Consider the following 42218-nt stretch of genomic DNA (forward strand, 5'->3'; position numbering starts at 1 on the left):
GGGACCGCTGCGGCCGCTGCGGCCGCTTCGGCCGCTGGCGCGTCGGCGGCCACGCCCGCCTCGGCGCCGCTCGCGGGGGCGCTGCGCTCCAACGGTCTCGTCGTGCAGGTCGCCTCTCACGCCGCGCGCGGCACGCGCATGCTCGGGCAACATCTGGGCCACACGTTCGCGACGCTGCTCGACCTGTGGGCCACGCGCAACTGGTGGCAGGACCATCTCAATACACCGCAGGGCCACGCCCTGCTGCTCGCCCTGCTGCGTGTGCTGGTGCTCACACTCGTGCCCGCGCTCGCACTCGCAACGGTGCTGCGCCGGGTCGTCGTCGCGCCGGAGCGCGCCATTGCCGCGCATCAAGCCGCAAAGCAGCGCGAGGACGGTGAGCCGCCGCAAGCCTCTGCGCCGCAACCGCAAACACCCGAAGCCACCGGCACGAGCGCCGCGCTCGCCGCGCAAGCGAAGTCTGCGCAAGCACAAGGCGATGCGGACAAAGGCGCGCTGCGCGAAGCGGCCGCCATGGAGACGACTGTCGGTAAAGCCGCGACGCACCGCGATCCGGACGCCGGACCGAACGTGAATGCGGACGTCAACGCCGCCGCGCGTGCAACGGTCGTCGCCGCGCAAGCTCAGGACGACGCAGAGGCCCCGTCCAAAAGCGCCGCCAAACGCGCGAAAGAAGCGTATCAGGCGCTGCGCGGCGCCCATCACTGGAGCCTGCTGCAACGGTTGCCGGGCGCCCTGCTCGTCATGCTGCTCGAAGCCGTTCCCGTGATCGGTTTCGGCCTGTGCGCGGCTTTCGTGCTCTCGCTCTTCGGCCCCGACGACGCGGCATCCGCCGAAGCGGTCGGCCATATCGTCGATACGTATGTGGTTTGCCGGGTCATCGTCATGTTCGGCAAGCTGCTGTTCGCGCCCGACGCCGCCGCGCTGCGCCTCGTGCCGCTCGCCGATAACTGGGCCGCCTACGCGCAACGCTGGCTCGTTCGCATCGTCGTGATCGGCGGTGTGGGCGGCGCGATTGGCGCCGCGCTGCCGCTCGGCATGACCGAAGACGCGAATCTCGCGCTCGTGAAGGTCGTCGCGCTGATCGGCCACCTCGCGCTCGTCGTGATGATCGTGCAACTGCGCCGCCCCGTCGCCGATGCCATGCGCAAGGCGGCCGCAAGGCATGGCGCTTACGCGTGGTTCGCGCAGTGGTTCGCCGATATCTGGGTCGGCGTGGCGCTCTTCGTCGTCATCGCGCTGTGGTTCGTCTGGGCGCTCGATGTGCGCGGCGGCTACGGCGAGCTGGTGCGCTCGGGCGGTCTCTCGCTGGTCGTGCTGCTTGCCGCGCGGGTCAGCGCCATTGTGCTGCTCGGGGCGCTGAGCCGCGTGTTCGGCCTGCGCAATGATCACGAGAACATGAGCTTCGGGCAGCGCCGCGCTTATCGCTACTATCCCGCGCTGCGGCGTATCGTGATCGCCGCGATCTGGATCGTGACGCTCGATGTGCTGCTGCACGTCTGGGGCCTGCGTCCCGCGCGCCTGCTCGCGCTCGCGCCCATCGGGCATCTGATCGGCTCGGCGCTGCTCACGATCGTCATCGCCATCGTCGCCGCCGTCGCGATCTGGGAGCTCGCGAACGGCGCCGCCGACCGGCGCCTGCAAGCCTGGACCGACGCCGGGGACTTCGTGCGCGCCGCGCGCCTGCGCACGCTCTTGCCGATGTTTCGCACCACGCTGCTCGTTGCGATCCTCGTCGTGGTCGGGCTCACCGCGCTTTCGCAGCTCGGCGTGAACACGGCGCCGCTCATCGCGGGCGCCAGCATCTTCGGCGTGGCGCTCGGCTTTGGCTCGCAAAAGCTCGTGCAGGACTTCATCACGGGCATTTTCCTGCTGACCGAAAACGCCATGCAGGTGGGCGACTGGGTGACGGTGGCGGGCGTGTCGGGCACCGTCGAGTTCCTCTCGATCCGCACCGTGCGGCTGCGCGGCGGCGACGGCTCGCTCTACACCGTGCCGTTCAGCTCGGTGACGACCGTGAACAACACGAACCGCGGCATCGGCAACGCGGCCGTCAAGGTGCAGATCGCGCACGGCGCGGATCTGCAGCGCGCCATCGACACGTTGAAGGACATCGGCGCCGAAATCCGCAAGGAAGACGCCTTCAAGGACGGCATTCTCAGCGACTTCGCCTACTGGGGCGTCGATCAGGTGGACGGCGCGAGCGTGACGCTCGTCGGCCAGATCCAGTGCAAGGACTCGGCGCGCTGGGGCGTGCAGCGCGAGTTCAACCGCCGCGTGCTGCTGCGCTTCGCGGAGCGCGGCATCGAGCTCGCGAATCCGCAGCGCAACTTCCTTGTGGACATGACGCGCGGCGACGACATAGAAGGCCGCACGTACGGCGACGATCGCGACGACGCTTCCGCAGGCAACGATCGCCCCCAACCGCGAGGCGCTTCGAAGGCGCCTTCGCAGGGCGGCAAGCCGCGCAGCGGCAAGAGCGGCGCATCGGGTGACGGCCAGGGTTCGTCGAGCGGCAAGCCCAACTGACACGGTGACGCCGCAGCCGGTGCGCAGCTCACGCGCACCGGCCTCACCTTCGCTTCTCGTTTTCGTGCTCCTGAAAAAGCTCACCTGAGCGCCGACAGCCGCACCGCGCCCCAACGCCGGCGCGGCAAAGTTCTCCGTCTAATCAATGGTCTGCGTACGGAGGCATGCTGCGCTGCACGCACGGGATCGCACGTCCCGAAGAAGCTCACCTTTGCGGCCGCCGCGCAACGTGTTGTGGGGAAAACGTCCAGCGCGGCGATGAAACGTGGGCCGACACAGGCGCCCGATATAATTGGCGAGCCATTCAACGAGGACATCTCATGAAATCACTGATTGCCCTGGTCGCCGCTGCCACACTCGCAACGAGCGCGTTTGCCGCCAACCCCATCGAGAAGTTGCCGTCGGGCGTCGTAGTCGAGCACCTCAAGCAAGGCACCGGCCCGCAACCCACCGCCACCGACGTCGTGCGCGTGAACTATCGCGGCACGCTCGCGAACGGCACGGAATTCGACAGCTCCGACAAGCATGGCGGCCCGGCAGTCTTTCCGCTCAATCGCGTGATTCCGTGCTGGACGCAAGGGGTGCAGAAGATGAAGGTCGGCGGCAAGGCGAAGCTCACCTGCCCGGCCGCGACGGCTTATGGCGATCGCGCCGTCGGCCCGATTCCGCCGAACAGCGACCTCACGTTCGAAGTCGAACTGATCGGCATCGGGCAGTAAGGGAAGCCTGCGGGCGCCTGGGCGAGGCCGGATGACAACGAGTCAGCGCCCAAACAAAAAGCCGGATGGTCATCCCATCCGGCTTTTTGCTCATCTGGGCCGAGCCTTACGCCTCGACGTCCTCGAAACTGAAAATCTCCGACTGGTCGTTGTACGAGAAGACCTCGCCATAACGCGCCCACTCGATCACGGTATCGAGCGTTTCTTCGGCGTCGACATCCGAAAGCACGTCCTCCAGTTCCTGCTCGAAGCGCACGCGCGGCGCGCGATGGCCCGGCCGCTCGTCGAGCACCTTCTTGATCCGCGCCGCGAGCGGCACGTTGCGCAGCAGGTGATCGGCGAACATCAGCTTGCGCGCCTGCGTGCCCATCTCGGCGAACACGCGCGCGGGCGGCGTGAGCAGCACGTCGCCTTCGCGCACGTCGGCAAAGCCGAGCTGCTGCAGCATTTCCACGATCGGGAACAGGTCGTCCACCTCCAGATGCAGCGACCGGGCGATCTCGGGCATGTCGGCACGGCCGTGATACGGCGCGGCCGCCAGCGTCTCGATCAGGCCGGCCATGATGTTGGTCGACACATCGGGCAAGCGGCTGCCCACTTCGAGGCGGCGGTGCGTGGCTTCGGCGGCTTCGCGCGCGGTCATCTTCGAGTAGATGTCGTCCACCAGCTTGCGGAACGCCGGGTCGAGACGGTTGCGCGGATGCTTGAACGGCACCTTGATCTCGGCCGACACCCGCCCCGGGTTGGACGACAAGACGAGAATGCGGTCGCACATGAACACCGCTTCCTCGATGTTGTGCGTGACGATCAGTACCGACTTGATCGGCAGACGGCCTTGCGTCCACAAATCCAGCAAATCGGTACGCAGCGTTTCGGCGGTCAGCACATCGAGCGCCGAGAACGGCTCGTCCATCAGTAGCAGCGTCGGATCGACCACGAGCGCGCGCGCAAAGCCCACGCGCTGGCGCATGCCGCCCGAAAGCTCGCGCGGGTAGGCGTTTTCGAAGCCGTCCAGACCGATCAGGTCGATGGCCGCCAGCGCGCGTTCGCGACGCTCGCGCGCGCCGACGCCCTGCGCTTCGAGGCCCGCTTCCACGTTCTGCAGCACCGTGAGCCACGGGAACAGCGCGAACGTCTGGAACACCATCGAAACGCCCTCGGCCGGCCCTTCGAGCGGCTTGCCCAGCCAGCTCACCTCGCCTTCGGTCGGCTCGATGAGGCCCGAGATGATACGCAGCAGCGTGGACTTGCCCGAGCCCGAGCGGCCCAGCAAGCCGACGATCTCGCCCTCGCGCAGCGAGAGGTTCACGTCGTCGAGCACGAGGCGCTCGTCCTCTTTCTTCGCGAAGCCGCGGGAAACATGCTTGACGGCGAGCACTTCGCCGCCGGGAGCGGGCCGAATCGGCAGCAGATCGGATGAGACGATTTTCGGATTCAACATGATGTCACTCCATCTCAATCGAGGCGCAGCCGGGATTCGGCGTAGGTGTACAGCGGACGCCAGAGCACGCGATTGAACAACGTAACGAACAGGGACATCATCGCGATGCCCAGAATGATTTTCGGGAAGTCGCCGGCAGCGGTCGTCTGCGCGATGTACGCGCCGAGGCCATGCGCGACGACCCTGGTGTCGCCCCACTGCACGAATTCGGAGACGATGCTCGCGTTCCACGCCCCGCCCGAGGCCGTAATGGCGCCCGTGATGTAGTACGGGAAAATGCCTGGCAGCATCGCCTTCTTCCACCATTGCCAGCCGCGAATGTGGAAGTTCTTCGCCGCTTCCTTGTAGTCGTTCGGGTACGCGGTCGCGCCGGCGATCACGTTGAAGAGGATGTACCACTGCGTGCCGAGCACGATCAGCGGCGAAAGCCAGATGTCCGGGTTCAGATGAAAGCGCACGATCACGATCACGAACACCGGGAACAGCAGGTTCGCCGGGAAGGCAGCGAGAAACTGTGCGAGCGGCTGGACCTTCTCCGCGAGCGCCGGACGCAGGCCGATCAGCACGCCGAGCGGCACCCAGATCACCGAGGCGATGGCGATCAGCAGCAGCACGCGCAAAAGCGTGATGAGGCCGAGCAGGAACACGTGCCAGACTTCGTCGAGCGTGACGCCGGTACGCACGTAGGCCACCACGTGCCATACGACGTACACGGTCAGCGCGATCACGAACACGGCCCACACGATGTCGCCCAGGCGCGAGCGCTTGCTGACCCGGGTGACGACGGGCAGCGCCTTGGGCAGTTGCACGCGCAACGGCACGCGCGCGAGCGTGGCGAGCAGGAAGCCCATCGGCACGAGCAGACGGTGAATGAGACGCGTGCGGCGAATGAGGTCGAGCAGCCACGACTCCGGGGCTTCGCCCGAGCTCGTGGTCTCCATGCGGAACTTGTCGGCCCACGCGACCAGCGGACGGAACAGCAACTGGTCGTACGCGAGAATCACGACGATCATCGCGAGAATCACCCCGCCCACCGCGTGCAGGTTCTTTTCGGCGATCGCCTGCGCCAGATATGCGCCGACACCGGGCAGCGTGATCGTGTTGTTGCCCACCGTGATCGCCTCGGAGGCCACCACGAAGAACCAGCCGCCCGACATCGACATCATCATGTTCCAGATGAGGCCCGGCATCGAGAACGGCACTTCGAGCTTCCAGAAACGCTGCCAGCCCGTGAGATGGAAGCCGCGCGAGACTTCATCGAGGTCGCGCGGCACCGTGCGCAGCGACTGGTAGAAGCTGAACGTCATGTTCCAGGCCTGGCTCGTGAAGATCGCGAAGATCGCGGCAAGCTCGGCGCCCAGCACGCGCGAGGGAAAGAGCGCGAGGAAGAACGTGACGGTGAACGAGATGTAGCCTAGCACCGGCACCGACTGCAGGATGTCCAGAATCGGCACGAGCACCTGGCCCGCGCGGCGGCTCTTCGCCGCGAGCGTGCCGTACCCGAGCGTGAAGATGAGCGAGGCCACCATCGCCGCCAGCATGCGCAGCGTGGTGCGCATGGCGTACTCGGGCAGATTGGCCGGGTCCAGCGAGATGACCTGGGTCTTGAGCGTCGAGATCGGCGCCATCGTCTCGTGAAAGCCCACGGCCGCCATCGCGATCAGGCAGATGATGAGCGGGAACGCCACGAAGTCCCAGCGGTTGGGCAGCACGCGCCACGCCGAGGCGTTGGCCGTGCGGTTCAGGTTGAAGCTGAACTCCATTAGCGGCCTCCGTTGGCGCAAACGGGTGCGAGCGCGAGCAGGCCGGCAAGGGCGCGCGCTGTGCGGCGGATCGTTCGCAATGTGTGGTTGAACTGATTCATGTCGAAGCACCGGCGATTGGTTTATTGCGCGAAGCCCTCGCGCGGCGCGTACGGCTGGCCGTACGCGCGGGGATCGTTACTTCAAGGCGGATGCGTCCCGAAACACCCGTGAGCGCAGATCTCGCCAGCGCGCGGCGAGTCGCGATTCCCCGCAAGGCGGCTGGGCGACCGTGCGCTCACGCGCGCCGAGCACATCGGGGTGAAGGGTTTGCTGCGATTGCGGCAGGTGCGGCAGGTGCGGCAAAAGAAGGCCGAAGTTCATACTGGTTCTCCTGGCGTCGAGAAGGACGCATTCGGGAGGAAAGCCAGCAGACCCGGTAGCGCGCATTCAGCGCCATGTCAGCGCTAGTTTGCTTACGCGAGACTCACGTCTGCCCGCTTTCCTCAGTGCAATGGGAAAGGAAGCGGCATAACGGATAACTGTCACTGTCAGACATCGGAACTCCTTATCGTCACGGCGGCTGGCCCCGGGAGCCTCGCCAGGCGTCCCAAAGGCAACACATGTGTCGATCCGCGCGTCGCGCCGGCGTGGCGAAACGAGCGAACCGTGCCGTGAGCGCGCATCGATCGGTTGCGGACGCACGGCGCGATGTCGGCCGACCGCGGCGCCTGAAATGCTCGAGGCGCGCTGCGGCGTCGGTCGACGCTATTCAAGAGTGCACGAAGATTTACTGCTGGACGCGCACCATCTGCCTGGCTGGCAAGACGGCGGCTGAAAGAAAGGGAGCGCGGACGTCCTGCCGGTCAGGCAGCGAAACTGTTCGAAGATCGACAACTGCTACTGTCCAAGGCGTCAGCCCCTTTTGTTAAGACGGGCGAATTTTAGTCACGCCACCTGTCTGAAGTCAACACGATTCGCACCCCGCGTCAAATCTCGTGCCAATGTCGCCACAGCGCCGGCTGGTGCCCGCCCAAGGGTCCAGCGGGGCCCAACCGGTGGCCTGACCGGCGGCGTCGCGAAAACCTTGCAACCGGCCATGCGTTTTTTGGGGTTACATCGTCGGCTGCGCTCCGTTCACCCGCGTCGCGATCCGCGCTCGTCTCTCCAAAGCGTTCACTGCACCGTACTGCCTGCTCCCCACTGCCCGTGCGCGACGCCGGCCGGGTGCCGGCAAACCGTGGGCGTGCAAACGGCGTACCCGCCGGGCCCGCCTCACGCGCTCTTGCGCAGCGCCCGCTGGCTCGTCTCACCGGCGCCCATGCGCTCGAGCCGCTCGCTCGCCTCCGTCAACGCCCACAGCGGCGCGCCTTGCAACTGGCGGTCGTACACAGTCACGAGCTGCGCGAGCGCCGCGAATCCGGCTTCGTCGAGTTGCCAGCCGCCGCCCGTATTGCCGCGCTCGAAGCAGGCGATCAGCGCGGCGTCGGCCTGGCGCACCTGCTCCGGGTCGAGCACGCCGTACCCGGCCTCCGCAATCGATTGCGCGAGCACGTGAGCATGAAGCATGGCGCGCGCGTCGTCGCAAGTGCCGCCGCGGCCGAGCGCGGCGAGCGCGAGATGCACCTGGAGCGCGAGCTCATTCGCGACCGCCCGCGGGATCGGCAGCAGCATCGACTTGCTGCGGCGGGCGCGACCGGCTTGCGGGCGAGGCGGAAAAGGAATGGTCCTGGCCATGGAAGGGCACGTAAGAGTCTGTTCCGTGCAATAACGGCACGCCGCGCCGAAGATTGAGAGGCGTCCCTCAATTCGGACGCAACTATCGGTGACGCAGATGCGGCATGCATCGCCCGTCCGCCTGGCGAACGGCCCTGCATGTGCGGCAGACGCCTCAGCGCGGGTCGCCCTCGCCGCGCCGCGCGGCCACGAACGCTTCGATGTGGCGGATGGCCTGCTCGCACTGATCGAGCGTCAGAAGGTGGATCGACGGATTCGGCAGGTCGAAGCCCAGCTCCCCCGCCAGCCAGCGTATCGCCTTGCCGCGCGCCTCGAATGCATTGACCTTGTCGCGCCGCATTTTCGCGGCGACGAGCGGTTCCAGCGCGTCGTGCAGGCGGCTCTTGGCGTCGCGCAGGGCGGCGTTGGCGAGGCGGCCGAGCGGCACGTTGCGCGTGCTGCGCGCGGGCACGCCGATCCACGCTTCGCAGGGCGTGCAGACCCAGAGCGGGCCATGATCGTCGCGATACGGATAGGCCTCGTCGGCGAAGCGCGCGAGCACCGCTTTCGCGCCGCAGTAATCGCACAAGGGCTGCGGCAGCGCCTTGACGGGGCGGCCTACGCGCATGCGGCGCTCCTTGCGGCGATAGTCGATTGATGCATTGATGGGTTCGGTGGATGAGAAAGACGGTGCCCGCCGCGAGCGGGCCCTGGAGCAAGGATAACGGCAAACCCCGGGCGCGGCATCGTCGGGACGGCGTGTCGCTGGGCGCGGCGCACCTTCCCGAGGATGATCGCGGTCAGGCGCCGTCTGGCCCTGCGGCTAGTTCGCGCTCTCGGCGGCGGGCGTCGCTTCGGGCGCCAGCGAGCGCGTGTCGCGCAACGCCGGAAAGAGCCGCATCCACAGCAGCGCGACACAGATCGTGGCCGCGCCGCCAACGAGCACGGCGCGCTGCGCGCCCCACCATCCGGCGGTCAAGCCTGACTCGAACTCGCCAAGCTGGTTAGACGTGCCGATGAAAAGCGAATTGACCGCGCTCACGCGGCCGAGCGTTTCCTCGGGTGTGCGCAACTGCACGAGCGAGGTCCGCACGACCACGCTCACCACATCCGAGGCACCGAGCACCGCGAGCGCGACGAGCGACACGACGATGTTGTGCGAAAGCCCGAACGCGATCGTCGCGCAGCCGAACACGATCACGCCGCCGAACATCGCGAGCCCCGGGCGGCGCCGCAGCGGAAAGTGCGCGAGCCAGATCGAGCCCGCGAGCGCGCCCGCGGCCGACGCGGAGCGCAACAGCCCAAGCGCGATCGGCCCCGCGTGCAGGATGTCGCGGGCGAACACGGGCAACAGCGCCGTTGCGCCGCCGAACAGCACGGCGAACAGGTCGAGCGAGAGCGCGCCGAGAATCACGGGCTGCGAGCGGATGAAGGCGATACCCGAGAACACCGATTCCAGCGTGACGGGCGTGCGCGCGGGTGGTTTCGTGCGCAGCGGGATCGTGCCGGAAAGCGCAGCCGCGGCAGCAAAAGCGAGCGTACAGGCCGCGTAGGCCGGCGCCGCGCCGATTCCGTAGAGCAGGCCGCCGAGCGCGGGGCCGACGATGTTCGCAGTCTGATTCGCCGAGGTCGACCACGCCGTGGCATTCGGCAAGTGCGAGCGCGGCACGACGCCCGGCAAAAGCGACGAGATGGCAGGCGACTCGAACGCGCGCGCGGCGCCGACACAGGCGGCGAGCGCGTAGATTAGCGGCGCGCCCAGCCAGCCGCCGAGCGTGCCGGCCGCGAACGTCAGTGCCGCGGCGCACTCGACGAGTTGACAGACCGAGGCGATGCGCCGGCGATCATAGCGATCCGCCACCTGGCCGACTACGAGCGTCAGGCAGAACATCGGCAGGAACTGCGCGAGGCCGACGAGACCGAGAGCAAAGGCGCTATGCGTGAGCGCATAGATGTGCCAGCCCATGGCGACGGCGAGCATCTGGAAGGCGAGCGAGGAGAGCACGCGCGCACCATAGAAGCGCTGGAAGCCGCGATTGCGCGAAAGGCCGGGCGGGTCTTCGAATGCCGCCTTGGGTGCCGGGGCAGGTAGGGTCATTGAACAGCCGGAAAGAACGCTTGGCGCGTGCCGATGGAAGGCAAAGCCGCGGCGCAAAAGCGCCAAGTTTAGTGCATGGGGGCGACGGCAGCGGATTGCCGCGAGGCCCGGAACTCGACTTCACGTCAGGTCTGCACGAGCGCGACGAGCGCCTGCCCATTCCCGCGCGAGTTCACGGGCCCGCAGCTTCTCCTCGCGCTGGCGCACTCGGTGGCGCCCCCCCGCAGCCCATCAGCCGTCCACGCCGACGATCACGCTCGATGCCTTGAAGAGCGCCGTGGCCTGCTTGCCTGCCGCGAGGCCGAGGCGATCGACGCTCTCATTCGTCACGATGGCCGCGATCTGCGCGCCGCCAGGCGAGGCGAGCACGACTTCCGCGTTCACCGCGCCCTTCGTGACCGACGACACCGTGCCCGCGATGACGTTGCGCGTGGACACCTTGCTCGCGTCGCCGTCGACCATGAGGATCACGGACGATGCCTTCACGAGCGCAAAGGCCGGCTTGCCGGCGGCGAGACCCAGCGACGCCGTGCTGCCGTGAGTGATGATCGCGACGATCTGGAGCCCGCCATCGGCGCGCAGGGTGACCTCGTCGTTGACGGCGCCGGGCTTCACCGCGCTGATCTCGCCGGAGAAATGATTGCGAGCGCTGGTGCGCATGAGGGTCTCCACAATCGAGATGAAATGGTTAGGGAAAGAACCATGAATGCAGCACTCCATCGTAATATATGGACCTTTATAACGATACGGGGCGTCGAACATGTCGATCCGCAAGCTGGTGGCCTCAGTCGTCGTGGTGAGCGGTGTCTTCGGTGCTGCGGGCGCGGCCCGCGCCGACGAATCCGACGTCAACGTGCTGTATGCAGGCTCGCTCGTGAATCTCATGGAAAAGAGCGTGGGCCCCGCGTTCGAAAAGGAAACCGGCCTGCATTTCCGGGGGTACGCCGCCGGCTCGAACAAGATCGCCAATGAAGTAAAGGGCAAGCTGCGTCGCGGCGACGTATTCATCAGCGCGAGCCCGAAGGTGAACGCTAGCCTCATGGGCGAGGCCAATGGCAATCACGTTAGGTGGTACGTCAATTTCGCCGAATCGCCGCTCCTGATCGGCTACAACCCGAAGAGCCGTTTCGCCAGCGATTTCAAGACGAAAAAGTGGGATCAGGTGCTGCAGGAGCCGGGCATCCGCCTTGGCCGCACCGACCCGAAGCTCGACCCGAAGGGCGCCTTCACCGTGGAACTGATGACGAAGGCTGCGCAGGCCTACAACCAGCCCGATCTCGTGGAAAGAATCCTCGGCACGCCGGAAAATCCGCAGCAGGTGCTGCCCGAGGAAACGCTCGCTGGCCGCCTGCAATCGGGCCAGCTCGACGCGGGCTTCTTCTACTCGACCGAAACCTCCGACCTGAAGATCCCGTCAGTCCATCCCGCACCGGAGCTGAAGATCAAGGCGAACTACACGCTCACGATCCTCAATGACGCCCCCAACAGCGCGGGCGCGGCGCGCTTCGTGAACTTTCTGCTCTCCGCCGAAGGGCGCAAGCTGCTCGCCGGGCATGGCGTGGACGTGACGAAGCCCGTTGTGAACGGTCAGCCCCAGGCGATCCCGCCGTCGGTCCAGGCCGTGGTCGACGCCGCACAGCAATGACGCAGTCCGCACAGCGTGCCATGAGGCCCTCGAAGCCGCTCTGGTGGTTGGGCGCGCTGCTCGCGGTCTATCTGTGCGCACCGTTCGTCGCGAGCATCCCGCAGATCGGCCAGGCGGATTGGGCCGGCGTCGACTGGCACGCCACCTGGTCGGCAGTCGGGGTTTCGGTGGCGAGCGCAAGCGTGGCCTCGCTCATCATCCTCGTGGGCGGCGTGCCGCTCGGCTACTGGCTCGCGCGTTCGCGCGCGCGCGGCATCGCCCTGCTCGGCTTTGTCGTGCAATTGCCGCTCGCGCTGCCGCCACTGACGAGCGGCGTGCTGCTGCTCTTTCTCATCGGCCCGTATAGCGCCCTCGGCCAGTTCTTCGGCGGCACGCTCACCGATTCCTTCACGGGCATCATCCTCGCCGAGACGTTCGTGGCCGCGCCCTTCCTGATCGTCGCGGCGCGCTCGGCGTTCGCCGCTGTCGACCCGGTCCACGACGACGTCGCCGCCACGCTCGGCCATCATGCCGCTAGCCGTTTCTTTCGCGTCACGCTGCCCGTTGCCTGGCCCGCCATCCGTGCGGGGCTCGCGCTCGCCTGGCTGCGCGCGTTCGGCGAGTTCGGCGCGACCGTGATGGTGGCCTATCACCCGTACTCGCTGCCGGTCTATACGTATGTCGTGTTCGGCGGCCAGGGCCTGCCCGCGATGATGCCGCTGCTCCTGCCCACGCTCGGCATCGCGATCATCTGCGCCGTGCTCTCCGTGTACAGCCGCGGGACACGCGCAGCGCCGGAGGTGAACCCCGAAAACGGCGATGAGCTCACCGCTTTCACGCCGGCCCCGTCCCCACCGGCCAGTGCGGACCTTCGGCTTGCCTTCGCGGCGCGGCGCCGTCTCGGCGCGTTCACACTCGATATCGCGTGGCAGCCGCAAACGCGCCGGCTCGCGATCATCGGTCCTTCGGGCTCGGGCAAGTCCCTCGCGCTGCGCATCATCGCCGGGCTCGAACATAACGATGCGGGCGCGATCATGCTCGGTGCGACCGATCTCGGCGCGCTGCCGCCCGAGCGCCGCCAGATCGGCTATATGCCGCAGGACTATGGGCTGTTTCCTCACATGACGGTGGCGCAGCAGCTGGCGTTTCCCGTCGATGCCGACGCAGCCAGCGCGCGTTACTGGCTCGCGCACCTAGGTCTCGATGCGCTCACGCAGCGTCTGCCGCGCCAGCTCTCGTTCGGCCAGCGCCAGCGCGTCGCGCTCGCGCGTGCGCTCTCGCGACACACGCAACTGCTCCTGTTCGACGAGCCGTTCGCCGCACTCGACACGCCGCGCCGGCGCCGCCTGCAGCAATCGCTGCGAGCGCTGCAACGCGAGGTCGGCGCGGTGACGGTCGTGGTGACGCACGATCCGGACGAGGCGGCCCTGCTCGCCGACGAACTGCTCGTGATCGAACAGGGTCGCGTGCTGCAGGCGGGCGGCATGGCCGATGTCTTCCAGCGGCCCGCCACACTGCGCGTGGCCGAGCTGCTCGGCCTGCACAACGTCGGCGAGGGTATCGTGCGGGCCGGCGGCGTGATCGAAACACCGGAGGGGCTATGCCTGCCCTGCGTCAATACGACGCTGGCAGTCGGCTCACGCGTGATGTGGCGCGTCTCGCCGCGCGCGCTCGCCGCAACGCCGGAGGGTGCGTGGCCGGGCCGCATCGCGGGCACGTCGCTGCGTCATGGCGACCGCTACGTCGCCGTCGAGATCGCTGGCGTCACCTTCGACATCGCCGCGGAGGACGCGCCGGCAACTCATGCAGGCGAACTGCGCTTCACGATCGACGCCAACGGCGTGCTGGCCTGGCCCGCACGCGACTCCTGAAAACGCTCACCTTTTGCGCCGGCATGCCAACAGCAACGCCGTGCCCAGAGACAAAAAAGCCCCTTGCAAAGGGGCTTTTTGCATAAACGGTTAGCGCCTGGACGCGCAATTTCGCACCGTTGGGCTCCGGTCCCGAAAACACTCACCTGTCGATCCGTCACGCACGATGTGCGCAACGATTCGGTTGCTAACGCCTGGGGCGTAGCAAGATTCCATTCGGAAACCTGGGACTACCAGGAAAATATTGTGCGCGGGAACTGGCTTCTGCTGCGGATCGGCATGACGAAATCTCGGGGATGACACGCTCAGACGGTGACTGTCGCACACGCTGCTAGCGAACCGTCACGTTGCACGCGCCAGCCTCCCGAACGTCCTCACCTTTGGCGGCGACGCCAGCCCACGCCGACACCACTCAGATCATGAAGCGGCTGTCTTCGACCAGTACGCGCGGCAACGGCTGAAGATCGGCGCGCGCGAAGCGCACCAGCGAGAACGCGCGCAGACCTTGCGGACTTGCCGGCAGGCGCGCAAGCGCGAAGGTGATCGATGCGCGGTTGCCCGAGCCGCCATCTGCGAGTACGACGTTCATCGGACTCAGACAGATCTCGCGCATTTCGACGTTCGTGTGTTGCGCGGGGTTCGAAAGCACGTTGCAGATCACCGCGAGGTTGTGCTCGAGCGCTTCGCTCTTGAGTCCGAGCGCAGCGATCTCGCGCTCGTTCCCGGCGATCAGCGCTTCGACTTTCGCCACTTCGGCGGCGTTTTGCACGGCGTGCTCGCCCAGCATGCGCTCCGTGCCCGCACCATGACGCGTGAGTAGTTGCAGGCGGGTTCTGAGGAGCGCGCGATCCTGCTCGAGCACGTCGCGGCGCGACTCGTCGGCGCCGATCTGCGCGAGGCCTGCCAGCGCGATCTGCTCGACCACGCGCTGCACGATCTGCTCACGCAGATCGCTTTCCGTTTCGCCGCACACGCGCACCTGATGATCGTCGAAGCTCAACGTCGTCTGCATGACGTCGGTGTGTACCTCGTCGCCATACTGCTCGACACCGAAGCCTCTGCGCTCGTTCATCGCCATGCCGAGCACGGCGTAGACCTCGCGCGCGAGCGGATGGCTTTCGAACCAGGCGTGCAGTTCGGGCGAGCGGCTCAGCACATGACCCACCTCGTCAGGCGCAGCAAAAAATGCGTGGATGTAGGGGTCGTTCAGCCACGTGGCCGCGCCCGCCTCGCGCGCGGCCGGCATGCGATCCACGGTGTCACGCACGAACGCCACCGACTGCGAGAGCGCGGGCACGAGCCGCTCACGCCATTCGGGCACGAGCTTCAGAGCAGGGTCGAGCACGAGCAGCCGCTCGATCAGCATGTGGATTTGCGGCGATTCCGGCGCCTGACTCGCGCGGGCGCGCGGCCAAAGCCTGTCGAGGATGCTCATGGAAAACTCCGTGGGAGACTGCCCCGGCGCAGCGGCCGGCACCGACGACGTGAAGGCGTGCCGACTGGCGCGGTGCCGCGCAGCGTGGGTAACAGTATGGCGAACAAGCCGCAGCCCGCGCGACGAAGCCACGTTTGGCAACTGACTATACCGCGAATCGCGGCGCGCTCGCGTGAACGCAGCCGCGCAGCGGCGGTCCGTCACGCGGCGTTCGCACTCCCGAAAACACTCACCCTTGCGCCGCGCGACGCGGCATACGCGCCTGAACCTTTGCAGTTGAAAAAATTCTACAGTAGGCTGCGACAACCCTTTCGCGCGGAAGAAATAACGCTATGGATAACTGAACGTCTTGCCGAACGATGCCCGGATCCGGCGATTCACATCGCGTCGAAGTCGTTCGATGAGCAAGCAGTTGGTCCGAAAAAGGCCGACTACGCGCCGCAAAACCTCGGGCGAAACAACAAAGGTGAGGCTTTTCGGGAGAAGCGCATGGGTGCTACCCCTGGAAGTCCTCACCTATGTGCATCGGTGAACTCACGACGCGGCGGATAGCTCACCGCGGCGCGTGTTCAACGATATTTCTGCAGATCGGGATCGGTGATCGGTTGGGCCGGCAGGTTCAGGATGCCCGGCAACTGGCTCAACTGCGGCAAACCGCTGACGTTGGCCCAGCGCCCGCCCGAACCCTGATAAACAAGCGTGGGCGTGCCATCGAAACCGAGGTCCTGGAACAGCTTGATGTTGTTGTCGAGCTTGTTCTGATCGGCGGCGGGAACGTGCGCGAGCGGTGCGATACCGCCCGATTCGTCTTTCACCGAGTAGTGCGTTTCGAGTTCCCTGAGCAGCGCAGCGCCGTCTTTCGCCTCCAGCAACGCTGCCGCCTTGCCCGCCGAATCGGCTTTCAGAAAACCCATAGGAATCCAATGCACCTGCAGCCCGACCGTTTCATACGGTTGCAGCGCTTTCCACACCAGGTGACAGTAAATACAGTTTGGATCCATGAAGACATAAAGTGTCGACTTCACATTCGACCCGCTCGCCCCTTCGACGATCGCACTCGCATTCTGGAACCGTGCCGCGGCCGTGGCAGGCAACCAGACGGGCTCCGGGGCATCGGCAGCGATGGCGCCAGCGCTCATGACCAGTGCGCCCGCGGCGATCAGCATGCGTGTGAACTTCCTCATTCTTTTCCTCTGGCTTGGGTTGCGCTCGGCTTCGCGCACTCGAACGCGAAGCCCCATATGTTATGGGCGCGCCGTGGCGTGTCACTGACACCAATATGACAAAGCGGACAGATTGAGGGCAAAGGTGAGGGTTTGCGGGAGGTCGTCGCGACTCAAAACCTGAACCGCAACTGAAACCCGATGGTGAACGGCAGATCATCGGACGGAATTGGCGGGATGACGATGAAGTTCACGCCCACGCGCTTGTACGCGACCATCACGATAGGCGCGACCACCGGCCCGATCGTATGGTCATGGCCGAGGCCCCAGTTGCCGTAGTTGTAGCCTGAAATGATGCCGCCCATCGCCGCGAGACGCACGAAGCCCCAATGCAGGAACTCGGGCGCCCACACCGCGCCGCCGTAGTAAGAGGGCCGGCGGAGCGAGTTGCGGAAGCCGCCCGCGGTGAGCGCCCACGTCTCGCCGGGCCAGCATTCGATGCCGAGTCCCGGGTTGAACTGCTCGAAGTCCTTGTCGGGATGGATGTGGTAGGAGCCCACCATGGCGTCCACCCAGAGGCCCGAGCCACACCAGTTCGCCGCGTGCGCCGGTCGGGCGGCGCTCGACAACACCAGCGGCAGGAGCAGCAACGCAGCCGCAGCGCCGCGTTTCGCCTTCTTTGGTTCTGCTCCCGATTCCGCCATCGTTGCCGCGCCACCTCGCTTCTGCCAAAACCGCATGGGCTCTCCGTCTCTTCTTGCGCCGATCCTCGATGGAGTCGTCTATTTTGTGGTCGCTGTTCGGTGAATGACGCACTGTACCGCAACCTCATATGTACGCAATGGAGTCCAGGCTCGAATCGGGCAACTCGCTCGCAGCAGTTAGCGTGCCGGCGACGTGAGTCGTCCCGATCAAGGCAGCGCGTCAGAGACCGAGGTCGGAGAGGCCCGGATGATCATCGGGGCGGCGCCCGAGCGGCCAGCGGTAGAGGCGGTCCGTTTCGCGAATCGGCAGATCGTTGATGCAGGCATGGCGACGCGCCATCAGGCCGTTCACATCGAATTCCCAGTTTTCGTTGCCGAACGATCGGAACCAGTTGCCCGAATCGTCGTGCCATTCATAGGCGAAACGCACGGCGATGCGATTGTCCGTGTATGCCCACAATTCCTTGATCAAGCGATAGTCGAGCTCGCGTGCCCACTTTCGTGCGAGGAACGCAACGATCGCCTCGCGGCCCGTCACGAACTCCGCGCGATTGCGCCAGACGCTCTGCGGCGTGTACGCGAGCGAAACACGTTGCGGGTCGCGCGTGTTCCAGCCGTCTTCGGCGGCGCGCACTTTCTGGATGGCGCTCTCGCGCGTGAACGGCGGCACCGGCGGGCGGACTTCGGTCGCTTCACTCATGGTCTTTCTCCTGGGGTTGGTTCGCGCGATGCAACGGTGCGCGGTCTGGACTCACTGCCAGACTTGCTTCGGGTATAAGCGGTGCTTCATGGCGCGAGCGCCGCGAGCAACGATCGGCCTGCCGAGCGTGCGTCGAGCGCGGCATCGGCGTCGCCGCTCACGAGCGCAACGCCGATCGCGCCATCGATCAGGATCAGCCATTGGCGCGCGAGCCGTGCAGCAACCCGGCGATCGGCGCCGACCGCCAGGGCCCACGCATCGCTTTGCTCTCGCACGAATGCGAGCAGGCGCTCCTTGTGCTGCCGCGCGACCACGCGCACAGGGTCGTCAGGCGATGCGATCTCGCCCGCAGCATTGAGGAACGCGCAGCCGTGAAAGCCGTCCGATGCGAACCATTCGCGCAGCACGTCGAACATGCCGATGAGGCGGGCCTGCGGCGTACGCCCGCGCGCGAGCGTGCCGGCGACGAACCAGCGCATCCAGCGCTCGTCGCGCCGCGACAGCGCGGCCGCGACGAGCGCGTCCTTCGAGTCGAAATACGTGTAGAAGCTCTTGCGCGCCGCACCCGCCGCACGAACGATCGCATCGACTCCCGTTGCGTGAATGCCGCCCGCATAGATCAACGCCTCGGCGGCGTCGAGCAGGCGCTCGCGTGCGTCTGCCTCACGGGCTTGCGGATTCTGGACAGCGGGTGTGTTCATGGCTTCGTGCCGTTAGCGGCATTGCGTGGATCATCGGGAGAATGATCGTTCTCCCGATGCGCAATGTAGAACGATCATTCTCCTGAGTCAAGGGGTGTTACGGCCGCGCGCGCCGCGGAGTCGGCGCCTCACGTGCACGCGGCGGCCCGACACCGCGAACACGGCGCCGACAACGAGCGCGAGCCCCACCGCGCGCGTGAATGTGAGCGGCTCGCCCAGCAGCAGCGTGGCGAGCGCGACGCTCGACACGGGCGCCACCGCCGTGAAGACGGCCGCCTCGCCGCCCGGTACACGCGCAGCGCCCGCGTACCAGAGCCAGAATCCACCCACGGTCGGCACGAGCGCGTAATACGCGACGCCGAGGAAAGCGTGCAACGGAATGGCATGCGGCGCGCCGAGCCAGCCGGGTAGCGCACACGCGCCGGAAACGACGAAGCCGAGTCCCGTCATCACGCCAGCCTGCGCAAGCGGCGGCCACGGCTGCGAAAGGCGCTTGTTTAGCAGGACGAACAAGCTTTCGCAGATGACCGCGCCGAGAATCATCGCATTGCCCATGCGCGAGCGGACGCCGTCGCGATGTTCGCCGGGTGCGAGCGTGACCATCGCCACGCCGAGGCTCGCGATCGTCACCGAGACGATCGTGCTCGCACGCAGCCGCTCGCCGAGCACCAGCGCCGCTGTCAACGCGCAGACGGCCGGCAGGGTTCCGAGGATGATGCCGGCGTCGCTCGCGGAGGTGCGCTGCGTGCCGGCAATCAGCAAGACCGTGTAGCCGACGCTGCCGATCGCGGCCTGGGTGAGCAGGAGGAGCGCATCACGCAGGCCCGGGCGCGGAAACGCGGTGCCGGTGAGCCGCATGAACAGCAGAAACACCGGCAACGCAATGGCGAAGCGCAGCGCGGTGGCCGGCAGCGGATCGAGCCCGGCGCCGATCGCCTTGCTGGCGATCACCGTGCTGCCGACGGTCAGCATGGCGCCAGTCAGTTGCAGATGGGCGATGGATCGGGGGGACAGTGCAGTGCGTCGTGCGTTGGCGCACGACGGCAATCGAATCGACATGGAGCGCTCCTCGTGGTGATACGCCTGTATAGGCCCACCACGGCGCGCCGTCTTGGATCGATGTGCGTCAGCGCGTGGGAAATTCGCCGCGCGCGAGGCGGTAGCGCCCCGGCGACACGCCGAACTGTCGTGCAAACGCGCGGTTAAGGTGGCTCTGGTCGCAGAATCCGGCGGCCAGCGCGGTTTGCGCCGGCGCGTGCCCCGCCTTGAGCAGGCGCCGCGCGAGCGCCACGCGGCGATGCAGGATGTAGCCATGGGGCGCGACGCCGAACGCACGCAGGAAGCCGCGATGGAGCTGGAAGCGGCTCAGACCCGCCGCATGGGCGAGCTCGGCGAGCGAGAACGCCTGGGCGGGATCGGTGTCGATCATTTCGCGAACGCGGGCAAGCGATGCCGGCGAGCATGGCGCGAGCGCGCGCCGGTGGCCGAGTGCTTCGACGAGGCGGGTCATGATTTCGAGCGCCGCGCCGTAGAAGGCCATCTGCGACAGGTCGCCGTTTTGAGCGCCCTGATTGTCCAGCTGGGTCACGTGGGCGAAGGCTGCATCGAACAGTGCGCGCAAAGGCGGTTCGGAGATCACCGGCGCATGCAGCGCGAACTCGGTGTCGTCGCCCTGCGTGATGTCGGTCTGCAGCGCGTCGATCCAGCGCGGCTCGAAATACAGCATGCGCCACGTGCGGCCCGCGGCGTCGAGCGGGCGGCCGTCGTGCACTTCGCCGGGATTGACGAGGATGAGATCGCCCGGCACGGCCTGGACCTGGCCCGCGTCGCTCAGCGAGACGTGCCCGCCGCGTTCGATCACGCCGATGCCGTACTGGTCGTGCGTGTGCCGGCCGAACGAGCGCGCCGTGGCAGCCGTCATCGCATCGACGTCGCGCACGAGCGTGGCGTGAAAACACACGGCGTGGTTCGTGACTGGCATGGCTCGGCGCTCCGCTCGTTCGCACTTCGATGGGCGTATGAAACCCGAGTTTCGCGCGGCATGCAATGTGCGGCTCATCTACGGCCGATGGCTCCCTTCGCTGCGATCCGGCCCCGACGCGTTATGCTTCTCGAGCCGCGTGGAAGAAACGCGGATCGCCAAACGTACTGGAAATATCGACGAGCCAATGGGAAGAAACATGAAAGAGCGGCCGTTTTCGTCTCGCATTCGCCAATCGCGCCGCGCCTTTTGCGCGGCGCTGTGCGCGGCCGGCATCGCGGCATGCACGCCGCTGCGCGTCGTCACGCACAGCGTGAGCCGCGCCGAGGCCGATGTGCCGCCGGGACGCTACACGATGGACGAGCATCACTGGAGCATCGTGTTCGACGTCGATCACTTCCATTACTCGCGCTTTGTCATGCGCTTCGACCGGGCACAGGCCACGCTCGACTGGCGCGCGGGCGGCCTCGAAACGGCCGCGGTCGACGCGACCATCGACGCCACGAGCCTCGACACCAATGTCAGTGCGCTCGACGCCATGGTGAAAGGCCCGCAGATGCTCGACGTGCAACGCTTTGGGCAGATCCGCTTCACGAGCACGCACTTCGAGCGCACGGGCGAAGGGCGCGGCAGGCTCACCGGGAATCTCACGATACGAGGCGTGACGCAGCCGGTCACGCTCGACGTCACCTTTAACGGCTCCGCGCCGAATCCGCTCACGAAGCAGCCCACGCTCGGCTTCGCGGCCACGGGCCAGTTCAGCCGTGCGGCGTTCGGGTTGACGACCTGGTATCCGGCCGTGGGCGACGAGATCGGCGTGCGCATTCAGGCCGAGTTCGCGCAGCCCGCGCCGGGTGCGCAGCCACCAGCCGCCGCGCCAGCGCAATGAGAGGCGGCGCGCTCAAGGCTCGGACCAGTCGAGAATCACCTTGCCGCTCTCGCCCGAGAGCATGGCTGCGAAACCTTTCTCGTAGTCGTCCACGTTGAAGCGGTGCGTGATGATGGGCGAGAGATCGAGCCCACTTTGCAGCATCGAGACCATCTTGTACCAGGTTTCGAACATCTCGCGGCCGTAAATGCCCTTGATTTCGAGGCCCTTGAAGATGACCTGATTCCAGTCGATGGCGGTTTGCGCGGGCGGAATGCCGAGCAGCGCGACCTTTCCGCCGTGATTCATCGACTCGAGCAGCGCCGTAAATGCGCTCGGCACGCCCGACATTTCGAGCCCCACGTCAAAGCCTTCGGTCATGTGCAGATCCGCCATCACGTCGCGCAGCGACTCGCGCGCGACGTTCACGGCACGCGTCGCACCCATCTTGCGCGCCAGTTCGAGGCGATAGTCGTTGACATCGGTGATGACGACGTTGCGCGCGCCTACGTGCTTCGCGATCGCCACGGCCATGATGCCGATCGGCCCCGCGCCCGTGATGAGCACGTCCTCGCCCACGAGGTTGAACGAGAGCGCCGTGTGCGTGGCGTTGCCGAACGGATCGAAGATCGCGGCGAGATCGTCGGAGATTTCCGGCGGGATCTTGAACGCGTTGAAGGCCGGAATCACGAGATATTCGGCGAACGCGCCTTCGCGGTTCACGCCTACGCCCGTCGTGTTGCGGCACAGGTGCCGCCGCCCCGCGCGGCAATTGCGGCAAAAGCCGCACGTGATATGCCCTTCGCCCGAGACGCGGTCGCCTGGTTCGAAGCCGCGCACTTCCTGTCCCATCTCGACGATCTCGCCCACGTATTCGTGGCCCACGTGCATCGGCACCGGAATGGTCTTCTGCGCCCAGTCGTCCCATTTCCAGATGTGGATGTCCGTGCCGCAGATCGCGGTCTTGCGGATCTTGATCATCACATCGTTGTGGCCGACTTCGGGTTTCTTCACGCGCGTGAGCGTGAGTCCCGGCGCGCGTTCGAGTTTGGCGAGAGCTTTCATTTGGTTCGCAATCCTTGTTAAATCACGCCGAGCTGCTTGCCCACCCGCGCAAAAGCGTCGACGGCGCGCCCGATCTGTTCGGGCGTGTGCGCGGCGCTCATCTGCGTGCGGATGCGCGCGCGGCCCTTCGGCACGACGGGATACGAGAAACCGATCACGTAGACGCCTTCTTGCAGGAGCGCGTCGGCCATCTTCGCGGCGACCTGCGCGTCGCCGAGCATCACGGGAATGATCGGGTGTTCGCCGGGCACGAGCGTGAAGCCCAGTGCGCTCATTTCGCGGCGAAACTGCGCGCCGTTCTCGCGCACGCGCCGACGCAGTCGCGCGCCTTCGTCGCTCGCAATCAGTTCCAGCACCGTGAGCGACGCGGCGGCAATGCTGGGCGTGAGCGTATTCGAGAAAAGATACGGGCGCGAGCGCTGACGCAGCAGGTCGACCACTTCCTGCTTCGCCGCGATGTAGCCGCCCGACGCGCCGCCAAGCGCCTTGCCGAGCGTGCCGGTGATGATGTCCACCCGTCCCGCCACCCCGCAATGCTCGGGCGTGCCGCGCCCATGCTCGCCGATGAAGCCCACCGCGTGCGAGTCGTCTACCATCACGAGCGCGTCATAGCGGTCGGCGAGGTCACAGATGCCCTTGAGGTCGGCGATGATGCCGTCCATCGAGAACACGCCGTCGGTGGCGATGAGCTTGTAACGCGCGCCGGCTTCGTCGGCTTCTCTCAGCTTTGCTTCGAGGTCCGAAAGATCGTTGTTCCTGTAGCGGTAGCGGCGCGCCTTCGAGAGGCGCACACCGTCGATGATGCTCGCGTGATTGAGTTCGTCGCTGATGATGGCGTCGTCTTCGCCGAGCAGTGTTTCGAAGAGGCCGCCGTTCGCGTCGAAACAGCTCGAGTAGAGAATGCAGTCTTCGGTTTGCAAAAAAGCGGCGAGCGCACTTTCGAGCTGCTTGTGCACGGTTTGCGTGCCGCAGATGAAACGCACCGACGCCATGCCGAAACCGTCGCGCTCGAGCCCGTCTTTCGCGGCGGCGATGAGGCGCGCGTCGTTGGCGAGCCCGAGGTAGTTGTTCGCGCAGAAGTTAAGCACCTCGCTGCCATCGGCAAGGCGGATATCGGCGGACTGTGGCGTGGCGATCACGCGCTCGTTCTTGTAGAAGCCGTCTGCGCGAATCTGGTCTAGCGTTGCGCGCAAGTGATCGATATACGGGGTACGCATGAATCGTGCTCCTGTCATAAGCCGCGGGCCGCCGCGGTTGCCGCGGTTTGATATAGTCGCCATCAGCCGCTGGCGAATATTTCCTTTATTTCGAACCTGCGTTCGATATGTCGAACGCACTCTAAACGATGAGGCCGTGAATGGCAAGCACCCGCAAAACACGCGCCGCCGCGGCGGCTCCTGAAACGCTCCCGTCGGCTGTATCGAGCGCTCTGCCGGCATCCGCCGTACCCGCCGCGATCGCGCCGCCGCGCGTGGGCGAGCAGATCCAGCGGCTGCGCACCGAGCGCAAGATGACGCTCGATGATCTCTCGCGCGCGGCGGGCGTCTCGAAATCCATGCTATCGGAAATCGAGCGCGACAAGGCGAATCCGACGATCGCCGTGGCCTGGCGGCTCACCAACGCGCTGGGCGTCAAGCTCGATTCGCTGTTCGCCGCTCCCAAGGCGCCCGAGGCCATCGCCGTTGCCGGGCCGCACGATATCCCGACGCTGCTCGGCCACGAGGCCGGTTATCAGTTGCGCGTGTGGGGGCCTATCGAGCTCGCCGGCCATTTCGAGTGGTATGAACTGACGCTCAAGCCCGGTGGTGCGCTGGTTTCCGGCGCGCATGAGCCGGGCACGCGCGAGCACCTCACGGTGCTGCAAGGCAGCATCGAGGTGGAGGCGGCGGGCACGGCGCAGCGTCTGAAGGCGGCGGACACGGCGCGCTACATCGCCGATCAACCGCACGCCATCCGCAACGCAGGCAAGGGCGAAGCGCGCGCGCTGCTCGTGGTGATCCACGGCTGAGAGCGCGCGTCACCGCCTGGGCTCCTGCCGATCGGATGAGGCTGCACGATCGGAGCGACTACTGTATATTCATACAGTGAAAGTCCGACTGGAGCCGCCGATGTCCCTCCCAACCGAACTGCCGCGCGAGCACGATCTCGCCGCCTTGCGCTTTCAGGCCGCCGCCCGCGACCTCGAACACATTGTCCGCAATATTGCGCACCGCTATATCGCTCAGCAGGTGCCGCTCACGTGGCGCCTGCTGCATGCCATCGAAGCGGAGGCGCTCGCCGACCTCGGCTTCGCCAGCCGTCACGACGCCCTCATGCTCGGCCTCTTTCAGCGGCCGGGCGGCCTCGCGTGGCCAGAGACGGACGACGCCGTCGACTTCGGCCGGTCCAACGCGCTGCCCGCCGTATTCGCGTTTGCGGTCTCGGCCTACGAACGCGCTGCGCAATGCGCAGAGGAAGCACGCCGGCAGGCGCGTCGCAGCGGCCCCACGCGACGCGCACGCGCCTGGGGCGGTTGAACGTGTATCGTGGACGTCGGGTCGCACCGATGACGAACCGCTATAATGTTCCAGCTACGCAACTAACGGAATGATAGAGATGGCGTCCTCCACTTCCTCACGCGACCTCTTCGACCAACAGCGCCAGGATTGGCAGCGCGACCCCGTCGCCGCGTTCGATGCGTGGCTCGTCTCCCAGGACTTGCGCCGTTCTTCAGCGGATGTCTATCGCGTGCAGTGGGGCCGTTTTCTCGAATGGCTCGCGCTCAAGCGCAAAACCATCATGACGGTGGACACCGGCACGATCGCCGAATTCGTCGCGAGTCTCGAGGTAAAAAAGCCGCAGCGGCTTCGCTATCTGCGGCTCATCGAGCGCGTGCTCGATCATGTTCGCGAGATCGAACTCGCCTCCACGAATCCCGCGCGCTTCATCGCGCAGGACGGTGAAGCCGCATGGCGCAACGCGCGCGAGAACGAGCCGACCGGATTTCTCACGCCCGCCGAGCGCGCCGCGATCATCGGTCAGCTGTTCTCGCCGCTCGTCGAGCCATCGGCTGCGAAGCGATGGCGGGAACGCCGCGACCGGGCGCTCGTCGCGATCTTTCTTGGCGGTGGGTTGAAAACGGGCGACGCCATCGCGCTGACGCTCGACTGCGTGGCGATCGGCTCCGAAGCGGTCACGATCGAAGCCGCCAACCCGGTATTCACGCGCGTGGCGCGGCTCGCGCCGTTTGCGGTCGATGTGCTGGGCGCATGGCTCGAAGCGCGCCGGCTCGCGGGATTACCAGGCCAACTGGTGTTTCCTGGATCGCCTTCTGGACGCGCGATGCACAAGGCCACCGTACTGCGCGCAATCGACGCGCTGATGGAAGCCGCCGGCGTGGCGCAAACGCGCGCCGAGCGCGCAAGCCCGCAGACCTTGCGCAACACGTACGCGGCGGATCTCTTCGAGCGCGGATTCGATATCGATCAGGTCGGGCAGTGGCTCGGTTTCCTGCAGCCGATTTCCGCCGGGCGGCTTCATCGCGCATGGAAGACATGGGCGGAACGCGAGGCCTTGAATCCGAATTCCGCCGAGAGCGACAAGGCGTGAAAGGCAGCACGGGCCGGCGGTTTCGCATGGAACATGCGACACGACCCTCTCCCGTAAAAGCTCACTGGCCGGGCCCGCGGGGATGCTCCATCCACGCCGGGCTGCCGGCTTCCCGGCTCCCGTAAACGCTCACCTCAAGCGCGTTCGCGCGCAGCGTTGGCCGCCATGAAGCGCGCGTACGCCCCCAGCTTCGACACCGCCGTTCCCGATGTGTAGTCACACTCGGGGCACGTGAACTCGAAACCATCGTCCATTTCAGACAACTCTGGTTCCCCTTCGTGGCAGTTAGGACACCGCGCCGGTAAGGCGACGTGTCCATCCGCCACCGTACCGAGGCTCGCGAGTTCCGCTTCCGAGAGCCGCCCGGCTTCGGCCAGCGAACACAACACCGCCGCGACAGAAGCATCGAGTCCCTGCTGACCGCGCAAGGCGGCGACCTCCCGGGTCAAAACTTCGACTTCGTCGGAACGCTCACGCAGCACCGCATCGAGCCGGTCCGCGCGAGCCTTCGCCGTCGCCAGCTGCTGGATGAAATCGAACTCCTTCTTGCTGGCGTCGCGCTGGGTCGCCTGCCAGGTCGCCGACATCGTGCGCAGGGAATCGAGTTCGACGAGCATCGGTTTCACGCGCCGCTCGGCCTCGGCAAGCGCGTCCTTGATTTGCTGCGCATAGTGCTCAGTGCTCTTGCGCATCTCTTCGTGCAGGCCGTCGATGCGATCACGCAATCCCGCATTGGTGGTCTGTTCCGACTCGATCCGCTTGCGCAGCGACTCGTTTTCGGCCTCGAGGCGCTGGATTTGCACCGCGAGGTTGCCGTGTGCCAGCACGTCTTGCGCGGATGCAGTAGCGAGCTGACTTTCCAGTTCGCGCACACGGACAAAAGCCGCTTCGATACGGGCTTCACTACGCTGCAGCATTTCATCTGCCGCCGCACGGCGGGCTTCGGCATCCCGGACGGCCTGCTCGGCATCGAGGCGCCCGGCTTCGAACTCGGCACGTTCTGCCTTCAGCGCATCGGCCGCAAGCGTCAGCGCTTCTTCGAAAAGCGCGCCAAGCAATTCACCCGCGCGTTCCTCCAGTGCGGGCGGGATGGACCCCACGCCCGCACGCACTTTCGACGTCGCGCGGATGCGTTGCCAGAAAAGCTCGATGTCCTTGGGAATGTCGCTCGCGCTGCCTGTCTGTGTCAGCTCACGGACAGCGGCCATCGACGGTTTGATCTCGAAGTCGAAAAACAGCCGTTTGCAGGCATGCAGAGATAGGTCTTGCCGGCGTGCGCCGTTTTTGCGCAATTGATCGAGCTCTTCGCGGATTGCCTGGCGGTCTTGGTCTCTCACGTTCGTCTTCTCGGCAGGGGAGTGGACGAATCATAACAAATTACGTTCTATTTGCTACGCTTTTCGAATTGAAGGCTGCGCAAGCCGGCGCAGCAGTCCTCAAGCGCGGTTTTACAACGCCAGTGACAGGCTTCCACGGAGCAATTGCGTGAAACAAATTGAACTTCGCAACGTAAACCGTTGTAAATATGCTGTTTTTCGGATGAATTTTACTGCGATGCGTTGTTTCACGCGAGCAGAACAGAGGCGTCGCGGCAGCGAGGTGGGGAATAGTGAATTTTTAAGCCGCTCACAGGGAGTCATCGTGCTTGAGAGTCATAAAAGTAAACACCCTTGATACCAGTTAAAAACGTTAACGCCATGGCAAACCCTTACCTGGCGGGCGTTTTCGACCGGTCAGGTGAAGCTTTACGGGAGCCTGGGTGAGCGGGTGCGGGAAAGTCCGGTGAAGGGCTTCGGGACGATGGGTGAGCCGGTGCAGGAAAGAACGTGAGCGGGTTCGGGATCGAGGCGATTCTTGACTGCTGCGCAAGGGTGAGAGGATGCGGGAGGCCGCCCCCGGACCGGTCACGGTTGGCAGTCCTCGCCGCGATAGTTACGTGAAACGCAACGGTGAGCGGATTCGGGGCCGCGGATTGGCGCCACTTTTGTGCGAGATCAGGGTGCTGCGAGGCATGCGGTGAGAAGAATCGGGAAAAAATACGGATCGAAGGTGAAGCTTTTCGGGAGCGGAAGGCCGAAACCTGATGAAATGGGCGCTTTCGCGCGCCATCGGTGAGCTTTTTCGGGAGGGTCATTGCAGGCCGGGCGGGCGGCTGTCCGGCCCGGATGCGTTTTCACAGGTTTTTTCGCCGCTAGAGGTGAGACTTTTCGGGAGTAGCCGCGGTGTCGCGTAGCCGGGTGGTTGCGCGGTCAAACGTACGCAAAGGTGAGCGTTTTCGGGAGCTGCATTTAGACCCGTTGATGCCCTGGATGAGCAATTACGGGAGAAAGTTGGCGTTCACTACGCTGCAATGGCCGAGATTGCGCGGGTTCAGGCGGGGCGTTGTCGGCTCGGGATGTTGCACCGGTGAGGAAATTCGGGAGCATTTTCCCGCTGCTAGTTCGCTTCCCATTTGGGCCGTTGCTGCTTGAGGTGAGGTGATACGGGAGCAGCGCGATGGGTTTGCCGGCCTTCGATGCATGTGGATAAGTTACGGAATCTATTGAGCTTTTCTCTATGCCCGTTCAAATGGTGAGCGTTTCCGGGGGCGTTCGCCTCAGGGCTGCTGGACCGTCCTGTCGCACCGAAGGTGAGCGTTTTCAGGAGTATTCGCCATCAGGCAGACGCGGCGACGGCGCTTTGAGGCCGACCGACACGGCGACCCTTTTTGGCTAATGGTGAGAATTTACGGGGGGCGATACGGGTTTTCGGACCTTCGGGAGGCCCATCTTTCGTCCGTTTTACCGAGAAAGAGGGTTTTGAGTCTAAACAGGAGGCACATTCAGCCTTTGCGGCGGCTTTGTGTCGTCAAGGCGAATATTTTTCGCTCAAAGGGAGGGCCGCCGGGATTCCGCCACCAGCAAAAGGGATTTTTCACTAGCCGGGAGAAATTTTTAAGGTGAGGGAATACGGGAGTCGTCATCGCCCGTTGACTCGAGCGGAAAAACACGGATCGTGCCGGATCGCGCGACACGCAAAGCACCCCGCCAGACGGGCGTCGGGCTAACGGTGAGCCGATACGGGGAGTCGTCGCGGTGAGCGGCGCACGCGATGCCTCCATCACCGGCAATGGTGAGGGACGCCCTATAGACGCCTATCACCACAGGCGGTATCCTTTCGCGAAATTCTCTCCTCGATCCGACGCATGGCCACGAAGCGCGTGAAAAAGACCGATGTGGTAAGCCCCAGCTCGGCGGAATTGCGCAAGGCCGTCGAGGCGATCGCGATCCAGCCGAAAAGCGGCAAGATCACCCTGCTGACCCGCAAGCTGTTCAACGTTCTCCTGGCCGTTGCCCAGCAGGCCGACGAGTCTGGCGATACCTATCGCGCGCTGCTTTCGGACATCGTCGCCAACTCGGCGTTCGATTCGAACGATACGGCGCTCGTAAAGGAGCATCTGCGCCGCATGGTGTCGGTGCAAGTCGAATGGAGCCAGGGCACATCGAGCCAGAAGCCCGGCCGCAAGTGGGGCATCTCCACGCTGATCGCGGACGCGGAAATTCTCGAAGATCCGCAAACGCGTCGCGTCTGGGTGGAATTCTCGTTTGCGCCGAAGATCAAGAAGAAGCTGCTGGACCCGGTCCAGTACGCGCGCCTGAGCCTGCAGTTCCAGAGCCAGTTGCGCAGCAGCGCAGGGCTGGCGCTATACGAGATCTGCGTGCGCTATCTCACGAATCCCAGCCATCTGACGATGCGCGAGACCTGGGAGTGGTGGCGCCCGATCCTCTCGGGCACGCCGGATACCGAAGCGGGCGACGAGGCCAAACGCGAATACAAGTATTTCAAGCGCGATTATCTACGGCCCGCGATCGCCGAAGTCAACGCGGTGACGAACATCTTCGTCGAGCTGATCGAACATCGCGAAGGGCGTCGTGTCGCCGAAATCCAGTTTCGCGTGACCGAGCGCAAGCAACCGATGCTCGCGCTCGACGAGCACCCCAATGTGTTCGACAGTACGCTCGTCGACCGGATGGTCAAGATCGGCATTCCGCTCAAGGAAGCGCAATCGCTTTATGCCGACAGCGAGGAAAACCGCATCCGCGCCGCGCTGCAGTTGACCGAACAGCGTATGCGCAGCACGAGCTTGCCGCCGGTGCGCAGCGCCGCGGCGTTGTTCAAGGACGCGCTGAAGAAGGGCTATGCGCCGCCGGTCGAAACCGCGACGGGCGCCACGCCGGCGGTTGGCCGGTCAGCGGCCGCGTCCGTGACGGCGGACGATCCGAAGGCGCGTCTGCTCGACGAGTACGCGGCTTATCGGCGCAAGGAGGCACGCTCGCTCTACGAGGAACAGGGCGACACAGAGCGCGAACTGGCGCGTCAGTCATTCGAGGCAGATGAACTGCCGGTACTGGGCGCACACTTGCGCGATGACTGGCGCCGCCGTGGGCTTGAATCGAAACTGGCAGACACGGCGTTTTTCGACTGGCTCGCACGCAAGACCTGGGGCGAACCGACCGACGGTGACCTTCTGGCGTTTACGCTCAGCCAGTCGCGCGCGGCCTGAGCTGTCGCTGGGTAACAGCCTGACCTGACCATGAGCCGTGGGCCGCCCCATCCGATGCGGGGCGGTAAGGCGATCGCCGGCGGTCTGCCACAATGACCGCCAAGCGGTTTTCCAGCATTATTTATTTTTCAGGATCTGCTCGATCTGCTGAAGAATCGAGTCACGTCGATCTTTGGTCAGGCCTTTCAGCCGCAGTTCCAGCCGGTCGTCGCCGTATGACTTCAGGTCGCCGACGGCCACACCATCCAGCTTGATCTCCAGCCGTTGTGCATAGCGCTGACGACCCGCGGGCTTCGGGCTTTCCTGCGCATTCGCCCGGCCTTTCACGATATCGGCCACCTGGCGCGTGCTCAGATCGTCGGCGACGATCCGGTTGATGAGACGCAGCGTGGCATCCGTTCCGCGCGCGCCGTGATAGCGCCCAACCTGGTAGGCCATGTTCGAGCCGAAGCGGTCCGGGCGCGCGACCATCTCCTGCATGACCGATTCCGGCAACTTGCCGATCGACAGCGCAACGGCAACGGTCGATTCGTCGAGTCCGAGATGATCGGCAAGTTCGCGCTGGCTCTGGAAATGTTTCTCGTCGATGAATCGCTTCCAAACGACCGCATTGTCGAAGACGGTTTGTGAGTCGCGCTGAACGTTCAGGTCGTAACCGAGCTTGTAGCTCTGAATGCCGATCGGCAGATCGACAACGATGGCTTTGACGACCTCCTTGTTTGCTTCTTTCAGTGCGCGCACCCGGCGCCCGCCATCGCTCACGTAGTAGCTTCCGGGCGCCGAATAGTCTGGTATCACGTGAATCGCCTGTTGCTGGCCTTGCTTTGCGAGGTTGACGGCAAGTTCAGCGATCGAAGCTTTCAGATAAAAATGACGAGGGTTGAAGGGGCTCGGCTTGATGTCCTTGAGAGGCAATTCGATGATTTGCCCCGGGCGGTAGCCGCGCGCCATGCGCCAGGCGCGGTATTCGGCCGACTCATTTTCGAGGCCCGGCGTGTCTTCGAGCGCCGGTGCGGCGGCAGGCTCGAAACCCGGCACAAGCGCAGGCTGGCTCGCATGTCCCGCGACCTCTCGCGTTTTTTGCGGGTCCTGGACGAGTCCATCGATGGCGTTCAGGCGATCGAGTGCGGTGCGCTTTTCGCTGCTTGTCGTATCAGGGCGTGCCTGAAAGCCTTTGGCGAACTGGGAGGGTTTCATTCAGGGTCCTTTATGCGCATAAAGTCAGGGAAGCATGGCCGCGATCTCGTCGGCGCATGCGCGCACTTCGACTGCGGCGAGGCGCGCGCCGCGGTCGTTCATTTGCAAAACTGTCTGGCCTAGCGCCATTGCCTGCTTGTACGCCTCGCGGGTTGGAATCTGCGTTCTTAGCAGTGGGAAGCCTAGTTCTTCGAGGGCGCGTTTCAGTTCGCGTGTAAGCATGCGCTTCTCTTCGGTCTTGTTCAGCAGGAATACGGCGCGCAGGTCTTCATTCATGACCTGGGCCTGCTGGATCAACTTGACGAGACCGACGCTCGACCAGTAATCGGCTGGGGACGATGAGGTGGGAATCACGGCGACAGTGGCGGCCAGCAGCACGACGCCGGAAACCTTCTCCGTGATCGACGGCGGGCAATCCACGACGATCACGTCGTAGTCGTTGATGAACTTCTTGATCTCCCGATGAATCTGGCCGCCGGCTTCTGAGAGATTGACCACCGGAAACGGGATGCCGGTTTCGCCATCGGCTGACGCACTGGCCCAGTGTACCAATGTGTTTTGACCGTCGGCATCCACGACGAGAACTCGCTTCCCCTTCTCGTGAAATGCCGCGCCGAGATGCATCGCGATCGTGCTCTTGCCGACCCCGCCCTTTTGTTGCGTGACTGCGATTATCTCTGCTGCCAATTGGTATTCTCCGCTTTTGCTAATAGCTTGGGATTCTACCTGGATTGTTTTTCGATTCAACGATTTTGATGCAATTCGTCGCTGAATTAGCCACACGGACAAGGTTTATGCGCATAAAGCCCCGCGACGGGCTAGGCAAATCACATCGTGGTTACATTCGGCATGCGCCATCGGCGCTGGTATTCACCTCGCCGGTGTTACTGATGCCGTCGTGCACCCGAGCGTCTTTATGCGCATAAAGTCCGCAGACGCTCTCGGCCTAGGGTCTGTCCTCTACGGGTGACGTTGCCCGAATCGCACAAGAGGCCCGTTCCAGCGATTCGCCGTTAGCGACCGGATCGCGCCTACGCACACATCGTAAGTGGCCGGCACGCCAGCTAAAATCACAATTCTCGTCGGCTGTTCCCAATAGTCGCCCATCCCCCCTTCTCGCACGCCTGAAGTCATGATCACGATCTACCACAACCCCCGCTGCTCCAAATCCCGAGCCGCCTGCGAACTGGTCACCAACGCCAGCGCGAGCGAGCCTGTCCAGGTAATCGAATACCTGAAGCACCCCCTCACCGTCGAGCAACTCAAGGCGCTGCATTCGATGCTAGGCGGCGAGCTGCTGGAAATGGTTCGCACGGGCGAAACCGAATACAAGGCGCTCGGTCTCGATGCTGACGGCGTCACAGAAGATCAGCTGTACGAAGCAATTTCGCGGCACCCGATCCTGCTTCAGCGACCCATCGTCGTGCGCGACGGCCGCGCCGTGATCGGCCGTCCGACTGAAAACGTCGCGGCGTTGCTCGACTGAAGGCGGTCGCACCTGCCATCGCCGCCGTTGCGTTGGCGCGCCGGCGGGAACCTCGCCGATGTGCGCCCGCGTGCATGACTGCGGCGCAATGGCCGTTATGCCCGCGCGCAAAGTGCATCTTTGCGAACCTGTAGACGAATCCGACGCGAGGTCCGTATATATCGGCCCTCCGCCTAAGTTGTCCACAACTTTATGCCCAAAAATTGTGGATAAATGTGCGCAAGCGAGAATTATCCACAGAGGCTATCGTGCGGGTTGCGCGCGTCTGCATCGCCGGATTTCGCGTGCGCCTATGATGTTGCTTCCATCCACTGCGCTTCGTGCGCGCTCTCGAGGACACTGAAATGACCTACAAAATTGCGGTCGTGATCGGTAGTTTGCGGAAGGACTCGTTCAATCGGCAACTTGCGCATGCGGTGACGTCTCTCGCCCCCGCCGATTTCACTTTCGACTATGTCGACATCGGCGTGCTGCCGCTCTACAGCCAGGATTACGACGCGGACTATCCGGAAGTGGCGCGCCGGTTCAAGCAACAAATCGAAAGCGCCGACGGTTTCCTCTTCGTCACACCGGAATACAACCGGTCGATGCCAGGTGTGCTGAAGAATGCGCTCGACTGGGGTTCGCGGCCATGGGGCACGAATTCGTGGCGCGGCAAGCCCGGTGCGGTTCTCGGCACCTCGGTTGGGGCGACCGGCACGGCGCTCGCGCAGCAGCATCTGCGCAATGTGCTCGCGTATCTCGACGTCGCGCTGCTCGGGCAGCCCGAGATCTTCATCAAGCATGACGCCACCCGCATCAACGAGAAAGGCGAGATCGTCGCTGAGGACACGCGCAAATTCCTGCAAGGGTTCATGGATACCTACGTGGCCTGGATCAAGCGCCAGCTCGGCCGCTGACGCCCGATCTCGCGCATGCGCGCAAATTCAGTGCAGCGAGCGCGGCGGCATGTCCCTATGATGCTCAGGCGTGTCCTCCTCATACTCGAGGAATTCGTCGGGAATCTGCGGCGCGGCGCCAGCGGCGGGTCGCGTCGCCTCGGGCGCGGCAGGAATGTCCACATGATGCACGCCCATCACCGCGCCGGAGCCGGGCGCGCTCGCCGACGTGAGCACGGTTGCTTCCGCTTCGCTCGTCGGGCGCATGGATTCATCCGCTGGTGCGACGGTGGGGTCCGGGAACGTGGGTTCTCGCGGGGCCTCGCCCGCTGACCCGGTCTGAGCGGCGCGGCGCCGCATGGCCTCGGCGAATTCCGAGAGACCCAGTTCATCGAGCGCCGAATGCTCGCGCGCAAGCGGACGGTCCGCCGCAGGCCAGCCCCACGACGTGCCGCGAAGCGCAACGTCCATCGCGTGTTCCTCGCGCAGCGTTTCGTAAGCGAGGTTGGCGTGCACCTCGTCGCTCACGTGCACGCCAATCCGCACCGATTCGCCCGACGGCGGCGGCATGCCGGTCTGGGCCTCCGTTGTTCGCCGCACGTCGCCCGTCGCCGAAAAGAAACCTCCGACAAGACGCTCGATGCCGGCCAGCACGCCCTCCGTGCGCGCCGGCAAGTCGATATCGCTCGCCGCGAAGCCGCGCTGCAACAGCGCGGCCTGCGCATGGCGCGCTCCCTCGTAGGTCTGGAAAACGCCCGTCACGATCTGTTTCATGGCAGCCTCCTTCGCCAGATTGCGACACCGTTCCCATCATGCGCCGAATGGCTCAGGCTGTGCACGGCGTCTCGCCACGTGTTTGGCGGGTCGCGCTGCCCGCAGCAAGCGCCGTGCCTCGCTCAGTGCGTGTCGCGGTCCGTCTCGAGCGTCGCATCGCGCTCGTCGCTTGCGCGGCCGTGCCGGTCCTTGCGGATCCCGTCGAGCATTTTCTCGAGCAGCGCGATGTCGAAGGGCTTCGAGAGCACGCGCACATCCACGTTGCGCGCGCGGTCGAGCTCTTCTGCGTAGCCTGTGACGAGGATCACGGGCAACCCCGGCTTGAGCCCTTGCAGGGTCTCGGCGAGATCGATGCCGTTCATCGTCCCCGGCATGTGGATGTCGGACAGGACGAGATCGAAGCGCGGCGTATCCTCGCCGTCGAAGTGTGGCGCCTCGATCCGCTCGAGGGCGCTTGCCGCGTCGCTTGCGCAGGTCACGCGGTGGCCCATCATTTGCAGCAGCGCCTCGGTCCCGGCGGCGACTTCGTCGTTGTCCTCGACGAGCAGCACGTTCAGCCCTTGCTGCACCTCGGGGGTTTCCTCGCGCGCCTCGCCCGGACGCTGCGCGGGAGGCTCGGCGAGCGAGCGCGGCAGATACAGATGCACCGTCGTGCCGGCGCCGATCGCACTGTCGATCGCGGCGAGTCCGCCGGAGCGCTCGCAGAACGCGAATACCTGCGGCAAGCCGAGGCCCGTGCCCGTGCCTTTCGATTTGGTCGTATAGAGCGGCTCGAACGCGCGCGCGAGCACGCCCGGCGGCATGCCGGCGCCGGTGTCTTCGAGCGTGACGTGGACGAACTCGCCGTCGAGCGGGAAGCCTTCGCCGGGCCGGAAGGTGATGTTGCGCGCCCGCACGGTGAAGCGGCCGCCGTTGGGCATCGCGTCGCGCGCGTTGACGGCCAGGTTGATGAGCGCGAGTTCGAACTCGGCCACGTCGACGAGCACGGGCCACACGCCGTCGTCGACTTCGACGACGAGCGACGCCTTCGCGCCCAGCGACGCGCGCAGCAACTCGCGGGCCGCGGGCAGCCAGCGCCCGACGTCGATGGTCTCGTTGCGCAGCGGCTGCTTGCGCGCGACGCCGAGCAACTGGCGCGTGAGCGACTGGCCGCTCTTGAGCGCGCGCTCGACCGCGGAAATTTCGCGCTCGAGGCCCGCCGCGCCGCGCCGCCGCACGATCTGCACGTTGGCCGAGATGATCATCAGCAGATTGTTGAAGTCGTGCGCGACGCTGCCGACGAGATTGCCGAGCGCTTCCATCTTGCGCGCCTGCCGGTAGGCGGACTCGATCGAACGTCGCATCGAGGCCTCGGCTTGCCAGCGCTCCCATGCCTCCTCTTCGGCGGCGAGGCGCCGCAGCGAAAGCCAGATCACGCACCACAGCGCGATCGACGGCGCAAACATCGAGATGATGAGCACGCTCAGGTGCCGGTACCAGGCCGCCCAGATTGCCGGCGTGCGATACGCGCAGGTTACATAGACGGGGTAGCCGCCCACGCGCCGGTACGCGACGATCACGTTGCTGTCGAGCACCGCGGAATGCATGCGCACGACGCCGGACTCGCTGCCGCGCGCGAGCGCATCGTCGAGCGGCGAGCGCGGCGTGATTGCGGAGGCAGACGCGCGCGGCGGCGGACCGAACGCGAGGATCGCGCCGTCGCTGCGCACGAGCCCGAGCGCCATCGGCGACGCGGGGCCGAGCAGATCGCGATAGAACGAGCTGAAATAAGCCGTGCGCAGCGCGACGGAGACGAGACCCGCGAAGGCATCGGCGTCGTTGCTGCGCGATACACCCATGTTGAACACGGTTTCGCCGTTCACCTGGCCTGGCATCACGCGCGAGACGTGCTCGAGCACGCTGCCATCGCGTGTGCCGGTGAAGTCGTCGCGCGTGGCGATCGAGAGGGGCGGCGGCGGAGAGTAGCGGCTGCTCGCGAGCAGGTCGCCGTCGCGCCCGAAAATCGACACGGCGGCCACCTGCGGAAAACCACCGCCGATGTCGTCGAGCTTCTGGTGGATCTGCACCTCGTTCGCGCGGATGCCGTCGTCGTCGAGGCCGCGCACGAGGTCGCTCACGCGCGCATCGAGCGCCTCGTTCATGTCGAACACCTTGAGCGCGTGCTCTTCGGCCACGCGCAAGGTGCGTAGCGTGATATCCGTGGCGTCGGCTTCGCGCATGCGCAAATCGTTGTACGCCATGGCGATCACGTAGACGCAGGGCAGCACGATCGCCGCGACGAGCAGCGCGAGCAGCGTGCGCCGGCGCACCTTGAAGTCGTGGCCTGGCGCGGCCGGAAACGGGGCCTCGTTGGCGGGGCGTGGCAGGGATTCGTGTTGGTCTGGCCGCTCGGGCCGGTCAGCAATCATCGTACGGAAAAACAGGGAAAAGGCCGCGGAGCATGCGACATGATAAACGACCGCGATGACACGCCGATTCACGGCCAACTACAAGGTCAGGGCCGCCGCGCCGCGCGAATGTTCCCGCGTGCCTTGCGTTCAGCGGTTTTCGCTCGCTTCGCGCCGAATTCGCGAAAATCGGCGAAGCGCAAACGTACCACACAGGGATAATCGACGCCCTTTAATTAGGGGAATGATCATTTATTTCGAAATATTCGCGACTCTGAGTTAATTTTGTTCGTTCATCGATTAACGACGAGTTGCATTTGATTCAATTTGATTCGAAAATCGCGGAGACGATAAATAACGCGTTCGCATGAAATCCGCGCGCCCGACCACCGGAGCGCGGGCATGCTACGGGGTGGCGGCACACATGTAGACCAAGTCTTTCGCGACCGGGGGCGTGTTACCGGTATCCGTTGCGCGATGCCGCAGCCGCGATTTTGCATAGATGCAAGGTCGCTCCAGCCAGCCCAACCAATACGCATAACGAGGCTTGCTCGCAATTTTCTTTGCCGTTTCCCTAAAGTCATTGCGCGTGCTGCCGTTAATCCGTCGAAACGCACTCCGTCCAACGCACACCCATTCAGCATATCCATGTCCTTGCCCATCGTGATCGCCGATGATTCGCTGTTAGCCCGCAAGGTGCTCACGAAGGCGTTGCCCGAGGATTGGGACGTCACGATCTCGTACGCGTCGAACGGACTCGAAGCGCTCGAGCATTATCGTGCCGGTCGCGCGGCCGTCATGTTCCTCGACCTCACGATGCCCGACATGACGGGTTTCCAGGTGCTGGAAGCGTTGCAGCACGAGGATCTGAACACGTTCGTGATTGTCGTTTCAGCGGATGTCCAGCCTCTTGCCCGCGAGCGCGTGCAGGCGCTCGGCGCGGCGGCGTTCGTCGCAAAACCGGTAACCCAGGAGGCGCTGCTGCCCATCCTGAAGGAGTACGGGTTGTATGCCTGATCGAGTGTTCACGGAACTCCAGCGCGACGCGCTGCAGGAGATCGCCAATCTCGGCATGGGGCAGGCGGCCACGCGGCTATCGGGGCTGCTCAACGCCTTCATCGAGCTTTCGGTGCCGCGCGTGCGCGTGGTCGCCGTGTCGGAAGCCGCGGCGGCGCTGCGCGAGATGACCGGCATCGACGGCCCCGTCGCGGCCGTGCGTCAGGGCTTCCGCTCGGAGATCAAGGGCGAGGCCCTGGTGATCTGCCGCAGCGGCGAAATCGCCGAGCTGGGCAGTCTGGTCGGCGGTCGCGCCGACGATCACGATGACGAAGCGCATCACGGCACGCCCGGTGTCGACGACGCGCTCACCGAAGAAGAACTGATGTTCGACGTCGCCAACGCGCTCACGGGCGCGTGCGTCTCGTCGATGCTCGATCAGCTCGGGCGCATGCCCATCTTTTCGCAGCCGGGGCTGCTCGGCGAGGCGATCATGCTCGACCAGGTGTTCCAGCCGGGGCTGCTCGCCTGGGACGTCGCGCTGCTCGTCGAAGTCAATTTTGCGCTGGAAGACCAGCGCTTTCGCGCTCACCTCGTCATGCTGATGGCCGAGGAATCGATTCACGTCGTGAGCCGGGCCATCGACGCACTGTTGCACAGCCTATGAACGCGCCAGCCGGGTTGCCATCGCTTTCGGACCTCGTCGTCGAACGGGTGGGGTTCGGCATTTTCGTGGTCGATCGCGACATGAACGTGCTGATGTGGAACCGCTTCATGCAGGACCACAGCGGCGTGCCGGCCGACGAGGTAATCGGCCGCCCGATATTCGAGCGCTTTCCGGACTTGCCGCGCGCGTGGCTCACGCGCAAGGTGGAGAGCGTGTTCCAGCTGGGCAGCTTCGCATTCAGCTCGTGGGAGCAGCGTCCCTATTTGTTCCAGTTCGACCATGACCGGCCCATCACGGGCGGTGTGGATTACATGCAGCAGGACTGCACCTTCATGCCGCTCATGCGCGGGCGCGACGTGATCGCCGTGTGTGTGACGATCTCGGACGTTACGCACGTGAGCGTCATGCAGCGCGAGCGCGAGGAAGCGGTGGCCCAGCTGCGCGAGTATGCCGATCGCGACGGCCTGACGGGCATCGCGAACCGGCGCTATTTCGAGGCGCGGCTCGCCGACGAGTTCCAGCGCTGGCAGCGCTATGGCGGCGAGCTGTCGATGCTGTTGTTCGACCTCGACCACTTCAAGCGCATCAACGACGAGTTCGGCCACATGGCCGGCGACACGGTGCTTCGTTCGATGGCGCAGCGCGTGTCCGGCGTCGTGCGCAAGCAGGACGTATTCGGCCGCTTCGGCGGCGAGGAGTTCGCGCTGCTCCTGCCGTGCACGCCCCTCGACGACGCCCTCTACGTGGCCGAGAAAATTCGCTGCACGATTGCCGACGAGCCAGTCGAAGTCCAGGGCGTGATCGTGCCGGTGACCGCGAGCGTGGGTGCCGCCACCGCACGTACCGGCGCGCCCGATTACGAAGGCATGATCAACGAGGCGGACGCCGCCCTCTACACCGCAAAGCGCCAGGGGCGCAACTGCTCGGTGGCGCTCGCCTGAGTCACCAGGGGCCAAGCGCGCCATCCACGCGCCGCCTTCGGCCGCGCACTCCCTTGCCCGACTGGGGCTCGTCAGCGGGCCGCCCTACGCGGGCCGCCCTACGCGGGCCGCCCCAAAGGTTGCTATACTTTTGGCCGTTTCCGGCCTTGCGCGCCTCCTGGCAGCCGATTCCAGGGCCGGTGCCTCGCGCGTGTCCGCGCGCGCGGGCGACCCGCGGCAATGCGGGCCCGAATAGAGTCAAAAGCCCGTTGAGGGCTCCCCCAGCGGAGATCGTCTTGGCCGTTTCCAACCTCGTCGTGGACGATACACAACAAACCGACGCAGCTGCCGCTTCGTCGGGCAGCTCGTTTTATCTGGCGATGCGGATCCTGCCGCCTGCGCAGCGCGACGCCATGTATCAGGTCTACGCTTTTTGCCGCGCTGTCGACGACATCGCGGACAGCGACCTGCCGCGCGCCGAGCGCGCGGCAGGGCTCGATCAATGGCGCGCCGACATCGATGCGTGCTATGCCGGCACGCCGCGCGCCTCGCTCGCGGCGCTCACGCGCCACATCCATACGTTCGGGCTCAAGCGCGAGGACTTTCACGCGATGATCGACGGCATGGCCATGGACGCCGCCGAGGACATCTGCGCCCCCGACGAGGCCACGCTCGACCTGTACTGCGACCGCGTCGCGAGTGCGGCCGGCCGGCTGTCGGTGAGGATATTCGGGATGCAGGACGAGCCGGGCCACGCGCTCTCGCACCATCTGGGGCGCGCGCTGCAACTGACCAACATCCTGCGCGACATCGACGAAGACGCGGACATCAACCGCTGCTATCTGCCGCGCGAATTGCTCGCGCGCGAGGGGATCGCGCCGGGCAATCCGCACACGATCGCCGCCGACGCCGCGCTGCCGCGCGTCTGCGAGACGCTCGTTGCGCGCGCGCGCGCTCACTTCGCGCAGGCCGACGCGATCATGGACGCCGCGCCCCGCGTGCAGGTGAAGGCGCCGCGCATCATGTCGGGCGTCTACCGGGTGCTGCTCGAGCGCACCGTGGATCGCGGCTTCGATCTGCCGCGCACGAAAGTCAGCAAGCCCCGCGCGCGGCTGATGTGGATCGTCGCGCGTTACGCGCTGTTCTGATGCCTCGGCTAGTCCACGTCATCGGCGCTGGGCTTGCGGGCCTCGCGACGGCCGTGCGGCTTCAGCGGCGCGGCGTGCAGGTGGCGCTCTACGAGGCCGCCGGCCAGGCAGGTGGACGCTGCCGCTCGTACTACGACCCCACGCTCGGGGCCACGCTCGATACGGGCAACCATCTGGTGCTGGCCGGGCATGCGCGCACGCTGGAATACGTGCGTACGATCGGTGCCGGTGACGCGCTATCAGGCGCCAACGAGCCCGGTTTCGCGTTCATGGACGTCGCGGCGCGCTCGCGCTGGACGGTGCGCTTTTCACGCTCGCGCATGCCGTTCTGGATCGGCGACTCGCGCTCGCGCGTGCCGGGGACGCGGGCCGCGGACTATCTGTCGGTGCTGCCGCTGCTGTTCGCGAAGCCGGGCCGCACGATGGCGCAAACCATGCGCTGCGAGGGCGTGCTCTGGGAGCGGCTGCTCCATCCGTTCTTTCTCACGGCGCTCAACATCGAGCCGCGAGTGGGCAGCGCGCAGCTGGCGGGGGCGATGTTGCGCGAGTCACTCGCGGCGGGCGGCGAGGCGTTCCGGCCACTGTCGGCGCGTGGCGGCCTTTCCAGCGCATTCGTCGATCCGGCGTTGCGCATGCTCCAGCATGGCGGCGCCGCGATCCGCCTCGACTCGCCGCTGCGGGAGATCGCGTACGACGACGCGGCGCGCCGCGTCGTCGCCCTCGATTTCCCGGACGGACGTATCACGCTCGCTCACGACGAAGCGGTGGTGCTCGCCGTGCCCGGCACGGTGGCCGCGACGCTGGTGCCGGCGCTGCAGGCGCCGCAGCGCCACACCTCGATCGTCACGGTGCACTACTCGGTGCCGGCGCCGGCGGGCCTCGTCACGCCGATGGCGCTCGTCAACGGCACGGCCCACTGGCTGTGCGCGCCTGAAGGGCGTCTGTCCGCGACGATCCACGACGCACATCGCATGCTCGACGTCGACCCCGACGAGATCGCATTACGGGTCTGGGCCGATGTGGCCGCGGCAGCCTCGCTGCCGCTCGAGCCGCTGCCGGCGTGGCGGGTCTGCGCCGAAGTGCACGCGACCTTCGCCGCGGTGCCCGACGAGGAGTGGCGGCGCCCCGCGACGCGCACCCGCTGGAGCAATCTGATGCTCGCGGGCGACTGGACGGCTACCGGTCTGCCCGCGACGATCGAAGGAGCGATCCGTTCAGGCCGCAAGGCTGCGGAGCTGCTCCTGACCGAAAATTTGGAACGTAGATGGTAACTGTTC

At 65.4% G+C, this 42218-nt stretch carries 37 protein-coding genes; 16 read left to right on the plus strand and 21 right to left on the minus strand.

Features of this window, described 5'->3' with window-relative positions:
• Nucleotides 1–2529: mechanosensitive ion channel family protein (locus BMI01S_RS28700; protein ID WP_052408448.1), on the plus strand; the 2529-nt coding region annotated here is incomplete at its 5' end.
• Nucleotides 2530–2849: 320 nt separating this feature from the next.
• Nucleotides 2850–3248 (plus strand): FKBP-type peptidyl-prolyl cis-trans isomerase, encoded by a 399-nt coding sequence (locus BMI01S_RS28705; RefSeq protein ID WP_028209871.1) that lies wholly within the window; start codon nt 2850–2852, stop codon nt 3246–3248.
• 106 nt (nt 3249–3354) lie between these two features.
• Here the strand turns inward: BMI01S_RS28705 and BMI01S_RS28710 are convergent, their stop codons facing one another.
• From BMI01S_RS28710 to BMI01S_RS28745, 7 genes are all read right to left on the minus strand, one after another.
• Nucleotides 3355–4689, minus strand: coding sequence for an ABC transporter ATP-binding protein (locus tag BMI01S_RS28710; RefSeq protein ID WP_028209870.1), 1335 nt, complete (start codon nt 4687–4689; stop codon nt 3355–3357).
• 14 nt (nt 4690–4703) lie between these two features.
• Nucleotides 4704–6452: an ABC transporter permease gene (locus BMI01S_RS28715; protein WP_028229734.1), complete on the minus strand. Its 1749-nt coding sequence runs from the start codon at nt 6450–6452 to the stop codon at nt 4704–4706.
• A 177-nt stretch (nt 6453–6629) separates the two neighbouring features.
• Entirely contained in the window at nt 6630–6815 is a 186-nt protein-coding gene (locus BMI01S_RS28720) for a hypothetical protein (protein ID WP_028229733.1), read from the minus strand.
• Between the two features lie 891 nt (nt 6816–7706).
• Nucleotides 7707–8105, minus strand: coding sequence for a hypothetical protein (locus BMI01S_RS28730; protein ID WP_238327603.1), 399 nt, complete (start codon nt 8103–8105; stop codon nt 7707–7709).
• 217 nt (nt 8106–8322) lie between these two features.
• Nucleotides 8323–8775 (minus strand): zinc-finger-containing protein, encoded by a 453-nt coding sequence (locus BMI01S_RS28735; protein WP_028209866.1) that lies wholly within the window; start codon nt 8773–8775, stop codon nt 8323–8325.
• 195 nt (nt 8776–8970) lie between these two features.
• Nucleotides 8971–10245: an MFS transporter gene (locus BMI01S_RS28740; protein ID WP_042291365.1), complete on the minus strand. Its 1275-nt coding sequence runs from the start codon at nt 10243–10245 to the stop codon at nt 8971–8973.
• A 231-nt stretch (nt 10246–10476) separates the two neighbouring features.
• Entirely contained in the window at nt 10477–10905 is a 429-nt protein-coding gene (locus BMI01S_RS28745; protein ID WP_028229732.1) for a TOBE domain-containing protein, read from the minus strand.
• A gap of 100 nt (nt 10906–11005) precedes the next feature.
• On the opposite strand from BMI01S_RS28745, the gene BMI01S_RS28750 reads away from it, so the two are divergent.
• Both BMI01S_RS28750 and BMI01S_RS28755 read left to right on the plus strand, forming a co-directional pair.
• Nucleotides 11006–11890: an extracellular solute-binding protein gene (locus BMI01S_RS28750; protein ID WP_154671109.1), complete on the plus strand. Its 885-nt coding sequence runs from the start codon at nt 11006–11008 to the stop codon at nt 11888–11890.
• 20 nt (nt 11891–11910) lie between these two features.
• Complete coding sequence (locus BMI01S_RS28755) at nt 11911–13740, plus strand: ABC transporter ATP-binding protein/permease (protein WP_036044100.1); 1830 nt, start codon at nt 11911–11913, stop codon at nt 13738–13740.
• A gap of 412 nt (nt 13741–14152) precedes the next feature.
• On the opposite strand, the gene BMI01S_RS28760 is transcribed toward BMI01S_RS28755, so the two are convergent.
• From BMI01S_RS28760 to BMI01S_RS28790, 7 genes are all read right to left on the minus strand, one after another.
• A complete protein-coding gene (locus tag BMI01S_RS28760; RefSeq protein WP_028229730.1) occupies nt 14153–15175 on the minus strand; it encodes a hypothetical protein in 1023 nt (340 codons plus the stop codon).
• Between the two features lie 569 nt (nt 15176–15744).
• The gene (locus tag BMI01S_RS28765; protein WP_052408450.1) at nt 15745–16359 is read right to left on the minus strand and encodes a thioredoxin fold domain-containing protein; all 615 of its coding nucleotides are present in this window, start codon (nt 16357–16359) and stop codon (nt 15745–15747) included.
• A gap of 152 nt (nt 16360–16511) precedes the next feature.
• Nucleotides 16512–17078, minus strand: a complete 567-nt coding sequence (locus BMI01S_RS28770; RefSeq protein ID WP_407668894.1) for a hypothetical protein — start codon at nt 17076–17078, stop codon at nt 16512–16514.
• 184 nt (nt 17079–17262) lie between these two features.
• Complete coding sequence (locus BMI01S_RS28775; RefSeq protein WP_028209861.1) at nt 17263–17742, minus strand: nuclear transport factor 2 family protein; 480 nt, start codon at nt 17740–17742, stop codon at nt 17263–17265.
• 86 nt (nt 17743–17828) lie between these two features.
• Nucleotides 17829–18443, minus strand: a complete 615-nt coding sequence (locus tag BMI01S_RS28780; RefSeq protein ID WP_028209860.1) for a TetR/AcrR family transcriptional regulator — start codon at nt 18441–18443, stop codon at nt 17829–17831.
• Between the two features lie 87 nt (nt 18444–18530).
• Nucleotides 18531–19502 carry a DMT family transporter gene (locus BMI01S_RS28785; protein WP_081723276.1) on the minus strand — a complete coding sequence of 324 codons (972 nt, stop codon included), beginning with the start codon at nt 19500–19502 and terminating at the stop codon, nt 18531–18533.
• A 67-nt stretch (nt 19503–19569) separates the two neighbouring features.
• On the minus strand, nt 19570–20424 hold the full coding sequence (locus BMI01S_RS28790) for an AraC family transcriptional regulator (protein WP_042291369.1): 855 nt from the start codon (nt 20422–20424) through the stop codon (nt 19570–19572).
• A gap of 199 nt (nt 20425–20623) precedes the next feature.
• Between BMI01S_RS28790 and BMI01S_RS28795 the strand changes: the two genes are divergently transcribed.
• Nucleotides 20624–21313, plus strand: a complete 690-nt coding sequence (locus BMI01S_RS28795; RefSeq protein WP_036017798.1) for a YceI family protein — start codon at nt 20624–20626, stop codon at nt 21311–21313.
• A gap of 12 nt (nt 21314–21325) precedes the next feature.
• Here BMI01S_RS28795 and tdh read toward each other — a convergent pair whose 3' ends face one another.
• Both tdh and BMI01S_RS28805 read right to left on the minus strand, forming a co-directional pair.
• Nucleotides 21326–22357 (minus strand): L-threonine 3-dehydrogenase, encoded by a 1032-nt coding sequence (gene tdh / locus BMI01S_RS28800; protein ID WP_028209858.1) that lies wholly within the window; start codon nt 22355–22357, stop codon nt 21326–21328.
• Nucleotides 22358–22374: 17 nt separating this feature from the next.
• Nucleotides 22375–23574 (minus strand): glycine C-acetyltransferase, encoded by a 1200-nt coding sequence (locus BMI01S_RS28805; protein WP_028229728.1) that lies wholly within the window; start codon nt 23572–23574, stop codon nt 22375–22377.
• A 140-nt stretch (nt 23575–23714) separates the two neighbouring features.
• Between BMI01S_RS28805 and BMI01S_RS28810 the strand changes: the two genes are divergently transcribed.
• The 3 genes from BMI01S_RS28810 to BMI01S_RS28820 all read left to right on the plus strand — a co-directional run bounded on the left by BMI01S_RS28810 (nt 23715) and on the right by BMI01S_RS28820 (nt 25945).
• Complete coding sequence (locus tag BMI01S_RS28810; RefSeq protein WP_028229727.1) at nt 23715–24365, plus strand: helix-turn-helix domain-containing protein; 651 nt, start codon at nt 23715–23717, stop codon at nt 24363–24365.
• Between the two features lie 100 nt (nt 24366–24465).
• Nucleotides 24466–24873, plus strand: a complete 408-nt coding sequence (locus BMI01S_RS28815; protein WP_028229726.1) for a DUF2471 family protein — start codon at nt 24466–24468, stop codon at nt 24871–24873.
• Between the two features lie 79 nt (nt 24874–24952).
• The gene (locus BMI01S_RS28820; protein WP_051381246.1) at nt 24953–25945 is read left to right on the plus strand and encodes a tyrosine-type recombinase/integrase; all 993 of its coding nucleotides are present in this window, start codon (nt 24953–24955) and stop codon (nt 25943–25945) included.
• A gap of 134 nt (nt 25946–26079) precedes the next feature.
• On the opposite strand, the gene BMI01S_RS28825 is transcribed toward BMI01S_RS28820, so the two are convergent.
• Nucleotides 26080–27282 (minus strand): DNA-binding protein, encoded by a 1203-nt coding sequence (locus BMI01S_RS28825; RefSeq protein WP_028209854.1) that lies wholly within the window; start codon nt 27280–27282, stop codon nt 26080–26082.
• A gap of 1847 nt (nt 27283–29129) precedes the next feature.
• Here BMI01S_RS28825 and BMI01S_RS28830 point away from each other — a divergent pair.
• Entirely contained in the window at nt 29130–30488 is a 1359-nt protein-coding gene (locus BMI01S_RS28830; RefSeq protein WP_028209853.1) for a replication initiation protein, read from the plus strand.
• A gap of 117 nt (nt 30489–30605) precedes the next feature.
• On the opposite strand, the gene BMI01S_RS28835 is transcribed toward BMI01S_RS28830, so the two are convergent.
• Nucleotides 30606–31685, minus strand: coding sequence for a ParB/RepB/Spo0J family partition protein (locus tag BMI01S_RS28835; protein WP_028209852.1), 1080 nt, complete (start codon nt 31683–31685; stop codon nt 30606–30608).
• Nucleotides 31686–31709: 24 nt separating this feature from the next.
• On the minus strand, nt 31710–32372 hold the full coding sequence (parA, locus tag BMI01S_RS28840; protein ID WP_028209851.1) for a ParA family partition ATPase: 663 nt from the start codon (nt 32370–32372) through the stop codon (nt 31710–31712).
• Between the two features lie 445 nt (nt 32373–32817).
• Between parA and arsC the strand changes: the two genes are divergently transcribed.
• Both arsC and BMI01S_RS28850 read left to right on the plus strand, forming a co-directional pair.
• Entirely contained in the window at nt 32818–33171 is a 354-nt protein-coding gene (arsC, locus tag BMI01S_RS28845; protein ID WP_028209850.1) for an arsenate reductase (glutaredoxin), read from the plus strand.
• Nucleotides 33172–33515: 344 nt separating this feature from the next.
• A complete protein-coding gene (locus BMI01S_RS28850; protein WP_028209849.1) occupies nt 33516–34070 on the plus strand; it encodes an NADPH-dependent FMN reductase in 555 nt (184 codons plus the stop codon).
• Between the two features lie 27 nt (nt 34071–34097).
• On the opposite strand, the gene BMI01S_RS28855 is transcribed toward BMI01S_RS28850, so the two are convergent.
• Together BMI01S_RS28855 and BMI01S_RS28860 are read right to left on the minus strand one after the other, a co-directional pair.
• Nucleotides 34098–34823, minus strand: a complete 726-nt coding sequence (locus BMI01S_RS28855; RefSeq protein WP_028209848.1) for a hypothetical protein — start codon at nt 34821–34823, stop codon at nt 34098–34100.
• 122 nt (nt 34824–34945) lie between these two features.
• Nucleotides 34946–37231: a hybrid sensor histidine kinase/response regulator gene (locus tag BMI01S_RS28860; RefSeq protein WP_042291390.1), complete on the minus strand. Its 2286-nt coding sequence runs from the start codon at nt 37229–37231 to the stop codon at nt 34946–34948.
• Between the two features lie 627 nt (nt 37232–37858).
• Between BMI01S_RS28860 and BMI01S_RS28865 the strand changes: the two genes are divergently transcribed.
• The 5 genes from BMI01S_RS28865 to hpnE all read left to right on the plus strand — a co-directional run bounded on the left by BMI01S_RS28865 (nt 37859) and on the right by hpnE (nt 42212).
• Entirely contained in the window at nt 37859–38227 is a 369-nt protein-coding gene (locus BMI01S_RS28865) for a response regulator (RefSeq protein WP_028209847.1), read from the plus strand.
• Nucleotides 38220–38873: a chemotaxis protein CheC gene (locus BMI01S_RS28870; RefSeq protein ID WP_028209846.1), complete on the plus strand. Its 654-nt coding sequence runs from the start codon at nt 38220–38222 to the stop codon at nt 38871–38873. The genes BMI01S_RS28865 and BMI01S_RS28870 overlap by 8 nt, the downstream gene beginning before the upstream one ends.
• A complete protein-coding gene (locus BMI01S_RS28875) occupies nt 38870–39814 on the plus strand; it encodes a sensor domain-containing diguanylate cyclase (protein ID WP_028209845.1) in 945 nt (314 codons plus the stop codon). Before BMI01S_RS28870 ends, BMI01S_RS28875 begins: the two co-directional genes overlap by 4 nt.
• 275 nt (nt 39815–40089) lie before the next feature.
• Nucleotides 40090–40941: a presqualene diphosphate synthase HpnD gene (gene hpnD / locus BMI01S_RS28880; protein ID WP_028209844.1), complete on the plus strand. Its 852-nt coding sequence runs from the start codon at nt 40090–40092 to the stop codon at nt 40939–40941.
• A complete protein-coding gene (gene hpnE, locus BMI01S_RS28885; protein WP_028229725.1) occupies nt 40941–42212 on the plus strand; it encodes a hydroxysqualene dehydroxylase HpnE in 1272 nt (423 codons plus the stop codon). Before hpnD ends, hpnE begins: the two co-directional genes overlap by 1 nt.
• Nucleotides 42213–42218 lie beyond the last annotated feature (6 nt).

It is taken from the genome of Paraburkholderia mimosarum LMG 23256 = NBRC 106338 (assembly GCF_000739815.1).
Lineage (GTDB): Bacteria > Pseudomonadota > Gammaproteobacteria > Burkholderiales > Burkholderiaceae > Paraburkholderia > Paraburkholderia mimosarum.

Excerpts from the sequence above, each read along its gene's own strand:
- BMI01S_RS28860 (WP_042291390.1), bottom strand. The coding sequence starts at position 37,231 with ATGATTGCTGACCGGCCCGAGCGGCCAGACCAACACGAATCCCTGCCA.
- BMI01S_RS28730 (WP_238327603.1), bottom strand. The coding sequence starts at position 8,105 with ATGCTGCTGCCGATCCCGCGGGCGGTCGCGAATGAGCTCGCGCTCCAG.
- BMI01S_RS28810 (WP_028229727.1), top strand. The coding sequence starts at position 23,715 with ATGGCAAGCACCCGCAAAACACGCGCCGCCGCGGCGGCTCCTGAAACG.
- BMI01S_RS28850 (WP_028209849.1), top strand. The coding sequence starts at position 33,516 with ATGACCTACAAAATTGCGGTCGTGATCGGTAGTTTGCGGAAGGACTCG.
- arsC (WP_028209850.1), top strand. The coding sequence starts at position 32,818 with ATGATCACGATCTACCACAACCCCCGCTGCTCCAAATCCCGAGCCGCC.
- BMI01S_RS28745 (WP_028229732.1), bottom strand. The coding sequence starts at position 10,905 with ATGCGCACCAGCGCTCGCAATCATTTCTCCGGCGAGATCAGCGCGGTG.
- BMI01S_RS28760 (WP_028229730.1), bottom strand. The coding sequence starts at position 15,175 with ATGAGCATCCTCGACAGGCTTTGGCCGCGCGCCCGCGCGAGTCAGGCG.
- BMI01S_RS28815 (WP_028229726.1), top strand. The coding sequence starts at position 24,466 with ATGTCCCTCCCAACCGAACTGCCGCGCGAGCACGATCTCGCCGCCTTG.
- BMI01S_RS28705 (WP_028209871.1), top strand. The coding sequence starts at position 2,850 with ATGAAATCACTGATTGCCCTGGTCGCCGCTGCCACACTCGCAACGAGC.
- BMI01S_RS28865 (WP_028209847.1), top strand. The coding sequence starts at position 37,859 with ATGTCCTTGCCCATCGTGATCGCCGATGATTCGCTGTTAGCCCGCAAG.
- BMI01S_RS28765 (WP_052408450.1), bottom strand. The coding sequence starts at position 16,359 with ATGAGGAAGTTCACACGCATGCTGATCGCCGCGGGCGCACTGGTCATG.
- BMI01S_RS28750 (WP_154671109.1), top strand. The coding sequence starts at position 11,006 with ATGTCGATCCGCAAGCTGGTGGCCTCAGTCGTCGTGGTGAGCGGTGTC.
- BMI01S_RS28715 (WP_028229734.1), bottom strand. The coding sequence starts at position 6,452 with ATGGAGTTCAGCTTCAACCTGAACCGCACGGCCAACGCCTCGGCGTGG.
- BMI01S_RS28710 (WP_028209870.1), bottom strand. The coding sequence starts at position 4,689 with ATGTTGAATCCGAAAATCGTCTCATCCGATCTGCTGCCGATTCGGCCC.
- BMI01S_RS28790 (WP_042291369.1), bottom strand. The coding sequence starts at position 20,424 with ATGCCAGTCACGAACCACGCCGTGTGTTTTCACGCCACGCTCGTGCGC.
- BMI01S_RS28870 (WP_028209846.1), top strand. The coding sequence starts at position 38,220 with ATGCCTGATCGAGTGTTCACGGAACTCCAGCGCGACGCGCTGCAGGAG.
- BMI01S_RS28740 (WP_042291365.1), bottom strand. The coding sequence starts at position 10,245 with ATGACCCTACCTGCCCCGGCACCCAAGGCGGCATTCGAAGACCCGCCC.
- BMI01S_RS28855 (WP_028209848.1), bottom strand. The coding sequence starts at position 34,823 with ATGAAACAGATCGTGACGGGCGTTTTCCAGACCTACGAGGGAGCGCGC.
- BMI01S_RS28720 (WP_028229733.1), bottom strand. The coding sequence starts at position 6,815 with ATGAACTTCGGCCTTCTTTTGCCGCACCTGCCGCACCTGCCGCAATCG.
- hpnE (WP_028229725.1), top strand. The coding sequence starts at position 40,941 with ATGCCTCGGCTAGTCCACGTCATCGGCGCTGGGCTTGCGGGCCTCGCG.
- BMI01S_RS28785 (WP_081723276.1), bottom strand. The coding sequence starts at position 19,502 with ATGTCGATTCGATTGCCGTCGTGCGCCAACGCACGACGCACTGCACTG.
- BMI01S_RS28795 (WP_036017798.1), top strand. The coding sequence starts at position 20,624 with ATGAAAGAGCGGCCGTTTTCGTCTCGCATTCGCCAATCGCGCCGCGCC.
- tdh (WP_028209858.1), bottom strand. The coding sequence starts at position 22,357 with ATGAAAGCTCTCGCCAAACTCGAACGCGCGCCGGGACTCACGCTCACG.
- BMI01S_RS28770 (WP_407668894.1), bottom strand. The coding sequence starts at position 17,078 with ATGCGGTTTTGGCAGAAGCGAGGTGGCGCGGCAACGATGGCGGAATCG.
- BMI01S_RS28805 (WP_028229728.1), bottom strand. The coding sequence starts at position 23,574 with ATGCGTACCCCGTATATCGATCACTTGCGCGCAACGCTAGACCAGATT.
- BMI01S_RS28775 (WP_028209861.1), bottom strand. The coding sequence starts at position 17,742 with ATGAGTGAAGCGACCGAAGTCCGCCCGCCGGTGCCGCCGTTCACGCGC.
- BMI01S_RS28820 (WP_051381246.1), top strand. The coding sequence starts at position 24,953 with ATGGCGTCCTCCACTTCCTCACGCGACCTCTTCGACCAACAGCGCCAG.
- BMI01S_RS28835 (WP_028209852.1), bottom strand. The coding sequence starts at position 31,685 with ATGAAACCCTCCCAGTTCGCCAAAGGCTTTCAGGCACGCCCTGATACG.
- BMI01S_RS28735 (WP_028209866.1), bottom strand. The coding sequence starts at position 8,775 with ATGCGCGTAGGCCGCCCCGTCAAGGCGCTGCCGCAGCCCTTGTGCGAT.
- BMI01S_RS28755 (WP_036044100.1), top strand. The coding sequence starts at position 11,911 with ATGAGGCCCTCGAAGCCGCTCTGGTGGTTGGGCGCGCTGCTCGCGGTC.
- BMI01S_RS28830 (WP_028209853.1), top strand. The coding sequence starts at position 29,130 with ATGGCCACGAAGCGCGTGAAAAAGACCGATGTGGTAAGCCCCAGCTCG.
- BMI01S_RS28875 (WP_028209845.1), top strand. The coding sequence starts at position 38,870 with ATGAACGCGCCAGCCGGGTTGCCATCGCTTTCGGACCTCGTCGTCGAA.
- BMI01S_RS28780 (WP_028209860.1), bottom strand. The coding sequence starts at position 18,443 with ATGAACACACCCGCTGTCCAGAATCCGCAAGCCCGTGAGGCAGACGCA.